Raw genomic sequence first — 55,883 nt, 5'->3', positions numbered from 1 at the left:
AAGGTGGAGCGGGTAGAGGGAATCGAACCCTCACCGATAGCTTGGGAAGCTATAGTTGTACCATTCAACTATACCCGCTTTTTCTTGCCTTCACGGTGCACTAAAACGGCATGTCCAATAAGAACCCTCGTTATCAGCTTGGGAAGCTGGAGTAATGCCATTATACGACACCCGCTCAGAGCGGCTGACTTTGTACCAGATGTGGCTCTGGATTTGAAGTTTTTCTTTGGCAGATCTGCGGTTACGTGGTTTTTTGCAGGTTTTGGCAGACAAGGCAGTGCGTCGTCGGCGGTAGGGGCAACGCGGACGATAAGGATGATGCACAGGGTTTGAAAGCGTATTGCGGTCTGTCGCGGGCAAGCCTCGTTCCTACAGGTAATGCGGGTAGTCAGGAAGACGAGGTTGCTCGCGAGGACGCTGTTTCAAATGGCCAGTGCATGGTGGTCCTGAGTGAAGTGGGAACGCGTTCGGCCTTCATGGTGGGCCGGTTTCAGGAACCCCATCAGTGCATGGCGGCTGTCTCGGCAGGCAGCTTTGTGCTCCATGTCGAGAAAGTGCCCGGTGGCGCGGATGGTGTTGAACGTGCTGTGTTGTATATGGCTGGCGAACAGGTGGGCATCGCTGGCGGCGGTGTACTCGTCCCATTCACCGTTCATGAACAGCACCGGCACGTTGATTTGCTTGGCTGCCTTGAGGTAGCACAGGCGATCGCTGTTGAGCACGTGGCTGATGTGGAAGTGCATTTGCCCGTATTCGTGTTCGGCCAAGGTGCTGACGTGACGATAGTTGAAGCGTTTGAACAACGATGGCAGGTGCTTGCCGATGGTGTTGTTGACCAGATGGCCGACACGGTCGCGGTCAAGCTTGCCGAGGTAGTCGACACCGCGCTCCAGATAATCGCGCATGTGCTCGTTGACCACTGGCGAAAACGAGCTGATCACGGCTTTTTCGATCCGGCGCGGGCGCTGCGCCAGAGCGATCATAGTAGCTGCGCCACCCCACGAGAATGACATCACGTGTTCCGCGGCAAAATGGTCGATCAGCTCAAGGAGGATCTGCCCTTCCATTTCCTTGGTGAGCATTTTCTCGTGCCGATTGTGGGCTTTTGACTTGCCCGCGTAGGGCTGGTCGTACAACACCACGTTGAATTGCGGGTGCAGGTTTTTCACGGTTTGTGCAAACGATGCAGTAGTGGCCATCGAGCCGTTGACCAGAATAATGGTCTTCTCTGCGGCGTCTGCGCGATAGAACTCCGTGTAAACCCGGTACTGACCTTGTATATCCAGCACAGCGGTTTCTGGCCTCATGTCATAAGACTCCTGGCAAGCGGGTATGCGCGCAATAAGATTGCACGAGCTTTGTGACAGGTAGGCATACGCCTGGAATTTTTGAGCCCATGTCGATCCGGTGAAGGCTGGTCGACGGGTATTGTTATTGGCGGGCAGTCTGTCGGGAGAGGTGGAATCTGCGAGGCGCTCTGCCGACAAAAAGTTTCTTAGAAGTATGTTATGACTTGCCGGTCACATTTCGGCCGACGTCCTGATTCAAGCAGGGGAGCGGCCATCGCGCAAGTGCAGTTCGTAAATTGTTCGACGACTTCTGCTCAGCGGTCGCTTGCTTCAGATCAGCTGGATCTCTGTGGCGCTCAGCGGGCGGTACTCGCCTGGTCTCAATGTATCGTCGAGTACCAGTGGCCCCATGCGTTCGCGGTGCAGGCGCAAGACCTTGTTATCGAAGTGGCCGAACATCCGTTTCACCTGGTGATAACGGCCTTCGACGATACTCAGCCGCGCCGATTTTTCGCCCAGCACGACCAGGTCGGCAGGTTGAGTGGTGAGATCCTCAAAGGCGAAGTACAGGCCTTGGGCGAAGGTCTGTGCGTACTCCGGCGTTATCGGCTGTTCGGTTTCGACGTAGTAGACCTTCGGCAGTTTGGTCTGCGGTTGGGTCAGGCGCCGCGACCAGGAGCCGTCGTTGGTGATCAGCATCAGCCCGGTGGTGTTGAAGTCCAGACGCCCGGCGATGTGCAGATCGTCCTTGTCAGGCTCAAGGATCAGGTCGAGGACGGTTGGGTGTTGCGGGTCGCGAGTGGCGCTGACACAGCCCGGCGGTTTGTGCAGCATGAAGTAGCGCGGTGGTTTGCCGACTTGCAGCACTTCGTCGTCGCACTCGACACGGCTGAACTCGCGCACGTCACAATGCGGATCGCTGACGATCTGCCCGTCGATCTTGATCCGCCGCTCGACCAACAGCAGACGCACCTGTTTACGGTTGAAGCGGGGCAGGTTGCTGAGGAAGCGGTCAACGCGCATGACGGTCGGCAGATCGGAAAAGGGCGCGCATCTTACCCTATAGGGCTGCTTGCAGCTGCGACTCGACCTGCGCGCAGCGTGGGCACAGGCACGACCGGTCGCGCAGCTCGGCGGGCAACGCCAGCAGCACTGCCGGGTCGATAGCCACGGCGTAGCACCAGCAGGCCTGGTCGGCGGTTCGCGGGTCGGCCAGGCTGCAATCGTTGCCGGCGCCGCAGGCTGGACAGAGGTCAGGTTTATTCATCGCTGGAGTGGGGCACTTCTGGGCGGTAGGCTTGGCACGGTACATCGCCTGATCGGCGCGTGACAACAGGCTGTGCAAGTTGGATCGGCCGCTGATCTGAAGTTCTGAGCAAAGAGGCACTTGGTGGTTGTGACAAAGTCTTAATCAATGTCAGCCGTTTAGTGTTCCGACTGGCAGCAACCCGCGTTTTCGGGAGGTGCTGCCTGCGGTCCAGGAGGCCGCCATGTACCGTCGAATCTTGCTCAGTGCGTTGTTTGGCTTGAGTCTTTCCGCCTGTTTTTACTACGCAGAACCCGGCTATTACGGCCCAGAGGTGTACACCGTGCCGGCACCTTATTACTACGGCGGTTATTACTACAGGCCTTATTACTATGGTGGTTACTACTATGGCCCTCGCTATTACGGCGGTTATCGCCATTATTACCATGGTGACCACGACCATGACCGCGGGGGGGATCGCCACGAGCACGATTGAAGCCAGATAAGGCGAGCGGGCTCAATGGTTTTTCAATTCTTTCATTTCACGGCGCTTTGCGGGTAAAGGAGGCGCCGTTTTTCATGCCGGCTTCCAGCGGTCGAGAAGCGTTATTGGCTACTTGTTTAAATTTGTTTCTAAATCGCACCAGATTCTGATTTTGCTGTCAGATGTTTCGTCAGCCAGATGAATTGGCTGCCGCTGACCAGCGTCGCTGGTATGGCTCATTCGCGGTCCAGGAGGCCGCCATGTATCGTCGACTTCTTCTCATTGCTTCATTGGGTTTGACGCTTTCTGCTTGTGTACCCTATTACGACGAAGGTCCCGGTAATTACAGCTCTGAGGTCTACACCTCTCCGGCGCCAGCCTATTACTACGGAGGTGGATCCTATTACTCCGCACCGCCTGCGCGTTACTACGAGCCAGCTCCGCGTTACTACTCGCCGCCGCGCTATTACCAGCCAGCGCCGCGTTATTACCAGGCACCACCGCGAGTCGAGTACCGCGTTTACCAGAGCCGTGGCTGGGATGACCGCGACCGCCATGGCTGGGGTCATCGCGAAGAGGGTGGCCATGGCCGCCGGGAATGGGATGATCGGGGGCATCGTGACGGGCGTGATCACGACAGACATGGTGACCGTGATGGTCGCGATGGCCGCCGCAGTTGGGACGGCCACCGTTAGGCCTTGCAACGAACAAGCGGCGCATTCAGCGCCGCTTTTTTATGCCTGAAATTTCAGTAACCCGACAAATCCGCCAGCGGATGTCGACCTTCCCAGACCTTGTGAAAATGCGCCTGGACGACCGCTTCAGGTATCGCGTTGATGTTCGGCCAATGCCAATGCGGCTTCTGGTCCTTGTCGATCAAGCGTGCACGAACACCTTCGCTGAATTCCGGGTGCCGACAGCAGTTCAGGCTCATGGTGTATTCCATCTGGAATACCTCGGCCAGTGACAGGTGCCGAGCACGCTGGATCTGCTCCCAGACCAGACAGGCGGTCAGCGGGCAGCCCTCGTGCAGGGTTTTCGCCGCACGTGCCAGTAGCAAGTCGCGGTGATCGCGCAACAGACTGATGGCGCGCCAGGCGCAACGTACATCGCTGACATCCAGCAACTCATCAATCTGCTGGCGTCGTGGCAACCATTGCGCCTCGGGCATTTGCCCGACGGCTTCTTGCTGCAAGGCCTTGAGCAGGCTGTTGAGCTGCATTGGCGTCTGTTCCTGCCAGTTCAGTTGCAGCAGACCTTCGATGAGCTCTTCCTGCTGTTCTTCCAGCAAGAAGCGGTCAGCCAGGTCCAGATCAATGGCGTCGCGTGCGTTCATCTGCGCGCCGGTCAAACCAAGAAACAGGCCGAGCTTGCCGGGCAGTCGTGATAAAAACCAACTGGCGCCAACATCCGGGTACAGACCGATACTGATTTCAGGCATGGCCAGGCGGCTGCTCGGTGTGACGATGCGGATGCTCGCGCCTTGCAGCAACCCCAGGCCGCCACCGAGGACGTAACCGTGGCCCCAGCAGATCAGCGGTTTAGGGTAAGTGTGCAAGCGGAAATCAAGGTGATATTCCGCCGAGAAAAACTGTGCGGCCAAGGGCGGCACCTCACCGGGATGGGCTCGACAGGCCTCTACCAGGCTGCGCACTTCACCGCCGGCGCAAAACGCCTTGGCGCCGTTACCGCGTAACAGCACGCAGACAATCTGCGGCTCTTTGGCCCAGGCCTCCAGTTGATCGCTCAAGGCTCTGATCATCGGCAGCGAGAGGGCGTTCAGGGTTTTTTCGGCATCCAGGCTGGCGATACCGATGCGTGCGCCGTCCGTGCCGGTGAGTTCTTCGAAGTGCAGATTCATTTTGACCTCGATGACTGATTTGAACGTTCAGTATGATCGCTGTACGAGAAAGTGCTGGATCTGCGTCAGATCAATTGACAAGCTCGGTGGGCTTTCCTAGGGTTCGCCCCATTGAATACTCGGGTGTAACCATGACTGCTGAAGACCGTATCAAACTCGAACCGAGCTGGAAGGAAGCACTGCGTGCCGAATTCGACCAGCCTTACATGGCTGAGTTGCGCGAGTTTCTGCGGCAGGAAAACGCCGCAGGCAAGGAAATCTATCCGCCGGGGCCGATGATCTTCAATGCCCTCAACTCGACGCCGCTGGACAAGGTCAAAGTGGTGATCCTCGGCCAGGACCCATACCACGGCCCGGGTCAGGCCCATGGCTTGTGTTTCTCGGTGCAACCGGGTGTACCGGCACCACCGTCGCTGGTGAACATCTATAAAGAGTTGAAGCGCGACCTGAACATCGACATCCCGAACCACGGTTACCTGCAAAGCTGGGCCGACCAGGGCGTGCTGATGCTCAACACCACCATGACCGTGGAGCGGGCCAACGCCAACGCCCATGCGGGCAAGGGCTGGCAGCACTTTACCGATCGGATTATCGAGGTGGTCAGCGAGCATCAGCCCCATCTGGTGTTTTTGCTGTGGGGCGCTCACGCGCAGAGCAAGCAGAAACTGATCGATGCGACCAAGCATCTGGTGCTGACGTCGGTGCACCCATCACCGCTGTCCGCCTATCGCGGATTTCTCGGTTGCGGGCACTTCAGCCGCGCCAACAAGTTTCTTGAACAGAATGGCGAGACGCCGATCGAGTGGCGGTTACCTCCGGTCTGAAACGACGCGAAAGTGAAGGGGAGGGGCTTCTGTGGCGAGGGGGCTTGCCCCCGTTGGGTCGCGAAGCGGCCCCAAAACCAGCCACTGCATTTCGTCAGACACACCACAGACATAGGGTTTACGACTGCTACGCAGCCGAACGGGGGCGGTGCGGCGTTCCGACAAGCCCCCTCGCCACAGGTGATCAACTCAGGTTTCATCCGGTTGCCGGTTCCAATACCTGAACAATGGCTCCGCCAGAAACAGCACGAACAACAACCGCATCACTTGCATCGCTGTGACCAAAGGCACCGACAGTTGCAAGGTTTCAGCGGTCAGGCTCATTTCTGCAATGCCGCCGGGCATCATGCCCAGGGTCAGTGAGCGCAGGTCCAGTTGGGTCAGCGCACTCAGCCCCAACGCGGCCAATGTGGCGATCAGCATGGTCAGCGCCGTACCGATCAGGGTCCGACCCATGAACGACGGCGCACGACGAAAGAACTGCCGATTGAAGTGACAGCCCAGGCCACTGCCGATCAGCCATTGGCCGATCTGACTGCCGCCATGGGGCAGGCTGATATGCAAATCCCAGCTGATGCTCACCGCAGCACTCACCAGTAATGGGCCGAACAGCCAGGGGTTGGGCTGGCGCAACTGTTGCCAGATCCAGGCGAGCAGGGCTCCGGCCGGAAACAACACAGCCAGCCAGTGCCAATCAACGGTGGCCGGATGCAGTTGCGGGACACCGTCCCCGAGCAGGTATTTGAAGGCTGCCGGCACACACAGCACCACCACCAGCACCCGAAGGCTTTGCCCCGCGGCCACCCGGCTAAGCACGGCGCCATTGCGTGCGCCAAGGTTGACCATTTCACCGGAACCGCCCGGCATGCTGGAGAAAAACGCGGTGGCGCGATCCTCGCCGGTGCGCCGCAACAACCAGACCCCGACCACTGCCGATAGGCTGGTGACCAGCGCCCCGAAGAAAATCAGGCCAAAGTGGCTCATGACCTGCTCGATCACCACCGGGGTGAAGTGCAGACCAATACCGATGCCGACAATCCACTGGCCGCATTTACGCCCGCCAGGGATTTCCGCCAATTGCCAGGGTGTCAGGCAGCGCACCAGGATGATCGCCAGCAACGAGCCGACCATCCATGGCAGCGGCCAGCCGATCTGGCTGGCGAGGTACCCGCCCAGCAGACCGACCAGCGGCGTTCCCCACCAGCTTTTGAAAAGCCGATCAGACATCGGCGATTGCACGCCGCGCGACGGAGCGTTTGCGCCAGATGCGCAGGATCGGCATCAGTAACATGATTGCCGTCAGTACCCAGCAACCGAAGGTGATGGGGCTCGACCAGAGGATTTCCAGCGCACCGTTGGAAATCGACAGCGCACGTCGCAGGTTCTGTTCCATCAAGCCGCCAAGAATGAACCCCAGCAAAACCGGTGACAGCGGGAAATCCAGCTTGCGCAGGATGTAGCCGAAGATGCCGATGCCGATCATCAGGAACAGGTCGAAGGTCGTCGCGTGCACGGCGTAGACGCCGATCCCGGTAATGATCGCGATCACCGGCACCAGTGCCCAGTTCGGCACGGCAAGGATGCGGGTGAAGATGCGGATCATCGGGATGTTGAGGATCACCAGCATGACGTTGGCGACGAACAACGAGGCGATCAGGCCCCAGACGATGTCCGGTTGCTGTTGGAACAACAGTGGCCCCGGGGTGATGTTGTATAGCGACAGGGCGCCGATCATCACCGCCGTGGTGCCCGAACCCGGTACACCAAGGGTCAGCATCGGGACCAATGCGCCGCAGGCTGCACCGCCGATGGCGGTTTCCGGTGCCGCGAGGCCACGTTTGTCGCCCTGGCCGAAGGTGCCGCTGGCGCCGGCAATACGTTTCTCGGTCATGTAGGCAACGGCACTGGCCAGTGTCGCACCGGCACCTGGCAACACACCCATGATGAACCCCAGAACGCCGCAACGGATGTTCACTACGAACACCGAGGCGGCTTCCTTGAAGTTGAACATCATCCGCCCGGTGGCTTTCACGGCTTCCTGGCCGTGATGGGTTTTTTCCAGCAGCAACAGGATTTCGCTGATGGAGAACAGGCCCAGCACCAACACCACGAACTGAATACCGTCGGTGAGGTGGATGTTGTCTCCAGTGAAACGGTACACACCGCTGTTGGCGTCGATCCCGACGCACGACAGAAACAACCCGATCAGCGCGGCGATGAAGGTTTTCAGCGGTCGATCACCGGCCATGCCTCCGAGGCAGACAATGGCGAAGACCATCAGCACGAAATATTCCGCCGGGCCGAAGGCGATGGCCCATTTCGCCAGCAACGGGGCGAACAGCACCATGCCGCAGGTGGCGATGAACGCGCCGATGAACGAGCTCCAGGCCGACAACGACAGCGCCACGCCGGCCATGCCCTGGCGGGCCATGGGGTAGCCATCAAGGGTGGTCATGACCGTGGACGCTTCGCCCGGAATGTTCAGCAGAATCGAACTGATACGCCCGCCGTATTCGCAGCCCAGGTAGACGGCAGCCAAGAGAATCAGTGCGGACTCCGGTGGCAGGCCGAGGGCGAACGCAATCGGGATCAACAACGCCACACCGTTGATCGGCCCCAGGCCCGGCAACAAGCCGACCACGGTGCCGATCAGGGTGCCGCACAACGCGGTGACCAGGTTGAAAGGGGTCAGTGCGACGCCAAAGCCCTGGCCGAGGTAGTTAAGGGTATCCATATCAGTTCTCCAGAACGTCGAGCAGGCCCAACGGCAGTGGCACGTCCATCAACCGGTCGAACAGCATGTACAGACCGACGCTCATCAAACTGATGATCACCACGCTCGGCAACCAGCGGCCACCGTACAAGCGGGCCATCGGTACGCCGATGAGGATGCTCGAAACAATGAACCCGAGCGGTTCGAAGGTTCCGGCGAACACCAGCAGCAGAACGACACAGACACCGATCTTGGTCAGGGTTTCGCGGTCCAGTGGCGGCTCGTCTTCACTGTGTTTGATCGGCGCAGGGCGAAACACCATGTACAGCAGTGCCACGCCCATCAAGCCGAGCATCAACAGCGGAAAGGCTCTGGGGCCGACAGGTTCATAGGAAAAAGCCGCTTGATACGGCCAGGCCATCAGTGCCAGGCCGAGACAGGCCAGTAACAGCGCCGAGGCAAAAATGCGTTGTAAGAGCATGACAAACTCCTGGGCCAGCCCCTTGATGCGCAAGGGGCTGGCCGCGAGACAGAGGCGATTACTGAATCAGGCCGAACTCTTTGGCCAGCAGTTTGTAGTCCGCTACCTGCTTCTTCACGTAGGTGTCCAGCTCTGGCCCGGTCATGGCGAACGGGAACAGTTCACGCTGATCGCGCAGCTTGGCGAAGTCTTCCGAGGCCAGCAGTTTGTCGAAGGCGTTTTTCCACCAGGCGTATTCCGCATCACTGACTTTTGGCCCGAGGTAGAAACCCCGAACCACTGGCCAGACGATGTCGTAGCCTTGCTCTTTGGCGGTCGGAATGTCCTTCATTTCCGGCTCGTCCAGGCGCTCGTTGGCGAACACGGCCAGCAGGCGCATGTCACCGCTCTGGATGTGCGGCATGGAGTCGGAGATGTCGGTGCTGCCGACCTGGATGTGGCCACCGAGCAGCGCGGTAGCGATTTCGCCGCCGCCTTCGAGGGCGACGTAACGCAGGTCACGCGGGTTGATGCCGGCGGCCTTGGCGATCAGCGCGGTTTGCATCCAGTCCTGACTGCCCACTGTGCCGCCGGAGCCGATCACTACTTTGCTCGGGTCTTTCTTCAACGCCTGAACCAGATCGTCGAGGTTCTTGTAGGGCGAGTCGCTTTTCACCGCGATGGCACCGTAGCTGGTGCCCACCGCTGCCAGCCAGCGCACGGCGCTTTCGTCGAAGCGGCCGAACTTGCCTTGGGCCAGGTTCAGCAGCGAGCCGCTGGACCAGGCCACCAGGGTACCGGCGTCCGCAGGGCGCTGGGCGACGACGGCGTTGTAAGCCACCGCGCCGACACCGCCGGGCATGTAGGTCACGCGCATCGGTTTGGTCAGGATTTTTTCGTTCACCAGCGCGCTTTGCGCCAGTTTGCAGGTCAGGTCGAAGCCACCGCCCGGGGAGGCCGGGGCGATGCATTCCGGGCGCTTGGGCTCGCCAGCGACGTCGGCCAGCAGTGGGCCGGCGAACAGCAGGCAGCTGGCGGCTAATGCAACTTTACGCAGTGATAAGTCCATTTTTCGTCTCCACAGGAGTTGTTGTTGTGTAGGAGCTGTCGTTGGTTGAATCCATTACCAAAGGGCAACGCTATAGCTCACCAGCAAACGCACTTCATCAGCGTCACGGGCGGAATAGTTGGAGCGGTAGGTGGCATTGCGCAGACGCACGGCGACGTCCTTGAGGGCACCACTTTGCACCACGTATTTGATTTCGGTATTGCGTTCCCACTCTTCGCCGGTGGCGCCGTTTTTCAGCTTGATATTGTCACCGCTGATGTAACGGGTCATGAAGCTCAGGCCCGGAACCCCGAGCTTGGCGAAGTCGTAGTCATAACGCGCCTGCCAGGAGTGTTCTTCGGCGCCGGCAAAGTCGTTGATCTGCACGAAGTTGACCAGATAAGGGTCGGCACCATCGACATACGGGAACGCGCTGTCACCGGACATATGCTGATAACCGGCGGTGAGTTTATGCCCGCTCAAGGCATAACTCACCAGACCGTTGAGGGATTTGTTGTCGATCTTGCCGCCGCGGGCCTGGCCCTGGTCGTTGCTGATGGCCAGCCGCAGGTCGGTGGCGAAAGTGCCTGGGCCGAACGGTTGCGAAGCGACCAGGCCAAGGAAATGCTGGTTGTAGACCTCGCCCAACTGAGCGAAGTGGTAACTGCCGGTGATCTTGTCGGTGAACTTGTAGTCGACACCGCCGAAATCGAAATGGGTGCCGGGCACGGTGCCAGCGAAACGGCTGTTCTTGTTGTTGAGGGCGATGTCCTCGAAGTCGGTGCTGTCGCGGTCCTTGGCTTTATCCAGGCGTCCGCCGGTGAAGGTCAGGTTCTTGATTTCCTTTGAGGTCACCAGGCCGCCTTCAAAGGTCTGCGGCAGAATGCGCCCGTCGTTGGGCTTGAGGGTCGGCAGTTCGGGGATCAGGCTGCCGACTTTGAGCTCGGTGGAGGAGATCTTCATTTTGCCGGTCAGGCCGAGTTTGGAGTACTCGTTGGCGGCACGCCCATCATCGTGGGTCGGCAACAAGCCGGTGCCGGTGCGGTCGGGGCTGGAGTCGAGCTTGACCCCGAGCATGCCCAGCGCGTCCACGCCAAAACCCACGGTGCCGTCGGTATAACCTGACTGCACGTTGAGCATGAAGCCCTGGGCCCATTCGTCACGTTTGGATTGCTGGGCACTGGTGCCGCTGCGAAAGTCACGGTTGAAGTACATGTTGCGGGTTTCGAGGGTCGCGCTACTGTCTTCGAAGAAGGCGGCCTGGCTGACGGGCGAAAAGCCGGCGAGGGCGGCGGCACTGGCGAGGGCGGTGGAGCCGAGGCGGGAAAAACGCGCAGGCGGGCAAGCCTGAGGCTGTGTGGACAGCATGCTGAAATACTCCGTTTATTGTTCTTATTTGGCGAAAACGCTTCGAGGCGTTTTTCGGTTGCAGCGCTTCATGGTCACGGCAGTCGAAACGGTCCGTGGCTGGACTCTAACGGGCTAACCTTTCTCCAACCTTTCAGCAGACTTTCATTGTTTTCGGGCTTCACAGCGGTGGATGCGGCTGTAAACTCCGCGCCAAAGAATGGCGTCGACCATCCCCGAATGAGGTAAAAATCCATGCGTGTTCTTCTCGTCGAAGACCATCTGCAGTTGGCCGAAAGTGTCGCCCAGGCGCTCAAGAGCACCGGTTTGACCGTCGATGTGCTGCACGATGGGGTGGCTGCCGACCTGGCCTTGAACAGCGAGGAGTACGCGGTGGCGATCCTCGATGTCGGCTTGCCGCGCATGGACGGTTTCGAGGTGCTGGCGCGTTTGCGCAGCCGTGGTAAAAACTTGCCCGTGCTGATGCTGACGGCCCGCAGCGACGTCAAGGATCGGGTTCACGGGCTCAACCTTGGCGCCGATGACTACCTGGCCAAACCCTTTGAACTGACCGAGCTGGAAGCGCGGGTCAAGGCCCTGTTGCGCCGCAGCGTACTCGGCGGCGAGCGTCAGCAACGCTGCGGCGTGTTGGTGTATGACCTGGACACTCGGCGCTTTACCCTCGGCGATGAACTGCTGACCCTGACTTCCCGCGAACAAGCGGTGCTCGAGGCGTTGATCGCGCGCCCTGGGCGAGTGATGAGCAAGGAGCAGCTTGCCTCCCAAGTGTTTGGTCTGGACGAAGAGGCCAGCCCTGACGCCATCGAAATCTACGTCCACCGTTTGCGCAAGAAACTCGACGGCCATGCGGTGGCAATCGTGACCTTCAGGGGGCTCGGTTACCTGCTGGAAGCCCGCGATGCATAAGCCCGGCAGTCTGCGCTGGCGGTTACTGTGGAACCTGGCACTGCTGCTGGTGGTGCTGATGATTGCCAGCGGTTTGAGTGCCTACTGGAACGGTCGCGAAGCGGCCGATACAGCGTATGACCGGACCTTGCTGGCCTCGGCGCGAACCATCGCCGCCGGGCTTTCCCAGCGAGACGGCAGCCTCAGCGCCGATGTGCCTTACGTGGCGCTGGACACGTTTGCCTACGACAGCGCCGGGCGCATTTACTACCAGGTCAACGACATTCATCAGCAGCTGATTTCCGGTTACGAAAACCTGCCCGGGCCACCGCCAGGCACGCCGCGAACCGACGATTATCCAGCGCTGGCGCGGTTCTATGACGCCATTTACCAAGGGCAGAACGTGAGGGTAGTGAGCCTGCTCAAGCCGGTGACCGAACCGAACATGAATGGCATGGCGGAAATCCGCGTGGCGGAAACCGACGAGGCCCGCGTCCGCATGGCTCGCAGCCTGATGACCGATACCTTGCTGCGTCTGGGCCTGCTGGCAGTGGGGGCGTTGCTGTTGGTGTGGTTTGCGGTGAGCGCGGCATTGCGCCCACTCGAGCGTTTGCGCACGGTGGTGGAGGAGCGGCAGTCGGATGACCTTCGGCCTTTGCCACTGGTGGAAGTGCAGCGCGAATTGTGGCCGCTGGTGCGCGCGCTTAACCACTTTACCGAGCGCTTGCGTGGGCAGTTCGAGCGCCAGGCGCAGTTCATCGCCGATGCCGCTCATGAGTTGCGAACGCCGTTGGCGGCTCTTAAAGCAAGGCTCGAATTAGGACTGCGGGCGGGCGAGCCGCAAATCTGGCGAAATACGTTGGAGAGCGCCGCTCAGGGCACTGATCGGCTGACTCATTTGGCGAATCAATTGCTCTCGCTTGCACGCGTCGAGAACGGCGCGCGGGCGATTGCCGAGGGTGGGGCGCAGTTGCTCGATCTGAGTCAATTGACTCGCGAGTTGGGCTTGGCCATGGCGCCGTTGGCCCACGCGCGGGGCGTCGCTTTGGCGTTGGAGGCTGAGGAGCCGGTATGGCTGCGCGGCGAGCCAACGTTGTTGAATGAACTGTTGAGCAATCTGGTGGATAACGCCTTGGCTCACACGCCCCCCGGCGGCAACGTGATCTTGCGCGTCAGTGCGCCCGCGGTGCTGGAGGTCGAGGATGATGGACCGGGGATACCGCTTGAGGAGCGCGACCGGGTGTTCGAGCGTTTCTACCGGCGTAATCAGCAGGTGGCGGGTTCAGGCCTGGGCCTGGCGATTGTCGGTGAAATCTGCCGCGCCCATCTGGCCCAGATCAGCCTGCACGATGGCGCGCAGGCCGGGTTGAAGGTTCGGGTCAGTTTTATCGCCGGGTAGGGCTGATTTCCTGCGAGCGAAACACAATACCTGTGGCGAGGGGGCTTGCCCCCGCTGGAGCGCGAAGCGGTCCCAAGAATGGTTACCGCGTTTTATCTGAATCAACGACTCATCCGATTTTACGACTGCTTCGCAGCCGAACAGGGCGGTGCGGCGTTCCGACAAGCCCCCTCGCCACAGAAGCCCCTCTGCAGCGATCAATAGAACATCGAGCGTGACTCTTCCAGGTCACTGCACATCGCCGTGTTCTCTGGATCAATCCCCAGTTTTTTGAACGCCGGCACGCCGAGCACATCGATTCTGGACAGCGGATGATCGGTGTCCTTGTGGCAATACAGGCTGGCTATTTGCACCAGGTCGACATAATCGAGCTGTTCGGACTGACGTTTGAGGTCCAGAAACAGCCCCGGCAGCTTCACCAGCATTTCCGGAAACTCCCAGACCTGCAGCAGCTTGTCACCGAGCAGCGGATGAATGTGTTCGATCACATGGTTGAGGCTGACCGGATCTGACAGCAGCTCGTAGTGGTCTTCGGCGTAGGTCAGAATCGGCAGCACGCCGATCTGATGCACCAGCCCGCCAAGGGCCGCCTGATCCGGTTTCAATTGGGTATGAGTGCGGCACAGCGCATAGCTGACACCGGCGATTTCCAGACTTTTGCGCCAGACTTCGCGCATCTTCTGTTCCACCACGTCGGAGCGGGCATGGAAAATCTGTTCCATGACCAGGCCGATAGCCAGGTTGCTGCTGTAATTGATGCCCAATCGGGTGATTGCCGTGTGCAGATCGGTCACTTCCTGAGCGGCACGCAGCAACGGACTGTTGACCACCTTGATCAAGCACGCGGACAGCGCGGTGTCGCGGCCGATGACTTTGCTCAGGGTGGCGACGCTGATTTCCGGGTCTTCGGCAGCCTTGCGAATCTGCAAGGCCACTTCCGGCAACGTTGGCAGAACCAGGTCATCGTTATCGATGGCCTCAACCAAATCCTGTTGGACCTTTTCCGCCAGCTCGCTCATTGAGTTTCTCTAGGGTATTGCAAAAAAATGCTGCAATTAACGCTGGATCTCAAGGTCACGATCCAGTGGGTAAGGCAGGTCAAGCAGGTGCAGGGCCGGGCCCTCCAGGGCGCCAAGGTGCACGTCGCCGCTATCCGCGGCTTCGGCTTGCAGCACCGCCAACAGCTCGATGTTCTGTTCGGCGTGCGCGGCGATCACCACTTCACCAATGGAACTGCCGTGGGTTGGGGAAAACAGTGCAGTGCCAGGCTCGGGCAGTTCGGCGGTGTCGAGTTGCAGGCGATACAACCGACGCTTGAGTTTGCCCAGGTACTGCATGCGCGCGACGATTTCCTGGCCGGTGTAGCAACCTTTCTTGAAGCTCACGCCGCCCACCGCTTGCAGATTGAGCATTTGCGGTATGAACAGCTCGCGGGTTTGCGGCATCACCTGGCCGATGCCGGCGCGGATCTGCCCGAGCAGCCACTGGTTCAGATTGCCTTCAGGCAGCAGTGCGCCCAGCGTGTTGCGCAAGGTGTCGGCCTGACTGGCCGCCGCCCAGAGTTCGACGCGATCGGATGACACACGAATGGCAATCAAGCCGCCTGCGCGGGCAACGGTGCCGTCTTCCCGGGGAAGTGCCAGGCCCAGGCCGGACAGGACGGCTTCTGCGTGCTGCAGGCCAAAGCGAATCCAGGCAGCGCTTTCGTCGGTCAATCTGGATTTGGAGAACACCGCGTACTTTTTCAGGTCCGCCAGTTGTGGCTCCAGCAACTCGCTGGCCATCGCCAACAGCACCCCGTCACCTTCCAGCAGGATGCGAAAACTCGACTGCATGCGGCCTTTCTGGGTGCAGCGTGCACCAAGGCTGGCCTGGGTGTCGCTCAGGTAATTGAGGTTGCAGGTCAATTGCCCCTGAAGGAACTTGCTGGCGTCGGAGCCGCGAACGGCGAGCACGCCTTCATGGGACAAGGTGCAGAAAAAAGCAGAATCGGCCATGGGTCATCGCAGGGTAAAGAGTCTGGAGGACATCATAAGGGGGCGCCCTTGAAATGGGTAGTTCACAAAGGATCGAGGGTGCCCGACCAAAGCCGACTGTTCGACACGGATAGGGGCTGTATACTTGCGCTCTATTTGAGGAGCGCTCCATGGTCGAAGATGTTGAACTGAACCGCCTCTACTGGCACAGCCGCCGCGGCATGCTCGAGCTTGACGTGTTGCTCGTGCCGTTTGTCAAAGAGGTCTATCCGCACCTCAACGATGTTGATCGCGAGTGCTATCGCAAACTGCTCGAATGCGAAGATCAGGACATGTTCGGCTGGTTCATGGAACGCGCCGAATCGGAAGACCCTGAGCTGCAGCGCATGGTTCGCATGATTCTGGACCGTGTCCAACCCAAGTAACCCGTTTGAGTGCCGCTGGCATGCCTCACGGCAATTGCTGGCGGCTTATCTTCTCGCCCAGCTGCTCGCGCTGGGTTCGCTATTGCTGCTCTCTATACCGCTATGGGCCAGTTTGCTCGGCATTGCGCTGTGCGTGGCTCACGGTTTTTGGGTGTTGCCGCGACAGATTCTGCTGACGCACCCGCAGGCATTTCGCGGTTTGCGTCGGGACGCTGATGGTTGGCAGTTGTGGAATCGGCTATCGGGTTGGCAATCCGTGCAATTATGTCCGGACAGCCTGGCGCTACCGTTGGTCGTCGTGTTGCGTTTTCGTCTGAAAGGCGAACGGCGGGTCCGGGCGATCTGTGTGCCGCGCGATGCGCAGGCGACGGATGTTCACCGACGCCTGCGGGTCCGGCTCAAGTTCAGTCGGCGTAGGTGGGCGGCACCAGAATAGTGTCCAGCGCTTCTGGCAGCATGTTCGGGTAATCGAGGGTGTAATGCAGGCCACGACTTTCCTTGCGCTCCATGGCTGAGCGAATCATCAGTTCGGCCACCTGAGCCAGGTTGCGCAGTTCGATCAAATCCCGGCTGACCTTGTAGTTGCTATAGAACTCGTCGATCTCGTCCAGCAGCAGGCGCACGCGATGCTGGGCGCGTTGCAGGCGCTTGTTGGTGCGCACGATGCCCACGTAGTCCCACATGAACCGCCGAAGCTCGTCCCAGTTGTGCGCAATGATCACGTCTTCGTCGGAGTCGGTGACCTGGCTGGCGTCCCAGGCGGGCAGGGCGCTCGGAATCGCGACTTCAGGCAGTTGTTCAAGAATGTCGGCCGCCGCCGAACGGGCATAAACGAAGCATTCCAGCAGCGAATTGCTGGCCATGCGGTTGGCACCGTGCAGGCCGGTGAAGCTGGTTTCGCCAATTGCATACAGGCCAGGCACGTCGGTGCGGCCGTGTTGGTCGACCATGACGCCGCCGCAGGTGTAATGCGCGGCCGGGACCACCGGGATCGGCTGCTTGGTGATGTCGATGGAAAATTCCAGGCAGCGTTCGTACACCGTCGGGAAGTGCGACTTGATGAAAGATGCAGGTTTGTGGCTGATGTCCAGATAGACGCAGTCGATACCCAGGCGCTTCATTTCATGGTCGATTGCCCGGGCGACGATGTCCCGTGGCGCCAGTTCGGCGCGAGGGTCAAAGCGCTGCATGAAGCGTTCGCCGTTCGGCAGCTTCAAATGTGCGCCTTCACCACGCAGGGCTTCGGTAATCAGGAAGCTTTTGGCTTGTGGGTGGTAGAGGCAGGTGGGGTGGAACTGGTTGAACTCCAGATTCGCCACCCGGCAGCCCGAGCGCCAGGCCATCGCAATGCCGTCGCCGCAAGCACCGTCGGGGTTGCTGGTGTAGAGATAGACTTTCGCGGCACCGCCGGAGGCGAGGATCACGAACCGCGCACCATAGGTATCGACTTCACCGGTGCCGCGATTGAGCACGTAGGCACCAAGGCAGCGATCACCTTCCAGGCCCAGGCGCTTTTCGGTGATCAGATCAACGGCGACCCGTTGCTCCAGCAACTCGATGTTCGGTCGTTGCCGAGCTTGATCAAGCAACGTATTGAAAATCGCGGCGCCTGTGGCGTCGGCGGCATGAATAATACGTCGATGACTGTGGCCGCCCTCGCGGGTCAAATGAAACTCGAAACCGCCGTCTTCAGTGCGGGACTGTTCATCGCGGGTGAATGGCACGCCCTGATCGATCAACCATTGAATGGCTTCGCGGCTATGCTCGACGGTAAAACGCACGGCGTCCTTGTGGCACAGACCTCCGCCAGCGTTGAGGGTGTCATCGACGTGGGATTCAACGGTATCGGTGTCATCCAGTACGGCAGCGACACCGCCCTGGGCCCAGTAGGTCGAACCGTTGGCGAGGTTGCCTTTGCTCAGTACGGCAATGTGCAAATGATCGGGCAAGGTCAGTGCCAGACTCAAACCGGCAGCGCCGCTGCCAATCACCAGAACATCATGTTGAAACTGTTGGCTCATTTCAGGATTCCGCTCAAAGCGACCCGGGTCGGGGTTGGCGCAAGACACCTGAATCGGCGAGTCGAGACAGCCACACAGTGCACTAGTATATAGAGGGGTGGATCGGCACAATAGTCGGGCCTACGTGGCAATGTGAAACTACTGTGACGGAAAAGACAGATGGCTGTGTAGGGCGATTTGCACGCGGGATCGACGATAAGGCAGCCTGATCGCCGATGAAGTGCTGTTTTTCGCCGCGTGGTCATACATTATTCGTTTCGCATGACTATAAAGGTTGGGAACTTTGCCAAGCGCTCAAGCTCAATAGAAGGTTGCCTGAAACAAGGAGCAGCGTCGGCTTCACGCAGGATTTGTGTTTTGGTCATTGCGGGTGGATTCGACGAAAAGATTATTCGCGTAGCCGGCTCAGCCTGTGCTGCGTCTTTCGTGTGTGCCAAATCAGAGCGCGCAGGAAACTTGCTTGGAGGGGGAGAACTTTTGCGAAAAGCCCGAGTCTATGTTTGCAAGCCTGATCGATTAGTTATGCAAGCCTCCTCTGAGCTTATCGAGGAGTGTTCATGCTAACCCAGGAAGAGGATCAGCAGCTGGTCGAGCGCGTTCAACGCGGCGACAAGCGCGCTTTCGATCTGCTAGTGCTGAAATACCAGCACAAAATTCTCGGGTTGATCGTGCGTTTCGTGCACGACACCCATGAAGCCCAGGATGTCGCACAGGAAGCCTTTATCAAGGCCTACCGTGCACTTGGAAATTTTCGCGGCGACAGCGCGTTTTATACATGGCTTTACCGAATCGCCATCAACACGGCGAAAAACTATCTGGTTTCACGCGGCCGTCGGCCGCCGGATAGCGATGTCAGTTCAGAGGATGCAGAGTTCTACGATGGCGATCATGGCCTCAAGGATCTCGAATCGCCGGAGCGTGCATTGCTGCGTGATGAGATCGAAGGCACCGTCCATCGAACCATCCAGCAATTGCCAGAAGATTTACGTACGGCATTAACTTTACGTGAATTCGATGGTCTGAGTTACGAGGACATTGCGAGCGTCATGCAGTGTCCGGTGGGTACCGTGCGCTCCCGGATTTTCCGCGCTCGGGAAGCCATCGATAAAGCCCTGCAGCCGTTGTTGCAGGAAAGCTGAGACAGCGGCGACAGCCAAGAGAGGAACCGCCATGAGTCGTGAAGCCCTGCAGGAATCGCTGTCCGCAGTGATGGATAACGAAGCGGACGAACTGGAATTGCGTCGGGTATTAAATGCCTTTGACGATGTTGAAACCCGCGAGACCTGGGCCCGTTACCAAGTCGCTCGTGCAGTCATGCACAAGGACCTGCTGATCCCTCGTCTGGATATTGCTTCGGCCGTTTCTGCTGCCCTGGCTGACGAAGCCGTACCGGTCAAGGCCACTCGTGGTCCGTGGCGTACTGTGGGTCGTCTGGCTGTGGCTGCATCGGTGACCCTTGCTGTTCTGGCGGGAGTGCGTCTGTACAACCAGGATGAGATCGCCGGTGTCGAATTGGCCCAGCATTCCACTCAACCGGCTCTGGCCGTTCCTCAAGTAAAAGGCCCAGCCGTTTTGGCAGGCTACAATGAGAGTTCGCAAGCCACTGGTCCTATGGCCAACGGCGTATTGCAAGGTCAGCCGGGCTGGCATGATCAACGTCTGCCAGGCTACTTGCGCCAACATGCTCAACAAGCTGCACTGAAAGGCACTGAAAGTGCTCTGCCTTACGCTCGTGCGGCAAGCATGGAAAACCGTTAAGGAGGATCATGCGCGCCATCCCTCTACTTACGCTGCTGGTGACTGGCTGGTTTGTTGTCCCAGCCTATGCCGATGAGGCTCAGGACTGGTTGACCCGCCTGGGCCAGGCCGAACAACAGCAAAGCTTCCAAGGCACTTTCGTCTACGAGCGTAACGGTAGTTTTTCTACCCACAACATCTGGCACCGCGTCCAGGATGGCAAAGTCCGCGAGCGTTTGCTTCAGCTTGACGGTTCTGCTCAGGAAGTCGTACGTATTGATGGGCATACTCAATGCGTCAGCGGCAGCCTGGTGGCGGGGCTGGGGGATACTCCCGACTCTTCTGGTCGTGCGCTCGATCCACAAAAGCTCAAGAATTGGTATGACCTTGCCGTCATCGGCAAGTCGCGCGTGGCTGGGCGCCCGGCGGTCATCGTTTCATTGACGCCGCGTGATCAGCATCGTTATGGCTTTGAATTGCACCTGGACCGCGAAACCGGCTTGCCGTTGAAATCATTGCTGTTGAATGACAAGGGGCAGTTGCTGGAGCGTTTCCAGTTTACTCGACTGGATACGGCTGACATGCCGACTGAGCGTGATCTGCAAGCCACTTCCGAGTGCAAGGCTGTGGCGCTCGACAGCGACAAGGCATTAGCGGTGAAAACCGCTCAGGTATGGCATTCCGACTGGTTGCCACCTGGCTTCGAGCTCAGCAGCAGTAGTGCACGCCAGGATCCGCAGACCAAGGTCCAGATCAGCAGCTTGATGTATGACGATGGCCTGGCGCGTTTTTCGGTGTTCCTGGAGCCGCTCAATGGCGCGGTGGTTACCGATACACGTACTCAGTTAGGCCCGACCGTTGCGGTTTCGCGACGTCTGACCACGCCTGAAGGCGAGATGATGGTCACTGTAGTCGGCGAAATTCCGATCGGCACCGCTGAGCGCATTGCACTCTCCATGCGTGCCAATACCACTGCGGCCAAGCAGTGAGCTGATCCGATGACGCTCATCGGGCAGTCGGTTGGTTGTGAAAGAGGTCAGCAATTGTCCACTCCACAATTGAGATGTTGAAATGTTTGGTGAGCATTTCTATTTGCAAAATCCCCAAAAATTTTCTATAGGTCAGAGCCCCACGGCTCTGGCCTTGTTTGTTGTTCCCGGAACAAAAGTACCGGTGTATGTTTCCCGGTATTCCTTGCTCCATATCGCTTAACCATGCTCGTCGTAACGGGAGCCGTATGTCGATACCACGTTTGAAATCCTACCTCTCCATTTTTGCCGCTGTATTAGTACTCGGTCAGGCCGTCAGTGCCCAGGCGGCCGAGCTGCCTGACTTCACGCAGTTGGTCGAGCAAGCCTCGCCTGCGGTAGTGAACATCAGTACCACGCAAAAATTGCCGGACCGTAAGGTCTCCAATCAGGATGTTCCGGACCTGGAAGGTTTGCCGCCGGCGCTGCGCGAGTTTCTCGAGCGTGGCATGCCGCCACAGCAGCGTGCGCCTCGTGGTCGCCAGCGTGAAGCGCAATCCCTGGGTTCAGGGTTCATCATCTCGCCTGATGGCTACATTCTGACCAACAACCATGTGATCGCCGATGCTGATGAAATCATCGTGCGTCTTGCCGATCGCAGTGAGTTGAAAGCCAAGTTGATCGGCACTGACCCACGTTCCGATGTGGCGTTGCTGAAGGTCGAGGGCAAAGGCCTGCCGGTGCTCAAATTGGGTAAATCCCAGGATCTGAAAGCCGGGCAGTGGGTTGTTGCCATCGGTTCGCCGTTTGGTTTTGACCACACGGTGACCCAGGGCATCGTCAGTGCCATTGGTCGCAGCCTGCCGAACGAAAACTATGTGCCGTTCATCCAGACCGACGTGCCGATCAACCCGGGTAACTCGGGTGGTCCGCTGTTCAACCTGGCGGGCGAAGTGGTAGGGATCAACTCGCAGATCTACACCCGTTCCGGTGGTTTCATGGGCGTGTCGTTCGCGATCCCGATCGATGTTGCCATGGATGTTTCCAATCAGCTGAAAAGTGGCGGGAAAGTCAGCCGAGGCTGGTTGGGTGTGGTCATTCAGGAAGTGAGCAAGGATCTCGCCGAGTCCTTCGGTCTGGAGAAGCCGGCCGGTGCGCTGGTGGCTCAGATCCAGGATGGCGGTCCGGCTGCCAAGGGTGGTTTGCAGGTAGGTGACGTGATCCTGAGCATGAACGGTCAGCCGATCATCATGTCAGCAGACCTGCCGCATCTGGTGGGTGCGCTCAAGGCAGGTGAGAAAGCCAAGCTTGAAGTGATTCGTGACGGCAAGCGTAAAAATGTCGATCTGACGGTTGGCGCGATTCCAGAGGAAGGCAAAGAGCTTGATGCCCTTGCCAAGCCTGGTGTCGAGCGCAGCAGCAATCGACTGGGTGTATCCGTGGCCGATTTGAGCGATGAGCAGAAAAAAGCCTTCGACCTCAAGGGTGGCGTGGTGATCAAGGACGTTCAGGAAGGTCCTGCCGCCCTGATCGGTCTGCAACCGGGCGACGTGATTACTCACTTGAACAATCAGGCGATTGGTTCTGCCAAGGAGTTCACGGAAATCGCCCAGGCGCTGCCAAAGAACCGCTCGGTATCGATGCGGGTCTTGCGTCAAGGGCGTGCCAGCTTCATTACCTTCAAACTGGCCGAGTAAACCGGTTGGTCACTGAATAAAAAACGCCTCGAAAGAGGCGTTTTTTTATGGGGCAAAGAAACCTCAGCCCATCATGTCCTTGACCAGGCGCTCTTGCTCCATCAGTTCCCGTTGACGCGCATCGATGCGTGACGACAGCGGGAAGTTGGTGCCTGCGCGACGTTTGGCGAAGTCCAGTTGCTGGATCGCCTGGCGGTAGTCGCCGATCAGTGCGAAGTACTCGGCGCGGGCTTGATGCAGGCCAATGATGTTGCCGGACAGGCCGCGAGTCTCGGCCACCATGTACCAGACGTCCGGATCGTTCGGGCGGTTCTTGAGCAGGGCCTCAAGGGCTTTCTCTGCGTCAGACGGGCGGTTCTGCTTGAGCAACAAGTCGACCCGCACCTGATTCAGCGGATAGTTGCGCGGGTACTGCACGAGCATCCGGTCGACCCGCGTCTGTGCATCCGGCAGGCGATTGTTGGCGATATCCAGATCGACTTGCGCCAGGTTGTAGATGATTTCATCAGGCGACTTGGCCAGTAACTGCTTGAGGTTCTCGCGGGCGTCGTTGAACAGGCTGCCCTTGATCTGGGCGATAGCCAGGCCATAACGAGCCACATCGCTTTTCGGGTTTTCATCGAGTTGGGCGCGAAAGCGTTTAGCGGCAAGACCTGGACTGTCTTCATAGAATAACTGGACGCGTGCGCGAATCAGTTGATACGTCAGGCTGTCTTCCTTGCCGCCCGGTTTGAACTGCTCGGCGCGGTTGCGGGTGTCGGCGATCCGCGATTCGGTGACTGGGTGAGTCAGCAGAAATTCGGGCGGTTTGGCATTGAAACGGTACTGGCGCATCAGACGTTCGAACATGGTCGGCATCGAGCGCGGGTCGTAACCGGCTTTCTCGAGATTGAGCATACCGATACGGTCGGCCTCTTGCTCCTTCTCCCGGGAGAAGCGTAGTTGTTCTTGAATGGCCGCTGCCTGGGTGCTGGCGATGGCGGCGATACCGGCGTCTCCGGCGCCAGCCGCGGCCACGATGATCCCGCCGAGTAGAGCGGCCATCATCGGGATTTGCATACGTTGCGACGCTTCGACGCCGCGAGCAAAGTGGCGTTGCGACACGTGAGCCAATTCATGGGCGAGTACCGAAGCGTATTCGCTTTCGGTCTGGGCATTCAGAAACAGGCCGCCGTTGACCCCGACAATCCCGCCGGGTGCGGCGAAGGCGTTGAGTTGCGGGCTGTTGATCAGAATGAACTCCAGGCGCCGGTCATTGACCTGGCTGGTTTCCACCAGTTTATAGACGCTGGTTTCGACGTAGTCCTTGAGCAGTGGGTCGTTGAGTTGTGACACCTGGCTGCGCAGCATCGCTAGCCATGCGCGGCCCAGCTGGTATTCCTGCTGTGGCGATACGATGGCAGAACTGGCATCGCCAAGTGACGGCAGGTCGTCGGCAAAGCCTGGTGAGGCTAGCAGGCAAGCGAGCGTCAGCAGGGTGGGGCGCAGAAAAGTCATGCACGAAGCCTTAGTCGACAAAGACCTTACTGTAGCCGGACACATGCGTTGCGACCAGATATTCTAGACCACTCAAGCACCTATCTGGAGTGAAGCAATGACCGACGCTGTAGAGCATGACGCCGAACTGGACGCCAGCGGGTTGAACTGTCCATTGCCGTTGCTCAAGGCCAAGCTGGAACTCAATCGCCTGCCCAGCGGCGCGGTACTCAAGGTGATCGCCACTGATGCCGGCTCGCAACGCGATTTTCGCACCTTTGCCCGTTTGGCCGGTCATACGCTGCTTCATGAAGAAGACGAGGCTGGTGTTTTTCGCTACTGGCTGAAAAAAGCCTGAGTGTTCGGCGTTCATTGTTAAGGAATATTGATGTTCAAAGTGTTACGCGACTGGATTCAGCGCTACTTCTCCGATGAGGAGGCCGTGGTGCTGGCCGTGCTGCTCTTTCTGGCCTTCACGGCGGTCCTGACTCTGGGTGGAATGCTCGCGCCGGTATTGGCGGGGATGGTGCTGGCGTATCTGATGCAAGGTTTGGTCAGCACCCTTGAGCGCCTGCATTTGCCCGGTGCTGCCGCGGTGGGACTGGTGTTCGCGTTGTTCATGGGCATGTTGCTGTTATTTCTGGTCGTGGTGCTGCCGTTGCTTTGGCATCAACTGATTACCTTGTTCAACGAACTGCCAGGCATGCTCGCCAAATGGCAGTCATTGCTGCTATTGCTGCCCAAGCGTTACCCGCATCTGGTGTCCGATCAACAGGTGCTGCAGGCCATTGAGGTGGCGCGTGGCGAGATTGGCAAGTTCGGTCAGTGGGCGTTGACGTTCTCGCTGTCCAGCTTGCCATTGCTGGTGAACATCATGATCTATCTGGTGCTGGTGCCGATTCTGGTGTTTTTCTTCCTCAAGGACCGGGCGATGATCGGGCAGTGGGTCCGTGGGTATCTGCCACGTGAGCGTGCACTGATCACCCGCGTTGCCGAAGAAATGAACCGGCAGATCGCCAATTACATTCGCGGCAAGGTCATGGAAATGGTCATCTGCGGCGGGGCGACCTACATCGGCTTCGTTGCCCTGGGGCTCAATTACGCGGCACTGCTGGCACTGCTGGTCGGCGTTTCGGTGGTGGTGCCGTATGTCGGGGCAGTGGTGGTGACCGTGCCGGTGCTGTTGATTGCCTTGTTCCAGTGGGGCTGGAGCGATCAGTTCATCTACTTGATGGCGGTCTACGGGATCATTCAGGTGCTGGACGGCAATGTGCTGGTGCCACTGCTGTTTTCGGGGGCGGTCAATCTGCACCCGGTGGCGATCATTTGCGCAGTGCTGTTGTTTGGCGGGCTGTGGGGGTTCTGGGGCGTGTTTTTCGCGATTCCGCTGGCCACCCTGTTCAAGGCCGTGCTGGATGCCTGGCCGCGCAAGGAGCCGATTGTCGCGCCGCTGCTTTAACTGTCAGCTGATTCTTCAGCGGGGCAGAGGACCTCATCGCGAGCAGGCTCGCTCCCACAGTTGACCGAGTTACTCAGACATACACGATCTAATAATGAAATGGCTACCCCCGCCGCCCCCTGTGATCGCCCACTAAGCTTTCGCAGGGGGCTCATCGGAGACCGTTGCCATGAACAAAGTAGCTATTGCCGCCATCGATCTGGGAAAACACTCTTTCCATCTACACGCGCAAGATGATCGTGGTCATGAGCTTTACCGCAAAAAGTTTACTCGTGCGGCGCTCATGCAGCACCTGATGAATCTCGAACCCTGCACCGTTGTGATGGAAGCCTGCGGCGGAGCCCACTTCATGGCGCAGGAGGTCGCGAAGCTGGGACATACGCCCAAGCTCATTGCCCCGCATCTCGTACGCCCTTACGTGAAAAGCAACAAAAACGACTTCGCTGATGCCGAGCGATCTGCGAGGCGGCGACTCGTCCAACAATGCGCTTTGTACACCCCAAAACCCAGGCTCAGCAGCTGCTGGCCATGCTCAACTCGACACGCGATTCGTTCATCAAAGAGCGCACCGCGACCGTCAATCGGATTCACGCAGCGCTTTTGGAGGTCGGCGTCAGTCTGGCCACAGGCTTCAAGCCCATCAAAGAACTGCCCGCTCGGCTTGAAGCGAGTTCAATTCCTGTGCCCATCAAAAAACTTCTGACGAGGTTGCAGGAGCACTTCACCTATCTGGATGGGCAGATCAAGACGCTGGACAAGGAAGTGGAATGCCAGGCCGCCGAAGATGATCTGGCGGCTCGTTTGATGACCATGCCCTGCGTAGGCCCGATCACCTCCAGCGTCCTGGCTGCCGAATTGGGCGATGGCAAGCAGTTCAAATGCGGCCGAGGCTATTCGGCCTCAATCGGGCTGATACCCAAACAGCATTCTACGGGCGGCAAGACCGTCCTGCTGGGCATCAGCAAGCGAGGTGATCGCAACCAGCGGCGCCTGCTTGTCCAATGTGCCCGTGTTTACCTGATGCAACTGGACCGACAGAAAGGCTGGCTGGCGGACTGGGTCCGGCAGCTATTGGCCCACCATCACTCCAACCATGTGGTCTGCGCGCTGGCCAACAAGCTGGCAAGGATCGCCTGGGCGATTGCTGGCCCACCACACTGAATTTGATGCAGGGCCAACCGCGATGAACGCCTGACCCTGCTGTCACCCGAGCACCACCCACCTGGTTTTGCGATGCTGGATAACAGATGACGTGAACGGCTAACCGGCCTGACGACAACCCTGAGCTCCCACACGGCTGAAAGGCCGTTCGAATAATTAGGATCGTTAGGCATCGATTCTCATCGAGGCGCGGGGTTGCCACCCCACACAGACGCCGGATAGATGAAAGCAAGCCAAACACGCATCAAAAACAGTATTGCAGAAAAGGGGGTAACCATAGATGTGGGAGCGAGCCTGCTCGCGATGAGGTCCGGACAGGCGCCGAAATAATCAGGCCTCGTTCAGCGTTTGGGCCGCAGCCAATACCGCGTCAACATGCCCAGGCACTTTCACGCCACGCCATTCCTGACGCAGCACGCCGTTCTGGTCGATCAGGAAAGTGCTGCGATCAACCCCCATGTATTCCTTGCCATAGAGCTTTTTCAGCTTGATCACGTCGAACAACTGACAGATGGTTTCGTCCTTGTCGCTGATCAGCTCGAACGGGAACTCCTGTTTGCACTTGAAGTTCTCGTGGGATTTCAGGCTGTCACGCGACACGCCGAACACTTCGGTGTTGGCGGCGGTGAACTGTGCATACTGGTCGCGAAAGCCCTGACCTTCGGTGGTGCAACCCGGCGTGCTGTCCTTGGGATAGAAGTAGATCACCACTTGTTTGCCCTTGAGGGCCGCGAGGCTGACGGTCTGCCCGCTGGTGGCAGGCGCTTCGAAGTCGGCGACAGGTTGGTCGATAGCAACGGCCATGGGAGCTTCCTTACATTGGGTTCTGTGGGCGCCACGGTTCGATCAGCGCGTCCAGGTTCAGCGCGTCGGCGAAATCCAGGAACTGATCGCGCAGCCAGCTGATCTGCACGCCGGCCGGTAGCGTCACGGTAAACGTGGCGTTGAGCATGGTGCCGCCGGTTTGCGGCGCCTGATACGTGTCGCAGGTCAGGTTTTCCAGCTCGACGTTGTGGTCCATGAAGAACTGGCACAGCTCGTTGATGATGTCCGAGCGGTAAGCCGAGCTGACATAGGCGACATACGGCAGGGCCTGTGGACGGTTCTCCAGCGCCGCGCTGCGGACCACGTTGACCGTGAAGGCGTGCTTTTTGGCGAGGCTCGACAGGCTGCCTTCAAGGCGCGCCAGCGCATCCCAGCTACCGGAAATCTCGAGGACCAACGCACTGCACTCGCCATGACGGGTCAGGCGAGAGGTGACCACGGCACAGCGGTTTTCATGGCTGGCGCGGCACAGGACGTTAGTCAGCTCCATGGGGTTGGCGCCGAGGGCACTGATGACAAGGAATTGTTCGCGAACTGTGGGGGTGGACATGCAGCATTCCTAAAGCGATGAGCGGTCGGTACTTATCAAGGGCCGATTCGTCGGGGTGGGCGTCCGGATGCGAAATCAAAAAGCCCGAGCCAGATGGTTGCGACGAGCTCCAGTGAGGCGAGATCGGGTAGGCGGCAACGCAGGATCAGGGCTTGTGAGGCCGAAAGTGGAGGCTGGAACCCGGCGTACGAGCCTGTCGGTACTGATCAAAGTCTGAAGGGTAGCGAAAACCGGCGCTCAGGGGAATGGCGCGAGCGCAGTACTTCGCTTGTACAAGCATCTTGGCGCCAGTACCATTACCGTTCTCTTTTTCCGGCAGGAGCGGTTGCATGATTGCGGGCAGTATGGTGGCACTGGTCACACCCATGGATGCACAGGGTCGTCTTGATTGGGACAGCCTGAGCAAACTGGTGGACTTTCACCTGCAAAACGGCACCCACGCCATTGTGGCGGTCGGCACCACAGGTGAGTCTGCGACCCTTGACGTGAACGAACACATCGAAGTGATTCGTCGCGTGGTCAAGCAGGTCAACGGTCGTATTCCGGTGATCGCCGGTACAGGCGCCAATTCGACGCGCGAAGCGATCGAACTGACCACCAATGCGAAGACCGCTGGCGCCGATGCGTGCCTGCTGGTAACGCCGTACTACAACAAGCCGACGCAAGAAGGCCTGTACCTGCATTTCAAGACCATCGCCGAAGCTGTCGACATTCCGCAGATCCTCTACAACGTGCCGGGTCGTACTGCGTGCGACATGCAGGCCGAGACGGTCATCCGCCTGTCGACCGTGAAGAACATCATCGGCATCAAGGAAGCCACGGGCGATCTTGCGCGCGCCAAGGCCATCCTGGATGGCGTCAGCAAGGACTTCCTGGTGCTTTCCGGCGACGACGCCACCGCAGTCGAGCTGATCCTGCTGGGCGGCAAAGGCAATATCTCGGTAACCGCCAACGTTGCGCCGCGTGACATGAGCGATCTATGCATCGCTGCCTTGAACGGTGATGCCGAGAAAGCCCGCGCGATCCACGAAAAGCTGATGCCGCTCAATAAAACCCTGTTTATTGAATCCAACCCTATCCCCGTGAAATGGGCGCTGCATGAAATGGGCTTGATGCCGGACGGTATCCGTCTGCCGCTCACCTGGCTCAGCGAAGCCTGTCACGAACCGCTGCGACTGGCCATGCGCCAGTCCGGCGTATTGGTTTAATTGAGGAAGTACAACGCATGAAGCGAATGGCCGGACTTTCCGCACTTGCCTTGATTATCTCCAGCACCAGTGGCTGTGGATGGATCTGGGGCCCGGAAGGTTACTTCCGTGACCGTGGTAGCGATTACCTGGAAGCGCAACAGACTGCACCGATGCAACTGCCGCCAGATGTCCATACCTCCAAGCGCCTGGACCCGTTGCTGCCGATTCCGCGCAACGTCGCCGATGACACGTTCAAGGGCGAATACATCGTTCCTCGTCCGCAGCCGTTGTCGGCGATTGCCGATGCCAGCGATTACAGTCTGCAAAAAAGCGGCGATTCGCGTTGGGTCATGGCCCAGCATCCACCGGCTGAAGTCTGGCCAGTGGCTGTGCAGTTCTTCCAGGACAACGGCTTCCGTCTGGATCAACAGCGCCCGCAAACCGGCGAGTTCACCACGGCCTGGCAGCGTCCTGACGAGCTTTCCGCGACGATGGCCAAGCGCCTGAGCAGCACCGGCGTTGGTTCTGACAGCCAGACTCGCGTGCGGGTGCGCATCGAGCCAGGCGTGCAGCGCAACACCAGTGAAGTCTATGTGGTCAGCGCCGAGCGTCCTGCCGGTAGCTCCGCCGATGTCGCGTTCACCAACCGTTCGGTCAACACCGGCCTGGACGCTGCGCTGATCGACGACATGCTCGCCAGCATGAGCCGCACGTCGGAGAAGGGCGGTTCGGTCTCGATGCTCGCTTCGCGTGATTTCGATACGCCAAACCGTGTCAGCCTGACTGAAGACGGCAGCGGTAACCCGGTGCTCAACGTCGGTACCGACCTTGACCGCGCCTGGTCGAGCGTAGGGCGTGCGTTGGAAAAGGGTGAATGGCGTGTTGAAGACATCAACCGCAGCCTGGGCCTGTACTACATCAACCTTTCCGAAAAAGCCGAGAAGAAAAACGAGAAGCCAGGTTTCTTCAGCAACCTGTTCGGCAGCGCGCCGAGCAAGGAAGAAGTTGAAGCCCGTGCCGAGCGTTATCAGGTTCGCCTGAGCAAGATTGGCGAGAACGTACAAGTGACCGTCGAGAAGAACATCAACACCGTTGCGCCGGCTGAAGTGGCGCGCAAAGTGTTGGGCGTGATTCAGGACAACCTGGGCTGATCAAATGCGTTTTGCCGTTCTCGGCAGTGGTAGCCAAGGGAATGGCACGCTGATAGCCAGTGATGACACGTACGTCCTGGTCGATTGTGGTTTCTCCTTGCGCGAAACCGAAAAACGCCTGCTGCGCCTGGGGGTAAGCCCGACGCAGTTGAACGCGATACTGGTGACCCACGAACATGCCGACCACGTGCATGGCGTGGGTTTGCTGTCTCGGCGCTACAATCTTCCTGTCTACCTGAGTCGCGGCACCCTGCGCGGGATGCGCAAGCCGGTTGAGCCGGCAGGCTTTGTCGCCGGTGGTGATCAGTTACAGATCGGCGGGCTGAGTATCGGCGTCGTTGCCGTGGCCCACGATGCGCAGGAACCGACGCAATACGTCTTCAGTGACGGTTCGCGGCGTTTCGGCCTGCTGACCGACCTCGGTTCGTACTGCGCCACGGTGCTGGACGGTTATCGGGATCTCGATGCATTGATGATCGAGTCCAATCACTGCCGCGACCTGCTGGCCCGCGGTCACTACCCGTACTTTCTCAAGCAGCGGGTAGGCGGTGAACTGGGACATTTGAACAACCATCAGGCCGCAAACCTGGTGGCCGAGTTGGGCTGGCAGGACCTGCAACACCTGGTACTGGCCCATCTGAGCAGCAAGAACAACCTGCCGCAGCTGGCCCGGCAATGTTTTGTCGACACCCTCGGGTGCGACCCGGACTGGCTGCAATTGGCCGATCAAGATTCAGGGCTCGACTGGCGACATATCGCCTAGCCCATCTACTTAGCAAGCGGAGCCCATCATGGAAAAACGTGAAGAACTCTACCGCGGCAAAGCCAAATCGGTTTACAAGACCGACGACGCTGACCGCTTGATCCTGCTGTTTCGCAACGACACCTCGGCGTTCGACGGCAAGCGCATCGAGCAGCTCGACCGCAAGGGCATGGTGAACAACAAGTTCAATGCCTTCATCATGCAAAAACTCGAAGAAGCCGGCGTGCCGACCCAATTCGACAAACTGCTGGGCGACAACGAGTGCCTGGTGAAGAAGCTCGACATGATCCCGGTCGAGTGCGTCGTGCGTAACTACGCCGCTGGCAGCCTGGTCAAGCGTCTGGGCGTCGAAGAGGGCATGAAGCTCAACCCGTACACCTTCGAACTGTTCCTGAAGGACGACGCCAAGGGCGACCCGTTCATCAACGAATCCCACGTCGTGGCGTTCGGTTGGGGCAAGGCCGAGCAACTGGTTCGCATGAAAGAACTGTCGCTCAAGGTCAACGAAGTCCTGAGCAAGCTGTTCGACGACGCAGGCCTGCTGCTGGTCGACTTCAAACTCGAATTCGGCGTGTTCCACGGTGAAATCGTCCTCGGTGACGAGTTCAGCCCGGACGGCTGCCGTCTGTGGGACAAGGCCACCGGCAAGAAAATGGACAAGGACCGCTTCCGTCAGGGCCTCGGTGACGTCATCGAAGCTTACGAAGAAGTCGCCAAGCGCCTCGGCGTACCGCTGTAATCGACGCAAGCATCTGATAGCACGGAAAAAATTTCACTTAGGGGGTTCGCTTCCGGTGAATGTGCTGTTATGATGCGCGCCGTTGGAGAGATGCCAGAGTGGCCGAATGGGACGGATTCGAAATCCGTTGTACCTTCACCGGTACCTAGGGTTCGAATCCCTATCTCTCCGCCATACCTATACGTTAAAGCCCTGATTATTCAGGGCTTTTTCGTTTCTGTGTTTCTGAAAAAAATCCCAGCCCATACTTTGGCCCATACCCTGGATTGCTCAGTGTTTTTCGACCAAAGGCTGATTTTCCGACAGTTTCTAAGCGGTGCAGTCCAGCAGCGATCCGTCGATCGATCTGACTCGCATCGTTGTAATCGGGATCATCATCTGACCGACACCAACGTACGAACGCTTGCCAGCGATTGTCTGTTGGCGCCGACGCTGAATTGACCCAGTTACCGAGATGCCACTGACCCAGTCTGATTCCTCGCGAACCATTTCCTGTGCTGGATTTCTGCCGATTGGAGTTGGGTCAGTCTTGCGTCGGCACGTAGGTCAATTCGGTGTCGGCGCCAACAGACAAAGGAAAAAGCCGACCTATCGGTAATCACCAAGCCGATGGCCGACACGCAGTTCAGACAAAAGGTAGACTACTCGTTTATCCTTCGTCCGGAGTCGCTTCCCCTTGGAACTCAAGCAACTGCGCTATTTCGTGAAGATCGTTGAGCATGGCAGCCTTGGCCGTGCTGCATTGGAGCTGGACGTCGGCGTCTCAGCGCTAAGCCAACAGATCGGCAAGCTTGAGAGTGAACTGTCGACTCGCCTGCTAAACCGTACCAGCACTGGCGTGACTCCGACCAGCGCCGGGTTCGCCTTCCTGCACCATGCCCAGCTGACCTTACGCCAGGCGGAGAACGCGATCCTGGCGGCCCATCGCGGGCGCATGAGTGGATACGTCAGTGTTGGTCTGCCACCCACCACTGCCACGGTTCTAGCGCTGCCGTTGATTAATGCAATGCGCGAGCGTTACCCAGACATCCAACTGCACTTGGTGGAGATGCTGTCCGGGCACCTCGCGGCGCAGCTCAATGCGCGGCAAATCGATCTGGCAATCCTGTTTCAACTCGAAGGAGGCAAGCGCTGGAGCGTGACGCCGCTGCTGGACGAAAAACTATTCGTGATTGCTTCCCGAGAACTACCCGGCGCACCACGCGGCGACAGCGTGCAACTGGCAGATCTTGGTCAACTGCCTTTGGTGATGCCCAGCTCCCAACATGGATTGCGTGCGACGCTGATGACCGCTTTTGAGCGCTCGGGCATGACGCCTAACATCATCATGGAGGTAGACGGGCTGGTCATACTAATGAACGCGGTACGGGCCGGGCACGCTGCGACGATTCAACCAGGTGCCGCCGCCGCATTAGAGGGGGCATCGGGACTGTCGCTGGTACAGATCGCAGATGCGCACGTTGGGCGTAGGAATTTGCTGGCGACGCTTGCTGACGACGAACTGTCTCCCGCTGCTCTGGCGACGCGGGTCGTGATAACCGATGTAGTGCGACAATTGGTCAATGATTGCCAGTGGCCCGGAGCGCGTTTGATTCAGGAGGTTTGAGACTTAGAACACTATCGGCGGACGTATGCCTTACAGGCAATGCCGCCCACTCACCAGTTGGTCGCCTCGCATACCGTTGCGATCAAGGGGGCCGCTGACCGAAGAAAGCTCACTTCGCCCCCCTTTAGTAAAACTAAAGCCCCCATGTACAAACTCGCCTTTCGCCCCCTTGAACGTCGCACTACTGTTCGCCCACTCGCCAGCAGCAACTCGTTCCCGTCTGCTTGCGAATTGAGGAGAGACGATGGTCGATGTTTTGGTAATAGGTGGCGGTAACGCGGCCTTGTGCGCGGCGCTGATGGCGCGAGAAGCCGGTGCCAGCGTGATGTTGCTGGAAGGCTCGCCAAAGGCCTGGCGCGGCGGTAACTCACAACACACACGCAACCTACGCTGCATGCATGATGCGCCGCAGGATGTGCTGGTCGACGCGTATCCGGAAGAAGAATATTGGCAGGACTTGCTCAAAGTTACCGGCGGCATCACCAATGAAAAATTGGCACGCATTGCCATTCGCGCCTCTTCCTCGTGTCGCGACTGGATGCGATCCCACGGCGTGCATTTCCAGCCGCCGCTGTCCGGCGCGCTGCATGTAGCGCGCACCAATGCGTTCTTCATGGGCGGAGGCAAGGCGCTGGTCAATGCGTACTTTCGCAGCGCTGAACGCCTAGGCGTCAAGATTCACTACAACGCTCAAGTAACCGATATCGAGCTGAGCGATGGAAAATTTGTCGCCGCACACATCGGCGAGCGCGAGGTCGACGGACAGCATCTGCCTGCCGAACGCGTCGAAGCCCGCTCTTGCGTGCTGGCAGCTGGTGGCTTCGAATCCAACCGTGAATGGCTGCGCGAGGCCTGGGGCCAAAACGAACGCGGCGAATGGCCGTCGGATAATTTTCTGATCCGTGGCACGCGTTTCAATACCGGGGTGTTGCTGCGCCGCATGCTGGATCTCGGCGCTGACGTCATAGGCGATCCGACACAGGCGCACATGGTCGCCATCGATGCCCGGGCGCCGCTTTACGACGGTGGGATCTGCACCCGCATCGACTGCGTGTCGCTGGGCGTGGTGGTCAACCGCGACGGCGAGCGTTTCTACGACGAAGGCGAAGATTTCTGGCCCAAGCGCTATGCGATCTGGGGTCGGTTGGTGGCTGGGCAACCCAACCAGCAGGCGTATTCGATCATCGACCAGCAGGCGATCGGCCGCTTCATGCCGCCGGTTTTCCCTGGGACCAAGGCCAACTCACTGCAAGAGCTCGCGCGTCTTTTGGATTTGCCAGAAACGCAGTTCATGCAAACCATCGAAAGCTACAACGGTGCCTGTAAGGTCGGGACTTTCGACCACACCGCCCTGGACGACTGCCACACCGAAGGCCTGACACCGGCCAAGACACACTGGGCACGGCCTTTGGTCAATCCGCCGTTTTATGGCTATCCGCTTAAACCTGGTGTGACCTTCACCTACCTGGGCTTGGCCACCGACGAAACTGCTGCTGTGCACTTCAAAGGTAAAGCCAGTCCGAATCTGTTTGTCGCCGGAGAAATGATGGCGGGTAACGTGCTGGGCAAGGGGTACACCGCCGGCATCGGCATGGCCATAGGCACCGCTTTCGGGCGTATCGCTGGCGTTCAGGCGGCGGCCTCGGTGGGTTTCGGCCCTTCTACTGTGATATCGGAATCTCGACATGCAACTGTTTGATCCCCAAGCGTCCAGCCAACTGATCCCTGTCCTTAATCTGGAGGAAAGTGAAGTTGAGCGGCAGATGACTATCTGCAATGCCTGTCGCTATTGCGAAGGCTTCTGCGCGGTGTTTCCGGCCATGACTCGGCGTCTGGAGTTCACGCAGGCGGACATCCATTACCTGGCGAACCTATGCCACAACTGCGGCGCTTGCCTCTCGGCGTGCCAGTACGCAGCGCCCCATGAGTTTGCAGTCAATGTGCCTAAAGCAATGGCCAAGGTGCGTCTGAACACTTACGTCGAATACGTTTGGCCGCAGCCGTTGGGTAAGCTTTACCAACGTAACGGCCTAACCCTGGCTCTGGCTTCAGGCGGCGGGTTGGCATTGTTTCTGTGCTTGACCCTGATGGTTATGGGTAACCTGTTCACGGCCATACCGGGTGGCAATTTCTACAGTGTTTTCCCGCACAACACACTGGCCCTGATGTTTGGCGCAGTGTTCGGCTTTGCGGTACTGGCCCTGACAATCGGAGTACGACGCTTCTGGCGTAACGTCTCACCTGTCGACGCGCCGCTACCACTGAAAACCTCTGCCGCCCTGGAAGCCACAGCCAATGTCGCACAGCTCAAGTATCTGGATGGCGGCCACGGAGAAGGCTGCAACAACGACGATGACAAATTCACTCTATGGCGCCGTCGCTTCCACCACTTCACCTTCTACGGCTTCATGCTGTGCTTCGCTGCCACGGCTGTGGCCACGCTCTATCACTTCCTTCTCGACTGGTCTGCCCCATACCCCATCTTCAGTCTGCCGGTGATGCTCGGAATCTTCGGTGGTGCCGGCCTGTTGGTGGGGTCGGCCGGATTGCTATGGATGAATCTGCGTCGCAACCCGGAACAGGGCGATGAGAACCAGAAACCCATGGATCGCGGATTCATTGCACTGCTGTTGCTGGTCAGTTCCAGCGGTCTGGCGTTGCTCGCTTTGCGCGAGACCAGCGCCTTGGGCCTGCTGCTGGCAATCCACCTGGGACTGGTTATGGCGTTCTTTCTGACCATGCCCTACAGCAAATTCGCCCACGGTATCTTCCGTGGCGCCGCGCTACTCAAGTACTCCATCGAAAAACGTCTACCCAACCCGATCAACGCCGGCAGTGACTGACCGTCACGACCTCTATTCCAATAATAAAATCGAGTATCAACGTAACCATGACCAAAATAAAAACGGAAGTCACCCGATCCCGGACGTCAAAATTCGGCGCTATCATAAGGGTTACCAGCGGCAACTTTCTCGAACAGTTCGACTTCTTTCTGTTCGGGTTCTATGCAACCTACATATCCCAGACGTTCTTCCCTGCAAGCAGTGAGTTCGCCTCGCTCATGATGACCTTCGCCGTATTCGGTTCGGGTTTTCTGATGCGTCCATTGGGTGCGATCATACTCGGCGCCTACATCGACAAGGTGGGGCGTCGCAAGGGTTTGATTGTGACGCTGTCGATCATGGCATGCGGCACGGTACTGATCGCGTTGGTGCCAGGGTACGCCAGCATCGGAGTCGCAGCACCGATTCTGGTACTGTTGGGTCGATTGCTTCAGGGCTTCTCGGCAGGTGCGGAGCTGGGCGGTGTGTCGGTTTATCTGGCCGAGATCGCAACGCCGGGCCGTACTGGTTTCTACACCAGTTGGCAATCGGCCAGCCAACAGATCGCGATCATCCTTGCGGCGGCGTTGGGCTATGGGATCAACGCCTATCTGGATGCAACCGAGATAGCTGCGTGGGGCTGGCGCATTCCGTTCTTCATCGGCTGCGTGATCATCCCGTTCATTTTCATCATTCGTCGTTCGTTGCAGGAAACCGAAGCGTTCAAGGCTCGCGCGCATCACCCAAGTACTGCCGAAGTGTTCCGCTCCATGCGGGACAACTGGCGCACAGTGCTGGCGGGCGGTCTGTTGGCGTCGATGACCACGACTTCCTTTTACCTGATCACCGTATACACCCCGACGTTCGGAAGAACGGTGCTGCACTTGAGCACCACTGATAGCTTGGTGGTGACGTTGTTTGTGGGCCTCAGCAATTTCATTTGGTTGCCCATCGGCGGCGCGATTTCAGATCGAATCGGCCGTCGTCCACTGCTGTTGGCGATCTCGCTGCTGTGCATTTTCACCGCGTATCCGGCCATGCATTGGCTTGCTGAAGCCGCCAGTTTTGAGCGATTGTTGGTGGTTTTGCTGTACTTCTCGTTCTTCTTCGGCATGTACAACGGTGCAATGGTCGCGGCGTTGACCGAAGTCATGCCACAGAATGTACGGGTGGTGGGTTTCTCTTTGGCCTTCAGCCTGGCGACCGCAATTTTTGGTGGGTTTACCCCGGCGATGTCGACCTTTCTGGTGCAGGTAACCGGTGACAAGGCGTCTCCGGCATATTGGTTGATGTTCGCAGCGTTGTGCGGGTTCTCGGCAACGATGGTCTTGTATCGACAACGTAATAGGTCAGTGGCTGACTTGGTTCAAACCGCCGACTAGCAAAACATATTGACCGAACAATATCTTCCCTGCCTAAAGCATGCTCGTAGAAGTAGTAATGATTACTGCTGAGTGATCAGTTTAGTCAGGGAGCTGTATGTTTAATATGATTGGCGTTGTCGGGGTTGATAGGCGATGCTTTGGAGTTGGTTAAATAATGGCTGGAAAAGTGGCAGTAGAAGTTTAAGTATTTAAAGGCTCGTGCTACATGTTTTTATAGAAATAAAAGCTGTCTGGCAGTCCTCTGTTTGTATTGTTGCGGGTTGTTTATCTTTCGTATTGATTATGTTAATTAAAATAAAAAAACCGGAGCGCTATAGGTGAATAAGAGAGAAATTGCTATAACTTTCGCGCTGAGCAGTATCGCTCTGAGTACCCAAGCGTATGCTGACTTTCTAAGTGAGAGTAAAGCCACGCTGGGAATGAAGAATTTCTACTTCAATAACGACAACCGTGATGGCACCGCTGCCCCTTCGAAAACAGAAGAGTGGGCGCAAGGTTTCATGTTGGATTATAAGTCGGGATACACCGATGGCACGATCGGTTTTGGCGTTGATGCTCTGGGTTTGCTGGGTGTTACCCTGGACAGCGGCCAAGGACGGCATGTCGGCAGCACCATGATTCCTTCTGATAGTGACAATAGCGCCGTCGACGAGTGGAGCCGGCTGGGGCTGACCGGTAAAGTCAAAATGTCGAAGACCGAACTTCGTTACGGTACGCTGATTCCAAAACTTCCGATTCTGGTTGCCAACGATGGACGCCTGCTTCCACAAGCTTTCGAAGGTGGTCAAATCACCTCAAGCGAGTTTAAGGATCTGACGCTGACGGGAGGCCGAATCGAACATGCAACAGGCCGTGGTTCGAGCGATCAGACGGGGCTGGCCGTTACTGGCGGTACGCGTGAAAGCAACCAGTTCGACTTCGCCGGGGGCGATTGGAAAGTTACCAAAGACCTGACAGCTCAATATTATTACGCCAACCTCGAGAACTATTACACCCAGCAATTTTTTGGACTGATTCACACCATTAATTTCTTGGATAATCAGTCCCTGAAAACCGACCTGCGCTACTTCAAAACAGACTCCTCAGGCGAAAACAGCTCCGGTACTAAAGGCTACAGAGTGAGTGGCTACACCAAGAACGGTGATGGCGAAATCGACAACCGTACCTGGAGTGCCGCGCTGATTTACACACTGGGTGGCCACGCGATTACTGCGGGGTACCAAAGTGTGTCGGACGGCAGTAATTTCACTCAACTCAATCAGGGCAGCCTGGTAGACAAGGGCGCTGGTGGGGCAAGCCTTTATCTGTATACCGATCGCTTGATCCAAAGCTTCACCCGCGCAGGCGAGCGCACAGCTTTCGGTCAGTACGCTTACGACTTCGCCGCTTTGGGTGTCCCTGGCTTGAAAGCTTCGGTCATTTACCTCTCTGGGGACAATATCAAGACAACGACTGGCAACAATCAGAAAGAATGGGAAAGAGATATCAGCCTGGACTACGTTCTTCAGTCAGGAACGTTCAAAGGCGTTGGGTTCGGTTGGCGTAACGGCAAATCCAACAGCGAAGCCGCCCGTGATCAGGATCAGAATAGGGTGTTAGTAAGCTATAGCATTCCGCTTCTATAGCAACTCAGCTAGGAGCCCTTTGCTGCGCCGACGAGTGTCGTTCATTTTATGAGGTCGCGGTACGGTGTTTGTCTGGCCGGGTGTAGGACTGGGCCAGATGTTTTTTTCTTTCAAACAGATTTAAAGACTTTAATTCAAATGGTTTTGGCTGTAATGCACTCTGTCGATAAGACATGTGTGCATGTTTTATGCGCGGGTCGGAATTATTGAAACGATATTTGCATTTGAAGAAAATTTAATTTGCCAATACTCATTGTCTTATGAGTGTTAATTTCCATGATGATTAAACTAAGGTTGGTATTCATGCAACGAATTCTCTACGTATTGATGCGTGGTGGCATCTCCAAAGGACCTCTATTTCTCGGTTGAGATCTGCCGGTTGCCATTGAATAGCGTGACGGACAGCTGCTCAATTTGATGGGCTCGGAACATGAGTTGGAAATAGACGGCATCGACGGTGGCTGCCCGCAAACCAGTAAGGTGGCGATCATTAATCCGTTACTCCATCCGGACGCTGATATTGATTAGCTGTTTGTCCAGGTCACGGTGTTCAAGCGTTGTGAGGAGACCACGCCCAATCGCCTCTATTTCACCTGCGACATCGCCCTTTGGTAAGGCGCTCTTGATGCTCGCCGCCCCAAGGTAGCCGGTTTCAGGTGTTGCCCTGTAGTCTTGGATGAAGGAATCGGGTTATGTCGTTCAAACAAAAAATACTCCTGCTGACCCTGCTGCCAGTGTTGTTATTCGCCTTGGTCCTGAGCATCTGCATTACGACCACGCTGCTGTCTCGTGCCGAACAGGACGTGCAGCAGACCCGTGAGCGGCTGCTGCAAGAGAGCCGTTCCCGGCTTGAGGATTACGCCAGCATTGCGCGTACGGCGGTGGTGGATCTTTACGCCAACGGGACGGACGGCGATCTGTCGAAGCGCGCCTTGGGCATTGCCCGATTGTCGCGCATGAAATACGGCGAAGACGGTTATTTCATTGGATACGACAGCCAGGTGGTGCGCCTGTTTCGCGGTGACAGCAACGAAGGCGTGGGCACCAATATGAGCGAGCGTAAGGACAAAAACGGGGTCTATCTGAACCGTGACATGGTCGCTGCAGCAAAGAATGACAGTCACTTCGTCAATTACTCTGGCGCATTGGTCAACACCGACAAAGTGGTGCCGAAACTGGCTTACAGCTTTTATTTGCCCAAGTGGGACATGGTGGTTGTTACGGCCATCAACCTTGACAGCATCGAAGCCCAGGTTGAGCAGGTGCGTGGCGATATCCACCAGCAAGTGCGCAGCCTTGTCGTGGGCATTGTGCTGATTGCCCTGGTTCTGTTGGCGGTGCTGGGGGTGTTGGCGTTGTTGCTGGTCAACAACAGCATGCGACCGTTGTTGCTGATCCGTAACAGCCTTGACGAAATCGCCGCTGGCGAGGGCGATCTGACGCGTCGGTTGCCGGTCAGCAGCAACGATGAACTTGGACAGTTAGCCCAGTCATTCAACGCCTTTGTGGGCAAGATCCATGGGCTTGTGAGCCAGATCGCCGTCATGACCCGCCAGCTGAACAGCGCGGTGGGGCATGTGGCCGATCAGAGCAAGCAGATGGGCAGCGCTATGGAGCAACAGCGCCATGAAACCGATCAAGTGGCGGCGGCCATCAATCAAATGTCGTCGTCGGCCCAAGAGGTGGCGACCAGTGCACAAGGTGCTTCCGACGCGGCATTGGAAACCAATCAGCAGTCCCAACATGCCCGGCAGGTGGTCAACGGCAGTATTGAGCGTATCCAGGCGCTGACGATTGACTTGGCCAACAGCGGCGTCTCGTTGCAAGGTCTGCAGCATGATGTGGCCGCGATCGTGACGGTACTGGATGTCATCCGCTCGATTGCAGAGCAAACCAACCTGCTAGCACTCAACGCAGCCATTGAAGCGGCCCGGGCCGGTGAAGCTGGGCGTGGTTTTGCCGTGGTGGCCGATGAAGTGCGTGCTCTGGCCAACCGCACCCAGGGCAGCACCCAGGAAATCCAGACAATGATCGAGCGTCTGAAACGCACCACCAGCGGCGCCGTCGGGGCCATGCGCCAATCCAGCGAAGCCAGCGAAGGAGCCAGTGCCCACGCCGGTCAGGCGGGTCAGTCTCTGGGCACCATCGTTGAACTGATTGCCACCATTAACACCATGAACGCCCATATCGCCAGCGCCGCTGAGGAACAGACCAGTGTGGCGGAAGAAATCAACCGCAGCGTGCATCAGATTGCCCGAGCGAGCGATCGTGTGGCGGAGCAGACCCAGATCGGCGTCAGAACGGTGGACGATCTGTATGGCATTGGCAATCGTCTGGAGGTCCTGGTGCAGCAGTTCAAAATCTGAGTGGGCGAGGGCTGTCTCGATGAAGCAGGAAGTTTTGTGAATGATGGGTGTGCGCTGCAGTCGGAGCCTGAGTACCCTTACTTAATCCCAGTAGGTTCTCCGGTGCTGCTGGTAGTGCCTGAGTTCAGGGGAGCGGAAAAATCCGACTTTTTCAACAGAATCGGCCGATTTTTGCCGTTGCGCCGGTGTGCTTCGAACAGGCCCATTCAACAAAAGAATGTCCACGCTGAGATAGAGGAAGGTGCCTTTTGGGCCAGGAGCGGCGGCGCCACTGGAGTCCAGAGCAAAAGCTGGCCATGGTTCGCGAGAGCCTTGAGTCAGGGCAAAGTGTGTCGGTCGTCGCTCGGCGCAACGGCATCAATGCCAACCAGTTATTCCTGTGGCGCAAGCTGTATCAGGACGGCAGCCTGTCGGCGGTCAGCGCGGGCGAAGCCGTGGTGCCGGCCTCCGAGCTGAGCGATGCGCTCAAGCAGATCCGTGAACTGCAACGGATGTTGGGCAAGAAAACGATGGAAGCGGAAATCCTCAAAGAAGCCATGGAGATCGCCCGGTCGCGAAAATGGATTGCGCACTCACCCTTGTTGCCGGGGGACGACCAGTGAAGCTGGTCAGCGAATGTCTCGGTGTGGCGCGCTCGCAATTAACGGTTCGAATCAAGCAATCGGTATCGCCCAAGACACGGCGAAGCAGGCCTGTGAACGACGCTGAGTTGGTGGCCGAAATCCAGCAACAGGTCAGCGAACTGCCCAGCTATGGCTACCGTCGAGTCTGGGGATTGCTGCGTCGTGCCCGTGAAACCCAGTTGCTACCCGCGATCAACGTGAAGCGTGTTTACCGGGTAATGCGTGATCACAACCTGCTGCTTGAACGCCGGATCAAACAACCCGGCGTGCCGCGTCGGCACGAAGGCCGTATTGCGGTGCAAACCAGCGATACGCGTTGGTGCTCGGATGGCTTTGAATTCCGTTGCGAGGACGGCGCCAAACTGAGCGTGACCTTCGCCCTGGACTGCTGTGATCGCGAAGCCATCGGCTGGGTCGCCAGCCCAACCGGGTACAGCGGCGATGACATCCGCGACTTGATGTTGGAAAGCGTGGAGAAGCGCTTCGGTGATCAACTGCCTGCAACGCCGGTGCAGTGGCTCAGCGATAACGGTTCGGCCTACACCGCCGAACAGACGCGCCTGTTTGCTCGACAGATCGGCTTGCAGCCGGTGACCACACCGGTGCGTAGCCCACAGAGTAATGGCATGGCAGAGAGCTTCGTGAAGACGATCAAGCGTGATTACGTGGCGCACATGCCCAAGCCGGATCGAGAAACGGCGCTGCGTAACTTGGCAATTGCCTTCGAACATTACAACGAGCAGCATCCGCACAGCGCCTTGAACTACCGTTCACCGAGGGAGTTCAGGCGCTTGGCAGTGGCATCAATTTAACGGGGAGTTGGTGTCCGGTTTTGAAGGGGCAAGTCCAGAAGTGTAGTGACTGACTCGATCTACGATCTCTGATACTGACTTTTACCCTTGCGATTCACCACAGGCGGAAGCTGCTTTTTTGCTGAAAGTTAAACCCGGCAAACAAAAAACAAGTGGCTCGAAGGGGGGGGGGCGATGACCGCCCAGGCATCAGCCACCCGCTTTAAACCAGCCTCAATAAAGCTGAACGAAAGGAGCTGGGCCGCGGATTAATGGCTAGCCCAACTCCCCGTCAGACAGGTGACTCAGCCCTCTTGCAAGGCCCTTGGACGATTGCTGCGCTGTTCGGCTTCAGGGCTCGGCGCACTTTGCAACTGGAAGTCGAATTCAAGTTCAGCGTGACGTCCCACTATGCCGAGCTGTTCTGCCTGTGCATTACCCTCGACAAAGTTCACCTGACCTACCAGACCATCACGGGTGGCATAGGCAAAGTCATCCCACAGGTACTTGTCCCCGGAAAGATTGATCTGAGTCGTCAGATGGCGATGGCCTGGCGCCGAGATGAAGTAATGAATATGCGCCGGCCGCTGACCATGGCGGCCCAACTGGTCCAGGCATTCCTGGGTCGGACCCTGAGGATTGCAGCCATAGCCCGACGGTACGATGGAGCGTGCCCGGTAGCGGCCTTCGGAATCGGTGACGATACGGCGACGCAAGTTGTATTCCGACTGGCGCGAATCGAAATAGGAGTAAGCCCCTTGGGTATTGGCGTGCCAAAGGTCAACCACTGCGCCCGAGACCGGATTGCCATCGGCATCGCGCACCACGCCTTGCAGAAACAAAGCAGTGGCGACACCGTCTTCACTGCCGTCATCCATCCGGGCTTGTCCTTGGGACAGCGGAGCACCGGCCACATAGAGAGGACCTTCGATCGTGCGCGGAGTACCACCGACAAGACCAACTTGCTCATCCTTGGCATCTTGAAGCAAGTCCAGGAAGTGCTCGATACCAAGGCCTGCCACCAACAAGCCTGCTTCGTTATTGCTCCCCAAGCGATTCAGATAGTCAATCAGTACCCAAAATTCGTCATCGGTGACGTCCAGGTCCTCGACGATTTTCGCGATTTCATTTACGACCCGAAACATCAGCTGCTTCAGGCGCGGGCTGCCTTGGTCATTACCCAAGCCGCTCACTTCCTTGAAGAAGGCCTGGACTTCGGGAGTATGGGTAATTTTCACGTTCATGCTGGTTAACCTCTCTTATCGGTCTTATGAATCAACGGTTTTTTCAGTACTGGCCAAACGTCAACAGCGCTGGCTAATGTCACGGCTGGGCATTCAGCCCAGGTCACCACCACCTAAGTGGCATGGGCCACGGTTTCATTCGGCGTGGCATCGATGAAGTGGGTAATCCCATCCTCGAAGTTCAATGCAATCCTGGGGTTCATGGCGACCTCACGGAACCGCACTCGAAATGCCATTTTCGGAATTGGCGACATGCAGCAAAACGGCATGCGCCCAACAAAGACAACAGCTGAATACGGCCTCATTCACAGGTGATAGATATCGATGACCTGGCGAACGTAGTCGTTCTTCAGCACCACTTTCTTGGCCTTGATCAGCGGCTGTTCGCCACTGACATCCAGGGTGTAGAAGCAGGTGCCGAAGTAGCTGTCGACCGTCTTGTAGCGAAAACTCAGGGTGTGCCAGTTGAAACGTACCCGGCAGGTGCCTTCGCCATGCTCGATGATCTCGATATTGCTCAAATTATGTGAGGTACGGGTGTCGGGAATGCTGGCACTGGAGCGCTCGGTTTTGATTCGGAACACCCGATCTTCGAGACCCATACGGCTCCCGTACCAGATCAACGAAATTTCTTTCTGCGGGTCTTCGGTCAGCTCGTCATCGTCGTCCCAGGACGGCATCCAGAAACTTGCATCGACGGCGTAGAGTTCCAGCCAGTTGTCCCAGTCCTTGTCATCGAGGTAGCGCGCTTCGCGGGAGAGGAAGTCGCACACTGTTTCGTAGGAAACGCTCATTGTGCTTCCTCCACCCGAATCAACCGGTCCTGTTCGGCCGATAGCGCCTTGAGCATGGTTTCCTGCCAATACTTGTGTTGCAGCACAAACAGGCCCTCGTCTTCGGTGCGTACGCCACTGAGCAGCGGGTGCAGATCGATTTCCTGTGCTGTCGCATCGGCCCCTTCGATCCAATGCATGGCACCGCGTGACATATCGTTCCAGCCGGCACTGCCTTCATAACCCACCTGGCAGGAGCGGAACTCTTCCAGGTCATCGGGAGTGGCCATGCCACTGACGTTGAAGAAGTCCTCGTACTGGCGAATGCGCTTGGAACGAGCGTCGTCGCTCTCGCCTTTGGGCGCGATGCAATAAATGGTGATTTCGGTCTGGTTGACCGAGATCGGCCGGGCAATGCGGATCTGCGAGCTGAACTGATCCATCAAGTACACGTTCGGGTACAGGCACAGATTGCGCGAGTGACCGATCATCCAGTCAGCGCGAGCCTGTCCGAAGTCACCGATCAGCTCATCGCGACGCTCGTAGAGAGGCCTGTCTTGCGGATTGGCCCAACGGGTCCATAACAGCATGTGACCTTTATCGAAGGAATAGAAACCACCCCCATTCTTGGCCCAACCGCCGGCGCTCATCGTCGGGTTGTTGTCGCCCGCCAGGCGTTCCTTGCGCTGGTTCTGGGTAGCCGCGTAGTTCCAATGCACGGAAGTGACGTGGTAACCATCAGCACCGTTTTCGGCGGTCAGCTTCCAGTTCCCTTCGTAAATGTAGCTGGACGAACCGCGCAGCACTTCCAGGCCGTCGGCGGATTGATCAACGATCATGTCGATGATCTTCGCCGATTCTCCGAGATGCTCGGCCAAAGGAACGACATCAGGGTTCAGGCTGCCGAACAGAAAGCCGCGATAGGACTCGAAGCGTGCAACCTTGGTCAGGTCGTGGGAGCCTTCACAGTTAAAACTCGACGGGTAGCCCGCTTCGGACGGATCCTTGACCTTGAGCAGCTTGCCGGAGTTGTTGAAGGTCCAGCCATGGAAGGGGCAAGTATAGGACGCCTTGTTGCCGGTCTTGTGCCGGCACAACATCGCACCGCGGTGACTGCAGGCGTTAAGAAAGGCATTGAGTACACCGTCCTTGTTGCGCGCGATAAAGATCGACTGGCGGCCCATGGTGGTGGTGTAGAAATCGTTGATGTTCGGGATCTGGCTCTCGTGGGCCAGGTAGAGCCAGTTGCCTTCGAAGATCTGCTTCATCTCGAGATCGAACAAGCGAGGGTCGGTGAACATTTCCCGCTTGCAGCGGTAAACGCCTTTTCCACGGTTTTCTTCAAGCAAAGAATTGAGGTACTCGATGCCGATGGGCATGGCCTGAGACTCCATTGTTGTTATTAGGTATCTACAGCGTGGAGAGTCGGCGGGCCCGGCAATATCCTATCCGTGCAGACCTGTATCCGTTTCATGCAGCTTCAGGAATCCCGGAGTGAAGCGAATAGTGATGAGTTTCATTGGGTAGGTGGAAAGCCATAGGATCGGCTTAGGCATTGATTTGAATCAATAAAACGACACGGACGGTGGTGTAAACATCGCGTCAACCTTGTGGGGATGCAGTTTTATGCACGAGTCCAACCAGACAGCCCGAATTATCTGCAACGATCGTGAGCTAGCCGATCAATTGCGCCAACTGTTGGTTCACATAGCACCAGATTGCGAGGTGCTGAGCGCGCCGAGTGATTGCAGGGCGGCGCCGTTTTGCCGCTGGATCGGTGAAGCACAATTAGGGCCGGCTGGGTGGGTGTATGCCGCGTTGGCGGAGGCCACCGAGGTTTTGGAGCAGACTCGACACGCCTTCAAATCTCGCGAACTGGGGCTTCTACGGCGGCGCTTGGTTGCACTGCTGGATAAATTGTCAGACAATCCAGAATGATGTAAATATGCCATCAGTAGGTTCCGCTCAATGCGGGAACCGGCTTTGCCGAGCAGGACATTGGGCCTGAAAGACGAAGCGCCGTGACAACCCGTTCTTGACCAGAACGGGTTGTCACGGCGCTTTTTTTTGTCAGCAAAAAGGCATCTGTACAAACACAGGGAATTGAAAATGAAGGTGACAAAAGATCTGACGGCGTTGCTTACACGTATCCGTCTTGATCACGAGGAGATCATCGAGCGCTTCCGCTTTCTCAACTGGAGCGCTGAAGATGCCGAGCGACTCGGCGCAGCAGCCCAGCAGATGGCCCCGGCTCAGCAGGCTTTCGTCGATCACTTGTACCGTCACCTGGAGCAGTTTTCCACGCCGTCGGCTCTACTTCGCGCGCCGCAGGTCACGGCTCGCCTGAAGCACAGCCAGGCCGAGTATTACCAGCGTTTGTGGGGCGGCCCCTACGATGACGCCTACGTCAACGGCCGTCTGCGCATCGGTGTGATCCACCAACAGGTCGGCCTGGAGTTGAAGTGGTACCTTGGCAGCTACCGTCTATACCTCGACGACATGCTTGCAAGCGTGTTCGACAACAGCGACCAGGCCAAGCTTTACTCAAGTCTGTTGAAGGCGGTGTTCTTCGACATGACCTTGGCCATCGACACCTACAGTGCGGCCCAGCACAAGGCGCTGGAAGACAGCGAGGCGCGCTTCGCCCGTGCGCTACGCGGCGCCAGCGACGGCATCTGGGACTGGCATGTCGATCAGGATCGACTGTATGTTTCCGAACGTTGGGCCAGCATGCTCGGCCTCAGCCGCGACAGCATCGGCGAGAGCAGTGCCAGTTGGTTCGGTCGCGTGCATCCGGACGACCTGCCGGATTTTCGCCAGGCCATCGACGCCCATTTACAAGGGCAGACCTCCTTTGTCCACCATGAGTACCGCATCCGCCAAAACCATGGCAGCTATTTGTGGGTTCTGGTACGTGGAGTCGCCGAAGCGACGACGCCGGGCCAGTTACGCATGGCCGGCTCACAGTCCGATATCAGTGCACGCAAGGACGCCGAGCAGCGCCTCAAACATGCCGCCCGCCATGACCCGCTGACCGGCCTGGCCAACCGTATGCGCCTTGACGAGCAAATGCAGAAAACCTTCATGAAACTGCGCAAGGGAGGTGCCCACGAGGCGCTGCTGTTCATCGACCTCGACCGCTTCAAGTTGATCAACGATAGTCTCGGCCACAACGTTGGTGATCGCGTGCTGGTAGAAGTGGCGCAGCGCTTGAGGGACTCTCTGCGCCCTGGTGATCAGCTATTTCGCTTCGGCGGGGACGAGTTCATCGTATTGCTTCATGAACTCACCTGCGACCGCGACGCCGAGCGAGTATCCCAACGCATTCTCGACAACCTGCATCAACCGTTGCACATGGACGGTCGTACCCTGGTGGTCAGTGCCAGCATTGGTATCGCTCCATTGCACGATAACGGCAAAGCGCTGGATGTCTTGCAGGCCGCCGACCTTGCCCTCTACAGAGCCAAGTCTGCCGGCAAGGCGCGGTTCGCCCACTACAGCGAAGCGTTGCAAGGCACCGCACAACACCATCTGGAACTGGAGTCCGCTCTGGGCCAGGCGCTGCAACGCAACGAGTTCGAACTGCACTACCAACCGATCTATCGTCTTGATCAGGGGGCGCCAATTCTGTCCGGGGTCGAAGCGCTGTTACGGTGGCGCCATGGCGAACGCTTGATCTCACCACTGGAGTTCATTCCGGCGCTGGAAGAGTCGGGGGAAATCATCCGCGTCGGCGAATGGGTATTGCGTGAAGCCTGCCAGCAGACCCGCTTCTGGCAGCTGGCCGGACATGACCATCTGCGCTGCTCGGTGAACATCTCCAGCCTCCAGTTGCAACAAGCCGACTTCACGCTCCGGCTAATCGAAATCCTGCAAGAAAGCGGCCTGCCGCCAGCCAGCCTGATCCTGGAGATTACCGAAAGCCAACTGATGCATGACGACATGGATACATTGGCCTGTCTGAACGAATTGACTCGCTTTGGCGTGTTGTTGGCGCTGGACGATTTTGGCACCGGTTACTCATCGCTTGGTTATCTCACACGCTTTCCGCTGCACATACTCAAGCTGGATAGAAGTTTCATCGACGGCATCCCGTCCGACAAAAAACAGAGCGCGATCAGCCAAGCGATCATCGGTCTTGGCCGTAGCCTTGGCTTGGAAGTAGTGGCCGAGGGCATCGAGAGCCCGGCACAACTCGACTTTGTGGTCAGTGAAGGCTGCCATTACGCCCAAGGCTACTGGTTTAGCCGACCACGACCTGCCGCGCAGATGCAACGGTTGTTCAGCGCAGAGGACTGTTTCGAGGGGGTTGGGGGCCCGTTGCTGTAAGCACGGTAGGCACCCAGCGTTTATCCATCAGCTCAGGAGGCAAATAATGAAAATTAATCTTCCGCTCAGTGGTCGTGCTGTCGAGTTCAGCGCCAATGCGAATATTCTTTCAACAACCAACCCCAAGGGAGCCATCACATACGTTAATCCGGATTTCATCAACATCAGCGGCTTCAGCGAGGCTGAGTTGCTGGGTGTCAATCACAACATCGTGCGTCACCCGGATATGCCGCCAGAAGCTTTCACCCACCTGTGGCAGACCCTCAAGGCCGGACGCTCGTGGATGGGGCTGGTAAAAAATCGCTGTAAGAATGGTGACCACTACTGGGTCAGCGCCTACGTCACGCCGATGCAGCGCAAGGGTGACATAGTGGAATACCAGTCCGTTCGCACGCTCCCACCGAAAGCACTGGTAGACACCGCCGAACATCTCTATGCACAGTTGCGCAGCGGTAAAAAAACACACTGCCTGTATCCGTCACGACTGTCCGTCGGCATGCGCTTAGTACTTGTTGGCACTGGGCTGAATCTGCTCGGTTTTACCGCCTTAGGCTTGGCGGGCGCCCTATCCTGGAACCATGCAGCAATCGCTGCGCCGCTATTCAGCGTGCTGATCGGCGGTGTGCTGCGCTATAGCCTGCTTCCTCTCGACGCCCTTGCCCGAAAAGCCAAAAATATCGCCGATAATCCGCTAAGCCAGATGCTGTACAGCGGCCGCAGCGACCAATTTGGACAGATCGATTTCACCTTGCAAATGCTTGAAGCCGAGACGCGGGCAGTAGTCGGACGCATTGCCGACTCGGCCCGTCAGTTGAACAAAGAAGCCGAAGAGCTCGTCGCCGCAGTGGACAATAACAACTGCGCGACCTTGCAGCAGCAAGGGGAAACTGCCCAGGTGGCCAGCGCCATAACCCAGATGGCCAGCAGTGTGCAGGAAGTGGCGCGCAACGCTCAGCTCACCGCCAACTCGGCGAACCTGGCCAATCAAGAAACCGACCGAGGTCGAGAACTGGTCGAGCAAACCCGCCAACACATCGACGGTCTCGCCAGCGAGGTGCAACAGACCAGCGCGGTGATTCACCAACTGGAACAGCATGGACAAGAAATCAACCGCGTACTGGAGGTCATCCAGAGCATCGCCGAACAGACCAACCTGCTCGCCCTCAACGCCGCCATCGAGGCTGCTCGCGCCGGCGAGGCTGGACGCGGTTTCGCAGTGGTCGCCGACGAGGTGCGCGGGCTAGCTTCGCGCACCCAGCAATCCACCGCGCACATCCAGGGCACCATCGATACTTTACGGCGCTCCACGGGTGATGCCGTGGTCGCGATGCAACGCAGCCACAGTAAGGCCGAAGCCAGTGTTGAACAGGCAGTGTTTGCCGCCAGGGCACTGGATGGGATCACCCGGCGAGTCGGCGAGATAAGCGACATGAGTGTGCAAATAGCTGCCGCTGTAGAAGAGCAGAGTGCGGTGGGTGACAGCATCCAGTGCAACTTGGACGGTATCAGTCAAGCCACCCAAAGTAATGTGCTTGCCAGCAGCCAGAGCCGCACAACTGCTGCCCATGTCGCCAGACTGGCTGAGCGCCTTCAACTGCTGTCGGCGCAATTCTGGGGGCGTGAACGTAATGAATGACGGGTTCGAGCTGGCGGACAAGCACCCACCGCAAAGACTGCTGGGACTGGACAGCCTGGTGTTGAAGTTTTCCCGCCACTGGCATCTGAGTGGTGTCTATCTGCGCTGTACGGCCTGTGGCAGCGGACAAAAAGCCAGTGATGCCAACTTGCCGTTCCTCCATGAGAACAGCTGTCTTCGCGCGGATCCTCAGCACTACCCGTGGCACGATCTTGCCTGCATCCTGCATTGGGTACCGAGCGAAGATGTCGTTTATATCTAAGGCTTACCCGCGAGGGGAAACCCTCGTCATCGAACTCGCCGATATCACCTGTGCGCAACCAGCCGTCTTCGGTGAAGGAGCAGGCGCTCGGATCGACCCAGGAGTAACCCTGGAACATTGAGCTGCTTTTGATTTCTACCCGTTATGGTGCTCATCATCGGGCGCATAGCTGTCGTAGAAGACCGGTATTGGGACGGCGCAAAGACGGAGCGAGCTTGTTTGTTCCGTGCTTTTCTTGAGCGGATCGGGATGAATGCGGCCCAGACTCTGTATGAAAAATAAGTACGATTTCCTGAAAAGTGACGGTGTTCAGTCAGCCTTTTTACTGGCCTTGGTGTCTGTTGGCTTTCGTCGGGGCGGAGTGTTTTTTGGGTAATGTCTGCTTACTTTTGATCGCCGCTCAATCTTGAATCACTCGTCTACGCTGCGTGTACAGACCAGGAGTCTGTCGTTATCAGCAGTCGCAAGGAGCGAACCATGTACTTTGAGATCTACAGGCAGTCGCGAGGCACCCCGCTTACCGGGAAGGGCCAATGGCGCTGGCGTTTAAGGGCGGCCAATCATGAGACGGTTGCCAGCGGCGAGTCGTACATCAACAAGGCGGATTGCCTGCACGTGATCGGGTTGATCAAAAGTGTCCACAACGAAACATCGGTGAAGGAAATCTAGGGTCTTTACCTGTTGGTGTGTTGAATCGGGGCTGCTCAGACACATCGGGCAGCTCCGTGTCGCAGGTCCCGATGGCAGGGGGCCGAACGGGGAATCCTTCTTGCCGATAGACGGCGCTCCCCACAGCTTCATAAACTGTCGCCAGTCTTGAAGACCGGAGGCAGCTGATGAACCGCAATGAACTGCGTAAGGCCGACATCAATTTGATGGTGGTGTTTGAGACGCTGATGCTCGAACGCAATGTGACGCGAGTGGCAGAGAAGCTGTTTCTCGGGCAACCGACCATCAGCTCGGCACTCAACCGTTTGCGGGTGATGTTCAACGATCCGCTGTTTATCCGGGTCGGCCACCGCATGGAGCCGACGGCACGGGCCGAGGAACTGATTCAACACCTCTCGCCGGCGCTGGACGCGTTGTCCTCGGCGTTGAGCCTGACCCACCACTTCGATCCTGCCAGCAGCACCATGACCTTTCGCATCGGTTTGTCCGATGACGTCGAATTCGGTCTGCTGCCTCCGCTGTTGCGCGCATTGCGCCAGGAAGCGCCGCAAGTGGTGTTCGTGGTTCAGCATGTCGATTACTGGCGGATCCCGGACTTGCTCGCGTCCGGTGGCATCACGGTCGGCATCAGCCAGACCCGCGGCCTGCCGGCCAATGCCAAGCGCAAACTGTTGCGGCACATTCAGCCCTGCATACTGCGCGCCGATGCCTGCGATACGCCGCTGACCCTCGACGAGTACTGTTCGCGGCCGCATGTGCTGGTTTCGCACACGGCCAATGTCAGTGGCTATGCCGATGAGTGGCTGGCCGAGATCGGTCGCAAACGCCAAGTGGTGCTCTCGGTGCCGCAATACAGTGCCTTGCCGGCCCTGCTCGCGGGGACGGACCTGATTGCCAGCCTGCCGGACTACGCGGCAGCGGCGATGGCCGCCTCGGGTCAGTTGTTCATGGAACCGTTCCCGTTCAAGACGCCGACCCTGGACCTGTCCATGGTCTGGCTGAGTCACGTCGATACCGCCCCCGCCGAACGCTGGCTGCGTGCACGCCTCGAAGCCTTCATGAGCGAGCGCGGTGTGTCCGGGATACAGAGTGACAAGTTGCTCGGACGGTAACCGGCGGCGGTTTGCTTGCCCGGCATTTCGCGGGGAAGGGCAGGGGCGCTCTATGGTATATCTACGCCCCTTCGTTCAATCCTCAAGGAGCATCACAATGCCTCACCTGCACATGGAATACACCGCCAACCTGCCGAACCTCAATGCCGATGTGGCGTTGTTGCGCTTGAACAACGCATTGGTGGCGTCCGGGCAGTTTTCCGCAGAGTACGATATCAAGAGCCGTGCGGTGCAGGTCGGTGCGTTTCGGGTCGGTACCGGGCTGGGCGAACGTGGTTTTGTGCATGTGAAGCTGGCGTTGCTGAGCGGGCGCTCGCCCGCGATCAAGAAGCAATTGTCCGAAAGCCTGTTGGCGGTGGTGCAGGACCTCTGCGAATGGCCCGCCAGTGTTGATGTGCAACTGTGCGTCGAGATTCTGGATATCGATCGCGATTCCTACGCCAAGACGGCCATCAGCCACTGATATTCAGCGCGCTGAGCCTCAGACAAAACCTTGTTCTGTGCAGGCCCTGACACGCGGCTCGTTGCGATTGGCCATGACGCCGACCTTCACCGCTTACCTGATCGGCCCGTTGCTGGCGCGTTTCAACAGTCTGTAACTGCCGGGGTTGCGCCCGCTGGCGCTGCAACCGGCGTTACCGCAACGCACGGTGGCCTTGCTCAGTCGCAAGGGCGCTTATCGCAGCGCGGCGAGTGAGGCATTCCGGGCGCTGGTCAGTGTTCAGTGACCGGGAGCGGTCGCCAGCCACTGGGCGAGCACCGCATCATAGGCGCCGGTGGCTTTGCTCAGGTGTAGCCACTGATCCACATAGGCCTTCCAGGCCACGTCATCACGAGGCAGCAAGTAGGCTTTCTCGCTGTACTGCAAGTACTGCTCGGGGTTGACTGCGCACAAACCGGGTTTGAGCTTCTGTTGATAGCGTGCTTCAGAGGCGTCGGTGATCATCACGTCGGCCTTGTTTTCCAGCAATTGTTCGAAAATCGTCACGTTGTCCGGAAACAGGGTCAGCGTGGCGTTGGGCAAGTGAGTGCGGGCAAATACTTCGTTGGTACCGCCTGCCGGCTCGATCAACCGCACGGAAGACTGATTGAGCTGTTCGACGGTTTGATAGCGTTGTTTATCTTCGCAACGCACCAACGGGATTTTTCCGTCGACGCCCAGCGTGTCGCTGAAAGCCGCCTTCTTCTGCCGCTCCAGTGAAACCGAAATGCCGCCCATGCCGATATCGCAACGGTCAACCAGAAAATCCGTCATCAGGCTCTTCCAGGTGGTGGGGACCCATTGCACGTCAACGTTCAGACTTTTCGCCAGGGATTGGGCCATGGCGATATCGATCCCTTCGTATCCGCCCTCTGCGCGCAGATAGGTGTAAGGCTTGTAATCGCCGGTAGTACAGACCTTCAGATGACCCCGTTCAATCACCTGGTCCAGGTGCGAGGGCGCATTCTGCGCATAGGCCTGGACGCTGAACGTGAGTAAGGAGCAGAGCAGTAAACGAGCGTTCATCGGGTCGTCCTTGAGTGTTGCCAGAGGAGGAGGGGAGGTCGACGTCAGTATTTGTTGGCTGGGCGCGATGGCGCAAGCGTAGGGTCATTGCGCGGAGAATGTTTAGCCAATCCGCAACCAAGGTTCTTCAAGTCTGGATTTAACGGCATATCGCTGCGTGTGACGCTGCTTAGCCTCTGTGTACTGCGGTGTTCTCTATGGACGGTTGCTCAGTCGACATTCACCCCGAGGCTTCGCCTGGCGCTGATGCATCATGCCGTCAGCATCAGCGTCGATTCACGTCCGCCACCGTCCTGAACCTGTCTGCATTGCCTTCTGAACTGGCCTTTTGGGCGCTGTGGCACTGTCGCCATGCGCGCCCGCCGGATGTCTGTATTTCCCGTTAAGTCTTCTCAACGGTCCTTGCCTCGTGTGCAGGGATCCAACTGGCGGCGCCTGTGCGTTTGCCTGACGCGGAAATACGAGAGTTCCCATGAGTACGACCCCCTTTGCCTCGAAACAAGAAGCCCTGACCTTCCTTGAACTCAACCCGGATATCGAGATGTTCGAGTTGTTCATCCTCGACAACAACGGCGTGCCACGCGGCAAACTGCTCCATCGCGATGAATTGCTGGCGGTCTATGAAAGCGGCCGGCCACTGCCAAGCACCATTCTCGGGCTGACGATCAATGGCGAGGACGTGGAAAATTCCGGGCTGGTCTGGGAGGTTGGCGATATCGATTGCCGGGCCTATCCGCTCAGTGGCAGTTTGCAGCGCATGCCGTGGCGGCAGATCCCTACGGCGGCGGTGCAAGTCAGCATGCACCCGCAGGAGGGCCTGCCGGCGACCGTGGCCGATCCGCGGTATTTGCTGGCCAAGGTCATCGACGGGCTCAAGGCCGATGGTTATTACCCGGTGATGGCGGCGGAGCTGGAGTTTTACCTGCTCGACCAGCAACGCGACAGCAACGGTCGCCCGCAGCCCGCGCGGGATGTCGACGGTGGGCGACCACGGACAACCCAGGTCTACGGCTTGCGTGAACTGGAACAGATCGAACCGTTTCTCGCTGATCTCTATGCGGCCTGCAAACTCCAGGGCATCCCGGCACGCACGGCGATTTCCGAGTACGCCCCGGGTCAGGTGGAAATCACCCTCGAACACCGCAGCGATGCGTTGCAAGCCATGGACGAAGCGGTGCGTTACAAACGCTTGGTCAAAGGCGTGGCGCACCGGCACGGGATGGTCGCGTGTTTTATGGCCAAACCCTTTGATGATCTGGCGGGCACCGGCATGCACCTGCACGTCAGCCTGGCAGACAAGGACGGCAACAACCTGTTCGCCAGTGAGGCGCCGGACGGCACGCCGCTGCTCAAGCATGCGGTGGGCGGCATGCTTGGCACCTTGCTCGATTCATTGTTGATGTTTTGCCCCAATGCCA

General features: G+C 58.1%; 51 protein-coding genes, 2 tRNA genes and 6 pseudogenes (1 of these 59 running past the window's edge). 38 read left to right on the top strand and 21 right to left on the bottom strand.

The genetic code is table 11. The features are described from left to right. Window positions 1–4: 4 nt before the first annotated feature. The 4 genes from HK44_RS20200 to HK44_RS20185 all read right to left on the bottom strand — a co-directional run bounded on the left by HK44_RS20200 (window position 5) and on the right by HK44_RS20185 (window position 2,556). Window positions 5–78: transfer RNA gene (locus tag HK44_RS20200), tRNA-Gly, on the bottom strand. 344 nt (window positions 79–422) lie between these two features. Then, entirely contained in the window at window positions 423–1,307 is an 885-nt protein-coding gene (locus tag HK44_RS20195) for an alpha/beta fold hydrolase (protein ID WP_019692556.1), read from the bottom strand. A 312-nt stretch (window positions 1,308–1,619) separates the two neighbouring features. Further along, entirely contained in the window at window positions 1,620–2,312 is a 693-nt protein-coding gene (locus HK44_RS20190) for a pseudouridine synthase (RefSeq protein WP_019692555.1), read from the bottom strand. Window positions 2,313–2,349: 37 nt separating this feature from the next. Beyond that, entirely contained in the window at window positions 2,350–2,556 is a 207-nt protein-coding gene (locus HK44_RS20185; RefSeq protein WP_019692554.1) for a cysteine-rich CWC family protein, read from the bottom strand. 223 nt (window positions 2,557–2,779) lie between these two features. Between HK44_RS20185 and HK44_RS20180 the strand changes: the two genes are divergently transcribed. Next, window positions 2,780–3,031, top strand: coding sequence for a hypothetical protein (locus tag HK44_RS20180; protein WP_019692553.1), 252 nt, complete (start codon window positions 2,780–2,782; stop codon window positions 3,029–3,031). A gap of 248 nt (window positions 3,032–3,279) precedes the next feature. Beyond that, complete coding sequence (locus tag HK44_RS20175; RefSeq protein WP_019692552.1) at window positions 3,280–3,714, top strand: hypothetical protein; 435 nt, start codon at window positions 3,280–3,282, stop codon at window positions 3,712–3,714. 53 nt (window positions 3,715–3,767) lie between these two features. On the opposite strand, the gene HK44_RS20170 is transcribed toward HK44_RS20175, so the two are convergent. Continuing rightward, on the bottom strand, window positions 3,768–4,880 hold the full coding sequence (locus HK44_RS20170; protein WP_019692551.1) for an enoyl-CoA hydratase/isomerase family protein: 1,113 nt from the start codon (window positions 4,878–4,880) through the stop codon (window positions 3,768–3,770). A 131-nt stretch (window positions 4,881–5,011) separates the two neighbouring features. Between HK44_RS20170 and ung the strand changes: the two genes are divergently transcribed. Next, a complete protein-coding gene (gene ung, locus HK44_RS20165; protein WP_019692550.1) occupies window positions 5,012–5,704 on the top strand; it encodes a uracil-DNA glycosylase in 693 nt (230 codons plus the stop codon). 189 nt (window positions 5,705–5,893) lie between these two features. Here ung and HK44_RS20160 read toward each other — a convergent pair whose 3' ends face one another. The 5 genes from HK44_RS20160 to HK44_RS20140 are packed head-to-tail and all read right to left on the bottom strand — an operon-like array spanning window position 5,894 to window position 11,293. Beyond that, on the bottom strand, window positions 5,894–6,931 hold the full coding sequence (locus HK44_RS20160; protein WP_019692549.1) for an AbrB family transcriptional regulator: 1,038 nt from the start codon (window positions 6,929–6,931) through the stop codon (window positions 5,894–5,896). Further along, window positions 6,924–8,438, bottom strand: coding sequence for a tripartite tricarboxylate transporter permease (locus HK44_RS20155; protein WP_019692548.1), 1,515 nt, complete (start codon window positions 8,436–8,438; stop codon window positions 6,924–6,926). The genes HK44_RS20160 and HK44_RS20155 overlap by 8 nt, the downstream gene beginning before the upstream one ends. 1 nt (window position 8,439) lies before the next feature. Continuing rightward, window positions 8,440–8,898 (bottom strand): tripartite tricarboxylate transporter TctB family protein, encoded by a 459-nt coding sequence (locus HK44_RS20150; protein ID WP_019692547.1) that lies wholly within the window; start codon window positions 8,896–8,898, stop codon window positions 8,440–8,442. A gap of 58 nt (window positions 8,899–8,956) precedes the next feature. Further along, window positions 8,957–9,946, bottom strand: a complete 990-nt coding sequence (locus HK44_RS20145; RefSeq protein ID WP_019692546.1) for a Bug family tripartite tricarboxylate transporter substrate binding protein — start codon at window positions 9,944–9,946, stop codon at window positions 8,957–8,959. 54 nt (window positions 9,947–10,000) lie between these two features. Continuing rightward, window positions 10,001–11,293, bottom strand: a complete 1,293-nt coding sequence (locus HK44_RS20140; RefSeq protein ID WP_019692545.1) for an OprD family porin — start codon at window positions 11,291–11,293, stop codon at window positions 10,001–10,003. A 234-nt stretch (window positions 11,294–11,527) separates the two neighbouring features. On the opposite strand from HK44_RS20140, the gene HK44_RS20135 reads away from it, so the two are divergent. Both HK44_RS20135 and HK44_RS20130 read left to right on the top strand, forming a co-directional pair. Then, window positions 11,528–12,199 carry a response regulator gene (locus HK44_RS20135; protein ID WP_019692544.1) on the top strand — a complete coding sequence of 224 codons (672 nt, stop codon included), beginning with the start codon at window positions 11,528–11,530 and terminating at the stop codon, window positions 12,197–12,199. After that, entirely contained in the window at window positions 12,192–13,577 is a 1,386-nt protein-coding gene (locus tag HK44_RS20130; RefSeq protein WP_019692543.1) for a sensor histidine kinase, read from the top strand. Before HK44_RS20135 ends, HK44_RS20130 begins: the two co-directional genes overlap by 8 nt. A 197-nt stretch (window positions 13,578–13,774) precedes the next feature. On the opposite strand, the gene HK44_RS20125 is transcribed toward HK44_RS20130, so the two are convergent. Together HK44_RS20125 and HK44_RS20120 are read right to left on the bottom strand one after the other, a co-directional pair. Further along, window positions 13,775–14,596, bottom strand: coding sequence for an HDOD domain-containing protein (locus HK44_RS20125; protein ID WP_019692542.1), 822 nt, complete (start codon window positions 14,594–14,596; stop codon window positions 13,775–13,777). Between the two features lie 36 nt (window positions 14,597–14,632). Beyond that, window positions 14,633–15,574 (bottom strand): YgfZ/GcvT domain-containing protein, encoded by a 942-nt coding sequence (locus tag HK44_RS20120; RefSeq protein WP_019692541.1) that lies wholly within the window; start codon window positions 15,572–15,574, stop codon window positions 14,633–14,635. A gap of 149 nt (window positions 15,575–15,723) precedes the next feature. On the opposite strand from HK44_RS20120, the gene HK44_RS20115 reads away from it, so the two are divergent. Together HK44_RS20115 and HK44_RS20110 are read left to right on the top strand one after the other, a co-directional pair. Next, window positions 15,724–15,978 (top strand): succinate dehydrogenase assembly factor 2, encoded by a 255-nt coding sequence (locus HK44_RS20115; RefSeq protein WP_019692540.1) that lies wholly within the window; start codon window positions 15,724–15,726, stop codon window positions 15,976–15,978. Next, window positions 15,962–16,414: a protein YgfX gene (locus tag HK44_RS20110; RefSeq protein ID WP_019692539.1), complete on the top strand. Its 453-nt coding sequence runs from the start codon at window positions 15,962–15,964 to the stop codon at window positions 16,412–16,414. The genes HK44_RS20115 and HK44_RS20110 overlap by 17 nt, the downstream gene beginning before the upstream one ends. Here HK44_RS20110 and nadB read toward each other — a convergent pair. Continuing rightward, window positions 16,383–17,999: an L-aspartate oxidase gene (nadB, locus tag HK44_RS20105; RefSeq protein ID WP_019692538.1), complete on the bottom strand. Its 1,617-nt coding sequence runs from the start codon at window positions 17,997–17,999 to the stop codon at window positions 16,383–16,385. The two genes, HK44_RS20110 and nadB, sit on opposite strands and share 32 nt — an antisense overlap. 557 nt (window positions 18,000–18,556) lie before the next feature. Between nadB and rpoE the strand changes: the two genes are divergently transcribed. The 4 genes from rpoE to HK44_RS20085 all read left to right on the top strand — a co-directional run bounded on the left by rpoE (window position 18,557) and on the right by HK44_RS20085 (window position 22,401). Beyond that, entirely contained in the window at window positions 18,557–19,138 is a 582-nt protein-coding gene (gene rpoE, locus HK44_RS20100) for an RNA polymerase sigma factor RpoE (RefSeq protein WP_019692537.1), read from the top strand. Window positions 19,139–19,169: 31 nt separating this feature from the next. Next, window positions 19,170–19,757: a sigma-E factor negative regulatory protein gene (locus HK44_RS20095; RefSeq protein ID WP_019692536.1), complete on the top strand. Its 588-nt coding sequence runs from the start codon at window positions 19,170–19,172 to the stop codon at window positions 19,755–19,757. A gap of 8 nt (window positions 19,758–19,765) precedes the next feature. Then, window positions 19,766–20,725: a MucB/RseB C-terminal domain-containing protein gene (locus HK44_RS20090; RefSeq protein WP_019692535.1), complete on the top strand. Its 960-nt coding sequence runs from the start codon at window positions 19,766–19,768 to the stop codon at window positions 20,723–20,725. Between the two features lie 248 nt (window positions 20,726–20,973). Continuing rightward, window positions 20,974–22,401 (top strand): DegQ family serine endoprotease, encoded by a 1,428-nt coding sequence (locus HK44_RS20085; RefSeq protein ID WP_019692534.1) that lies wholly within the window; start codon window positions 20,974–20,976, stop codon window positions 22,399–22,401. 63 nt (window positions 22,402–22,464) lie between these two features. On the opposite strand, the gene HK44_RS20080 is transcribed toward HK44_RS20085, so the two are convergent. Continuing rightward, a complete protein-coding gene (locus HK44_RS20080; RefSeq protein ID WP_019692533.1) occupies window positions 22,465–23,898 on the bottom strand; it encodes a M48 family metalloprotease in 1,434 nt (477 codons plus the stop codon). Window positions 23,899–23,995: 97 nt separating this feature from the next. Between HK44_RS20080 and HK44_RS20075 the strand changes: the two genes are divergently transcribed. From HK44_RS20075 to HK44_RS20065, 3 genes and pseudogenes are all read left to right on the top strand, one after another. Beyond that, a complete protein-coding gene (locus tag HK44_RS20075; protein ID WP_019692532.1) occupies window positions 23,996–24,235 on the top strand; it encodes a sulfurtransferase TusA family protein in 240 nt (79 codons plus the stop codon). Between the two features lie 30 nt (window positions 24,236–24,265). After that, window positions 24,266–25,336 carry an AI-2E family transporter gene (locus HK44_RS20070; RefSeq protein ID WP_019692531.1) on the top strand — a complete coding sequence of 357 codons (1,071 nt, stop codon included), beginning with the start codon at window positions 24,266–24,268 and terminating at the stop codon, window positions 25,334–25,336. Between the two features lie 169 nt (window positions 25,337–25,505). Further along, window positions 25,506–26,531 (top strand): annotated as a pseudogene (locus tag HK44_RS20065) (IS110 family transposase). 296 nt (window positions 26,532–26,827) lie between these two features. Here the strand turns inward: HK44_RS20065 and HK44_RS20060 are convergent. Beyond that, the gene (locus tag HK44_RS20060) at window positions 26,828–27,301 is read right to left on the bottom strand and encodes a peroxiredoxin (RefSeq protein ID WP_019692530.1); all 474 of its coding nucleotides are present in this window, start codon (window positions 27,299–27,301) and stop codon (window positions 26,828–26,830) included. Between the two features lie 10 nt (window positions 27,302–27,311). Continuing rightward, entirely contained in the window at window positions 27,312–27,872 is a 561-nt protein-coding gene (locus HK44_RS20055) for a glycine cleavage system protein R (RefSeq protein ID WP_019692529.1), read from the bottom strand. Between the two features lie 329 nt (window positions 27,873–28,201). Between HK44_RS20055 and dapA the strand changes: the two genes are divergently transcribed. The 14 genes and pseudogenes from dapA (at window position 28,202) to HK44_RS19990 (ending at window position 42,954) form a co-directional block, all read left to right on the top strand. Then, window positions 28,202–29,080, top strand: coding sequence for a 4-hydroxy-tetrahydrodipicolinate synthase (gene dapA, locus HK44_RS20050; RefSeq protein WP_019692528.1), 879 nt, complete (start codon window positions 28,202–28,204; stop codon window positions 29,078–29,080). A 17-nt stretch (window positions 29,081–29,097) separates the two neighbouring features. Then, the gene (bamC, locus tag HK44_RS20045; protein ID WP_019692527.1) at window positions 29,098–30,213 is read left to right on the top strand and encodes an outer membrane protein assembly factor BamC; all 1,116 of its coding nucleotides are present in this window, start codon (window positions 29,098–29,100) and stop codon (window positions 30,211–30,213) included. Between the two features lie 4 nt (window positions 30,214–30,217). After that, a complete protein-coding gene (locus HK44_RS20040) occupies window positions 30,218–30,976 on the top strand; it encodes an MBL fold metallo-hydrolase (protein ID WP_019692526.1) in 759 nt (252 codons plus the stop codon). Window positions 30,977–31,004: 28 nt separating this feature from the next. After that, complete coding sequence (gene purC / locus HK44_RS20035) at window positions 31,005–31,715, top strand: phosphoribosylaminoimidazolesuccinocarboxamide synthase (RefSeq protein ID WP_019692525.1); 711 nt, start codon at window positions 31,005–31,007, stop codon at window positions 31,713–31,715. 84 nt (window positions 31,716–31,799) lie between these two features. Further along, window positions 31,800–31,889 (top strand) — tRNA-Ser (locus HK44_RS20030). Window positions 31,890–32,391: 502 nt separating this feature from the next. Continuing rightward, window positions 32,392–33,321 carry a LysR family transcriptional regulator gene (locus tag HK44_RS20025; protein ID WP_019692524.1) on the top strand — a complete coding sequence of 310 codons (930 nt, stop codon included), beginning with the start codon at window positions 32,392–32,394 and terminating at the stop codon, window positions 33,319–33,321. Window positions 33,322–33,565: 244 nt separating this feature from the next. Next, window positions 33,566–35,020 (top strand): FAD-dependent tricarballylate dehydrogenase TcuA, encoded by a 1,455-nt coding sequence (gene tcuA, locus HK44_RS20020; RefSeq protein WP_019692523.1) that lies wholly within the window; start codon window positions 33,566–33,568, stop codon window positions 35,018–35,020. Further along, on the top strand, window positions 35,007–36,164 hold the full coding sequence (tcuB, locus tag HK44_RS20015) for a tricarballylate utilization 4Fe-4S protein TcuB (RefSeq protein WP_019692522.1): 1,158 nt from the start codon (window positions 35,007–35,009) through the stop codon (window positions 36,162–36,164). The genes tcuA and tcuB overlap by 14 nt, the downstream gene beginning before the upstream one ends. A gap of 47 nt (window positions 36,165–36,211) precedes the next feature. Next, window positions 36,212–37,525 (top strand): MFS transporter, encoded by a 1,314-nt coding sequence (locus tag HK44_RS20010; RefSeq protein WP_019692521.1) that lies wholly within the window; start codon window positions 36,212–36,214, stop codon window positions 37,523–37,525. Between the two features lie 320 nt (window positions 37,526–37,845). Next, the gene (locus HK44_RS20005) at window positions 37,846–39,153 is read left to right on the top strand and encodes an OprD family porin (RefSeq protein WP_019692520.1); all 1,308 of its coding nucleotides are present in this window, start codon (window positions 37,846–37,848) and stop codon (window positions 39,151–39,153) included. Window positions 39,154–39,456: 303 nt separating this feature from the next. Next, a pseudogene (locus HK44_RS20000) lies at window positions 39,457–39,678 on the top strand (PrpF domain-containing protein); the annotation flags it as partial. Between the two features lie 167 nt (window positions 39,679–39,845). Continuing rightward, a pseudogene (locus HK44_RS30660) lies at window positions 39,846–40,661 on the top strand (cache domain-containing protein); the annotation flags it as partial. Window positions 40,662–40,697: 36 nt separating this feature from the next. Further along, window positions 40,698–41,519: a methyl-accepting chemotaxis protein gene (locus tag HK44_RS30655; protein ID WP_431357343.1), complete on the top strand. Its 822-nt coding sequence runs from the start codon at window positions 40,698–40,700 to the stop codon at window positions 41,517–41,519. 296 nt (window positions 41,520–41,815) lie between these two features. After that, a protein-coding gene (locus HK44_RS19990; protein WP_431357342.1) for an IS3 family transposase occupies window positions 41,816–42,954 on the top strand; the annotation gives its coding sequence in 2 pieces (ribosomal slippage) (window positions 41,816–42,080 and window positions 42,080–42,954; 1,140 coding nt in all). 284 nt (window positions 42,955–43,238) lie between these two features. On the opposite strand, the gene catA is transcribed toward HK44_RS19990, so the two are convergent. The 4 genes and pseudogenes from catA to benA form a co-directional block, all read right to left on the bottom strand. Beyond that, a complete protein-coding gene (gene catA, locus HK44_RS19985) occupies window positions 43,239–44,177 on the bottom strand; it encodes a catechol 1,2-dioxygenase (RefSeq protein WP_019692515.1) in 939 nt (312 codons plus the stop codon). A gap of 119 nt (window positions 44,178–44,296) precedes the next feature. Further along, a pseudogene (locus HK44_RS30650) lies at window positions 44,297–44,380 on the bottom strand (hypothetical protein); the annotation flags it as partial. 102 nt (window positions 44,381–44,482) lie between these two features. Further along, complete coding sequence (gene benB, locus HK44_RS19980) at window positions 44,483–44,971, bottom strand: benzoate 1,2-dioxygenase small subunit (RefSeq protein ID WP_019692513.1); 489 nt, start codon at window positions 44,969–44,971, stop codon at window positions 44,483–44,485. Beyond that, window positions 44,968–46,329, bottom strand: a complete 1,362-nt coding sequence (benA, locus tag HK44_RS19975; protein WP_019692512.1) for a benzoate 1,2-dioxygenase large subunit — start codon at window positions 46,327–46,329, stop codon at window positions 44,968–44,970. The genes benB and benA overlap by 4 nt, the downstream gene beginning before the upstream one ends. A 247-nt stretch (window positions 46,330–46,576) precedes the next feature. Here benA and HK44_RS19970 point away from each other — a divergent pair, with 247 nt between their 5' ends. From HK44_RS19970 to HK44_RS30640, 9 genes and pseudogenes are all read left to right on the top strand, one after another. Then, on the top strand, window positions 46,577–46,888 hold the full coding sequence (locus HK44_RS19970; protein WP_019692511.1) for a hypothetical protein: 312 nt from the start codon (window positions 46,577–46,579) through the stop codon (window positions 46,886–46,888). 171 nt (window positions 46,889–47,059) lie between these two features. Continuing rightward, complete coding sequence (locus HK44_RS19965) at window positions 47,060–49,279, top strand: putative bifunctional diguanylate cyclase/phosphodiesterase (RefSeq protein WP_024265089.1); 2,220 nt, start codon at window positions 47,060–47,062, stop codon at window positions 49,277–49,279. 46 nt (window positions 49,280–49,325) lie between these two features. Beyond that, window positions 49,326–49,655 (top strand): annotated as a pseudogene (locus tag HK44_RS30645) (PAS domain-containing protein); the annotation flags it as partial. Next, window positions 49,629–50,915, top strand: a complete 1,287-nt coding sequence (locus tag HK44_RS19960) for a methyl-accepting chemotaxis protein (RefSeq protein ID WP_431357341.1) — start codon at window positions 49,629–49,631, stop codon at window positions 50,913–50,915. The pseudogene HK44_RS30645 and the gene HK44_RS19960, both read left to right, overlap by 27 nt. Next, a complete protein-coding gene (locus tag HK44_RS19955; RefSeq protein WP_019692509.1) occupies window positions 50,908–51,177 on the top strand; it encodes a hypothetical protein in 270 nt (89 codons plus the stop codon). Before HK44_RS19960 ends, HK44_RS19955 begins: the two co-directional genes overlap by 8 nt. Window positions 51,178–51,654: 477 nt before the next feature. Beyond that, on the top strand, window positions 51,655–51,846 hold the full coding sequence (locus tag HK44_RS19950) for a YegP family protein (protein ID WP_019692507.1): 192 nt from the start codon (window positions 51,655–51,657) through the stop codon (window positions 51,844–51,846). Window positions 51,847–52,013: 167 nt separating this feature from the next. Further along, window positions 52,014–52,958, top strand: a complete 945-nt coding sequence (locus HK44_RS19945) for a LysR substrate-binding domain-containing protein (RefSeq protein WP_019692506.1) — start codon at window positions 52,014–52,016, stop codon at window positions 52,956–52,958. Window positions 52,959–53,055: 97 nt separating this feature from the next. Next, window positions 53,056–53,421 carry a 5-carboxymethyl-2-hydroxymuconate Delta-isomerase gene (locus HK44_RS19940; protein ID WP_019692505.1) on the top strand — a complete coding sequence of 122 codons (366 nt, stop codon included), beginning with the start codon at window positions 53,056–53,058 and terminating at the stop codon, window positions 53,419–53,421. 37 nt (window positions 53,422–53,458) lie between these two features. Then, window positions 53,459–53,554 (top strand): annotated as a pseudogene (locus HK44_RS30640) (transcriptional regulator CynR); the annotation flags it as partial. Window positions 53,555–53,679: 125 nt separating this feature from the next. Here the strand turns inward: HK44_RS30640 and HK44_RS19930 are convergent. Next, window positions 53,680–54,465 (bottom strand): transporter substrate-binding domain-containing protein, encoded by a 786-nt coding sequence (locus HK44_RS19930; RefSeq protein ID WP_019692503.1) that lies wholly within the window; start codon window positions 54,463–54,465, stop codon window positions 53,680–53,682. 472 nt (window positions 54,466–54,937) lie between these two features. On the opposite strand from HK44_RS19930, the gene HK44_RS19925 reads away from it, so the two are divergent. After that, a protein-coding gene (locus HK44_RS19925) for a glutamine synthetase family protein (protein WP_019692502.1) crosses the window boundary here: on the top strand, window positions 54,938–55,883 show its 5' portion. Its footprint extends 431 nt past the window's final position; only the first 946 of its 1,377 coding nucleotides appear in the window; it begins with the start codon at window positions 54,938–54,940; the stop codon falls past the right edge of the window.

Origin of the sequence: Pseudomonas fluorescens HK44, assembly GCF_000217955.3 — a bacterium.
Classification (GTDB): Bacteria; Pseudomonadota; Gammaproteobacteria; order Pseudomonadales; family Pseudomonadaceae; genus Aquipseudomonas; species Aquipseudomonas fluorescens_AQ.
This window is presented reverse-complemented; position numbering and strand designations above follow the sequence as displayed.

What these genes read in the sequence shown, in the direction of transcription:
- HK44_RS19970 (WP_019692511.1), top strand. Translation starts at nt 46,577, where the DNA reads ATGCACGAGTCCAACCAGACAGCCCGAATTATCTGCAACGATCGTGAG.
- HK44_RS19945 (WP_019692506.1), top strand. Translation starts at nt 52,014, where the DNA reads ATGAACCGCAATGAACTGCGTAAGGCCGACATCAATTTGATGGTGGTG.
- HK44_RS20075 (WP_019692532.1), top strand. Translation starts at nt 23,996, where the DNA reads ATGACCGACGCTGTAGAGCATGACGCCGAACTGGACGCCAGCGGGTTG.
- HK44_RS20090 (WP_019692535.1), top strand. Translation starts at nt 19,766, where the DNA reads ATGCGCGCCATCCCTCTACTTACGCTGCTGGTGACTGGCTGGTTTGTT.
- HK44_RS20135 (WP_019692544.1), top strand. Translation starts at nt 11,528, where the DNA reads ATGCGTGTTCTTCTCGTCGAAGACCATCTGCAGTTGGCCGAAAGTGTC.
- HK44_RS20125 (WP_019692542.1), bottom strand. Translation starts at nt 14,596, where the DNA reads ATGAGCGAGCTGGCGGAAAAGGTCCAACAGGATTTGGTTGAGGCCATC.
- HK44_RS20180 (WP_019692553.1), top strand. Translation starts at nt 2,780, where the DNA reads ATGTACCGTCGAATCTTGCTCAGTGCGTTGTTTGGCTTGAGTCTTTCC.
- tcuA (WP_019692523.1), top strand. Translation starts at nt 33,566, where the DNA reads ATGGTCGATGTTTTGGTAATAGGTGGCGGTAACGCGGCCTTGTGCGCG.
- benB (WP_019692513.1), bottom strand. Translation starts at nt 44,971, where the DNA reads ATGAGCGTTTCCTACGAAACAGTGTGCGACTTCCTCTCCCGCGAAGCG.
- HK44_RS20080 (WP_019692533.1), bottom strand. Translation starts at nt 23,898, where the DNA reads ATGACTTTTCTGCGCCCCACCCTGCTGACGCTCGCTTGCCTGCTAGCC.
- benA (WP_019692512.1), bottom strand. Translation starts at nt 46,329, where the DNA reads ATGCCCATCGGCATCGAGTACCTCAATTCTTTGCTTGAAGAAAACCGT.
- HK44_RS20185 (WP_019692554.1), bottom strand. Translation starts at nt 2,556, where the DNA reads ATGAATAAACCTGACCTCTGTCCAGCCTGCGGCGCCGGCAACGATTGC.
- ung (WP_019692550.1), top strand. Translation starts at nt 5,012, where the DNA reads ATGACTGCTGAAGACCGTATCAAACTCGAACCGAGCTGGAAGGAAGCA.
- bamC (WP_019692527.1), top strand. Translation starts at nt 29,098, where the DNA reads ATGAAGCGAATGGCCGGACTTTCCGCACTTGCCTTGATTATCTCCAGC.
- HK44_RS20085 (WP_019692534.1), top strand. Translation starts at nt 20,974, where the DNA reads ATGTCGATACCACGTTTGAAATCCTACCTCTCCATTTTTGCCGCTGTA.
- HK44_RS30655 (WP_431357343.1), top strand. Translation starts at nt 40,698, where the DNA reads ATGACCCGCCAGCTGAACAGCGCGGTGGGGCATGTGGCCGATCAGAGC.
- purC (WP_019692525.1), top strand. Translation starts at nt 31,005, where the DNA reads ATGGAAAAACGTGAAGAACTCTACCGCGGCAAAGCCAAATCGGTTTAC.
- HK44_RS20150 (WP_019692547.1), bottom strand. Translation starts at nt 8,898, where the DNA reads ATGCTCTTACAACGCATTTTTGCCTCGGCGCTGTTACTGGCCTGTCTC.
- rpoE (WP_019692537.1), top strand. Translation starts at nt 18,557, where the DNA reads ATGCTAACCCAGGAAGAGGATCAGCAGCTGGTCGAGCGCGTTCAACGC.
- HK44_RS20095 (WP_019692536.1), top strand. Translation starts at nt 19,170, where the DNA reads ATGAGTCGTGAAGCCCTGCAGGAATCGCTGTCCGCAGTGATGGATAAC.
- HK44_RS20175 (WP_019692552.1), top strand. Translation starts at nt 3,280, where the DNA reads ATGTATCGTCGACTTCTTCTCATTGCTTCATTGGGTTTGACGCTTTCT.
- HK44_RS20190 (WP_019692555.1), bottom strand. Translation starts at nt 2,312, where the DNA reads ATGCGCGTTGACCGCTTCCTCAGCAACCTGCCCCGCTTCAACCGTAAA.
- HK44_RS19960 (WP_431357341.1), top strand. Translation starts at nt 49,629, where the DNA reads ATGCAGCGCAAGGGTGACATAGTGGAATACCAGTCCGTTCGCACGCTC.
- HK44_RS20055 (WP_019692529.1), bottom strand. Translation starts at nt 27,872, where the DNA reads ATGTCCACCCCCACAGTTCGCGAACAATTCCTTGTCATCAGTGCCCTC.
- HK44_RS20170 (WP_019692551.1), bottom strand. Translation starts at nt 4,880, where the DNA reads ATGAATCTGCACTTCGAAGAACTCACCGGCACGGACGGCGCACGCATC.
- HK44_RS20195 (WP_019692556.1), bottom strand. Translation starts at nt 1,307, where the DNA reads ATGAGGCCAGAAACCGCTGTGCTGGATATACAAGGTCAGTACCGGGTT.
- HK44_RS20120 (WP_019692541.1), bottom strand. Translation starts at nt 15,574, where the DNA reads ATGGCCGATTCTGCTTTTTTCTGCACCTTGTCCCATGAAGGCGTGCTC.
- HK44_RS19955 (WP_019692509.1), top strand. Translation starts at nt 50,908, where the DNA reads ATGAATGACGGGTTCGAGCTGGCGGACAAGCACCCACCGCAAAGACTG.
- HK44_RS20040 (WP_019692526.1), top strand. Translation starts at nt 30,218, where the DNA reads ATGCGTTTTGCCGTTCTCGGCAGTGGTAGCCAAGGGAATGGCACGCTG.
- HK44_RS19940 (WP_019692505.1), top strand. Translation starts at nt 53,056, where the DNA reads ATGCCTCACCTGCACATGGAATACACCGCCAACCTGCCGAACCTCAAT.
- HK44_RS19950 (WP_019692507.1), top strand. Translation starts at nt 51,655, where the DNA reads ATGTACTTTGAGATCTACAGGCAGTCGCGAGGCACCCCGCTTACCGGG.
- HK44_RS20060 (WP_019692530.1), bottom strand. Translation starts at nt 27,301, where the DNA reads ATGGCCGTTGCTATCGACCAACCTGTCGCCGACTTCGAAGCGCCTGCC.
- HK44_RS20155 (WP_019692548.1), bottom strand. Translation starts at nt 8,438, where the DNA reads ATGGATACCCTTAACTACCTCGGCCAGGGCTTTGGCGTCGCACTGACC.
- HK44_RS20115 (WP_019692540.1), top strand. Translation starts at nt 15,724, where the DNA reads ATGGTCGAAGATGTTGAACTGAACCGCCTCTACTGGCACAGCCGCCGC.
- HK44_RS19965 (WP_024265089.1), top strand. Translation starts at nt 47,060, where the DNA reads ATGAAGGTGACAAAAGATCTGACGGCGTTGCTTACACGTATCCGTCTT.
- tcuB (WP_019692522.1), top strand. Translation starts at nt 35,007, where the DNA reads ATGCAACTGTTTGATCCCCAAGCGTCCAGCCAACTGATCCCTGTCCTT.
- catA (WP_019692515.1), bottom strand. Translation starts at nt 44,177, where the DNA reads ATGAACGTGAAAATTACCCATACTCCCGAAGTCCAGGCCTTCTTCAAG.
- HK44_RS20145 (WP_019692546.1), bottom strand. Translation starts at nt 9,946, where the DNA reads ATGGACTTATCACTGCGTAAAGTTGCATTAGCCGCCAGCTGCCTGCTG.
- HK44_RS19930 (WP_019692503.1), bottom strand. Translation starts at nt 54,465, where the DNA reads ATGAACGCTCGTTTACTGCTCTGCTCCTTACTCACGTTCAGCGTCCAG.
- HK44_RS20070 (WP_019692531.1), top strand. Translation starts at nt 24,266, where the DNA reads ATGTTCAAAGTGTTACGCGACTGGATTCAGCGCTACTTCTCCGATGAG.
- HK44_RS20010 (WP_019692521.1), top strand. Translation starts at nt 36,212, where the DNA reads ATGACCAAAATAAAAACGGAAGTCACCCGATCCCGGACGTCAAAATTC.
- HK44_RS20160 (WP_019692549.1), bottom strand. Translation starts at nt 6,931, where the DNA reads ATGTCTGATCGGCTTTTCAAAAGCTGGTGGGGAACGCCGCTGGTCGGT.
- HK44_RS20140 (WP_019692545.1), bottom strand. Translation starts at nt 11,293, where the DNA reads ATGCTGTCCACACAGCCTCAGGCTTGCCCGCCTGCGCGTTTTTCCCGC.
- dapA (WP_019692528.1), top strand. Translation starts at nt 28,202, where the DNA reads ATGATTGCGGGCAGTATGGTGGCACTGGTCACACCCATGGATGCACAG.
- nadB (WP_019692538.1), bottom strand. Translation starts at nt 17,999, where the DNA reads ATGAGCCAACAGTTTCAACATGATGTTCTGGTGATTGGCAGCGGCGCT.
- HK44_RS20130 (WP_019692543.1), top strand. Translation starts at nt 12,192, where the DNA reads ATGCATAAGCCCGGCAGTCTGCGCTGGCGGTTACTGTGGAACCTGGCA.